The sequence below is a fragment of the Bacillus sp. FSL W8-0640 genome (assembly GCF_038007725.1).
Classification (GTDB): Bacteria; Bacillota; Bacilli; order Bacillales; family Bacillaceae_G; genus Bacillus_A; species Bacillus_A cereus.
Genome location: NZ_JBBOXT010000003.1, coordinates 1 through 54,064, shown reverse-complemented (window position 1 = coordinate 54,064; position 54,064 = coordinate 1). Strand labels below are relative to the sequence as shown.

The following is a 54,064-nucleotide window of genomic DNA, read 5'->3' as shown; positions in this document are numbered from 1 at the left end:
CGAAGCGATCTTCGGGCTTGTCTTTGTTTCCGCCGTAGTCCCACCCCTTTTGGTGGAATAGATAGCCGTTACTTTCGAATGTACCGTACACGATCCCGTCGTAAATCTCGCTCGCATCCGTCCATTGTCGTACATCGATCAGCTCGTCGTATAAAACACGCTCTTCGTATGGAACTGTCTGTTTATTGTAGTCAGGCGCTTGTCCCGCAGTTACCGCATAATCCTTTCCGATAACGGAAACTGTCGGTGTATCTTCGGCGAATGTAATACGTACGTTCGGATACGCTTCGGCCGTTCCGTCGTTCACGACTTCGGTTTTCATATTTCCGCGCTCTATCTTATATTCTTTCTCTAGTCCGTCACCTACTGGATCAGAACATAGTAATGTGAATTGAATCATGCAGCTTGTTCCGATTGGCGTTATAGGCGTTGATCCGTCGAGCTTTGCCGTGTAACTTACGTGATTCTTAAAATCGAAGATTAATTCGCCGTCAGGTACGTTTAACCAACGCCGAATGTCATCTAGCTTCGTTTCTCGCTCTAATTCCGTATCTGCCGTTATCGTAGCGACAACGTTATAACGCATTACGTCCGTTTCTGATCCGAAATCGTAAGCGCCGATTTTACCCGACGCTTTTAATAGATTTGCGGTTTTTTGCGGTAGTAGATCCCGCTCGATCGTATTTACTAACATGTATCTGCTTGCGTGTCGTCCTCTATAGATGAATGACATTCTATCTCCCCCTCGATCTTTCTTTCGCTCGTTCCATGCGCTTTAATTCCGCTGCAATGCGCTCTACGTCCGCCTCTTCGCGCACATGTAGCTCCGCTACTTGAACGGTAGAGTTGTATACGTTGCCGCTTTGATTACCACGATCCCCTTGTTGTCCGAATGCTGCTACCGTAGTAGGTCGATTCGCAGTACGAATAAAGTTAAATAACCTCGCCTGCTGCGCTTGCGTTAGTACCATTTCATTTTTGAGTAATCTTGCGTCTATCTCGTCGAACTTCGGTCGATGTGCGACCAGTCCCGCAGGAGATCCGCCGTTATGGTACTTCGGACGTTTCGTTTCTTGTGATAATGTCCCGCCGTTATGCCTAAATATGTTTGATACTGTACGTGTGATCGACTCTTTGATGTTGACAATGACGTCTTTGAATTCAGTCTTTGTCGCCTTTTCCCTTACCCGATCTAGTTCCGCATCTGCTTGTGATGGGTCCATATTCAGGTTTTTCGTAACCTCTTCCTTCATTTTCGCTTCGGCGTCTGCGTTCTTCTTCTCTACGTCGGAAATATCGCCCTTCGTCTTCTTCGTGTTTTCCTTTTGCGCATCTGCATTCGCTTTTGCGTCCTTCTGATTGAAGTCTGCGGTATCACCCTTCGTCTTCTTGACGTTTTCTTTCGAGCCTTTTTTGTCGGCTTCCGCATTCTTCTGATCGTGATCTGACGTGTCGCCCTTCGTCTTCTTAACGTTTTCTTTCGAGCCCTTTTTATTGGCTTCGGCGTCTTTCGCTTCGAAATCCGAGATATCACCTTTTGTTTCTTTCGTCGCAGGTTTTTCGAGATTTTCTTGCAGTTCATTGGCTTTTTGTTTCTCTTCGTCGGTGTTCGTGCTCACCTTTTTATCGACGGGCTTTCCTAGTGTTTCGTTCATATCCTCGATAGATCCCGTAGTATCTTCGATTCCTTGTTTGTAGAGATTATGGTTGTCTTTCGCCTGATCGATAGCCGTTTTCGCTTCTCTTAACTTCTCGACGTTTTTAGATGAAGCCTCGTACTGCGCTAGTTGCTCGCCCTCTAGTCCGTGGTTAGCGATTTTTTGTTTCTCTAATTCCGCTAGTACTTTCTCTTCGGCGGCTAACTTCTCGTTAACCTTTCCTGACAATTCTCCGACTGCCCCCGTAATGCCTACGGTTGCGGCTTGCTCTTCGATAATTTTATTCGTAGTTTTTTCGCTCAGTTGTAATTTTTGTTGCGCTGCGTTTAGATGCCCTCTTAATTCCGTACCCGCAGACTTATTTATCGCTAGTTCGGTGTTTGCAGTTTGTAACCTCTCTCGTTGAAGATTTAAATGCTCGCCTGCTTTTTCGATCTGCCTTTCCTCACCGCGATTTACGGCTTCGTTAAATTCCTTTTTAGCCCTATTGTAGCGAGCTTGAGCTTCAGCTTGTGCTTCTTCGAGTCCTTTACGCTCTTTTAACGATTCCTGATAGTTCTTTGAAGCCTTTACCATATCTTCTAGATCTTTTTTCTGGTTAATCATAAGTTGCGTTTGTTGTAATTCGAGCTCTATACGCTGCATTTCCTTATATGAGTCGCCCAGTTTTCGCGCCTCGTCCGAAGTTTTAGCGATCGAATTCCCCTTCTTGTCGAAGGCTTGTGCCGTCGCAGGTGCTTTCGAAATGATTTCCGCGTTAACATCTAGATACTCTTTTAACTCGTCCTTCGTAGCGCCTGATTTCTGTTGTAACTGATCGTATTCGTCGATAAGTTTTTGCTTTTCTGCGCCCTCTTCCGCCTTTTGGATTTCGTTAGTTAGATCTCGATAGCGTAATAACTCGTCCGTAGTAAGGTTAATCTTGCCCTTTAGTTGGTCGTGCTTGTCCGCTAGGTCGTACATTCCTTGCGCCTGCTCACCTAACGATTTATACGTATCTAGTGAAACCTCTTTGTACTCTCGTGTAGCGCCTTTTGCTTTCATGAGAACTAGTGACAATGCGCCGACTGCTGCCGAAACTCCTGCAATCCATAATGTAGCAGGATTCGAAACAAGCGTAGCTCCCATAAGTCTTATCGCCGCATTAATCTTACCGAGATTTGAATATACGAGCGTCGCCGCGGCTGCGAAACCTGCTGCCGCCAATCCTGCCACTAAGAACGCAGGATCTAATTGCGCTAATGATCCGACTAGTGATGCTGCGACTTGCATTACCGCAGTAAGTGCAGGTATTAATTGCTGCCCGATATTGATTCCCAAACCTTCGGCGGCTGATTGTAACTGAGTCCACGCGCCTAGTAACGTAGCTTGCTGAATTTCCGCTACTCGTTGCGCAGTTCCGCCCGATTCTTCTAATGTTTTTTTATAGTTTTCTAGCGCGGGTTGTCCTTGTGATAGTAACGCTAAGAATCCCGCCGACGCTTCCGTACCTACTAATTGTGCTGCAGTTACGGTTTTTTGTGCGTCTGTCATGCCTTCCATTTTCGAACTAATATGACCGATCAATTCAGGAAGTGGCTTGAACTGTCCGTTTGCATCTACTACCGAAATTCCCAGTTTCTCGAATGCCTTTTCCGTTTGTCCCGTTGGATTCGCTAAAGATAGTAACGCAGCACGTAAAGATGTACCTGCTTGCGATCCTTGAATACCTGCATCGGACATTTTCGCGATTGCTGCTGCCGTATCTTCGATTCCCCAACCTAGAGAATGTGCTACTGGTGCAACGTATTTCATCGCCATACCTAGTTGATTCATATCAGTATTCGCAGTTGTGAAGGTTTTCGCTAATACGTCTGTCGCATGTCCCGTGTCTTTCGCGGATAATCCGAAACCTGTCATGATATTCGATGCGATGTCAGCGGCAGACCCTAAATCGATCGCGCCTGCTGCAGCTAGATTTAATACCGATGGTATTGCGTCGATACTGTCTTGCGCTTTGAAACCCGCTAACGATAGGAAGGAGAGTCCGTCCGCCGCTTGCGAGGCGCTAAACTGCGTTGTCGCCCCTAAATGTTTCGCCGTATCGCTTAACTGTTTAAATTCGGAATCTGTCGCCCCTGAGATCGCCTTTACTTTCGCCATTGACTGTTCGAAGTTTGCCGCAGATTTTACTGATGCACCTACCGCAGCTACTACGGCATTTCCCGCCATTGCCGATGCCTTGCTTAACGCCGACATGCCTTCCGAAGACGACTGCGCTCCCTGATTTAATCCTTGCATATCTTGTCTTGCTTGACTTACGCCCTGCCTAAACTGAGCGTTATCGAGTACGAGCCGCGCCCGTACTTCGCCTGCATTTGCTGCCATACAATCACGCTCCTTTACGATAGTGCTCGTAGCTCTTCGAATTTGCTACGATTGAACTTTTCTGTTTTCGGTTTGATTCCCGCTTCTCTCGTCCATGTGCGGATTAATTCGCGGTACTCTTTTTGCTCTAGGTTTCTAGCATTTATGATCGTTAGTAGATCCAGTTTGCGCGCAGCTTTTCGATTTCTTGATTTCTCAGCATACGCAGCAAGATCGATAAGGTAATAGTCTTCTTCGATCTGTCTTTGTGTAACGCCCATTACCGAAGCCATTTCGAGAAGGAAATCTTCGAAGGGATCGTCTAGGCTTCCGTCGTAGCCTCGATCGTCTCCGTCGCTTCCTCCGTCTTCTTCGCTTTTGGTAACAGGCTTATCAGGTTTTTTACCATACGCTCTAGATCGTTGTATTTAACCATTTGTACGAGGTATTCTACGATCTCCGACATTCCCGCTTCGCCTTGCAGGTATTCAACATCGATACCCGTTAATTGCGAAGTGATCGTTACGAAGTCGTCTGTCGCAGCTTCTACGGCCGCGATCGCATATGCAGCGTACTGATCCGCAGGTGCGTTAATTACTTGAATAATTAGATTCGGAACGTTACCCGATACGGCGATCAGCTCTTTGAACTCTTTCGGCGTAACCTTTCTGATACGAACCTTCTTCATACCTAGCGTTAACGTGTCAGGCGCTAACATCGCCTTACTCGCTTCTTTCTTTGTAAAAACATTGGTGATTTTTCTAATCATATATCTTCCTCCTTGTCAAGTTTGACGAAACACAAAAAATGTGCTTTACAAGAACATAAACGCCGATAAACGACAAAAAAGACTAGAGCCGTAGCCCTAGTCCTGATTTATCGTGCTTATTTAGTTACGGAAGCCTTTACCGTTTCTTTTTCCTTGACAGTTTCGTCACCTAAGATATATAGAGTGCCGTCCGCCTCAGGGAACGCATTGAACGTAATGTTCGCGATACGCTCGTTGTCAGGATCGTACGTGTAATCAGGATCAGCTGACGCCGCTGCGTTTGGTACAGTGATCCAGTCATTCGGCGTAGTGTCAGGCGCAGTCGGTTTAATAACCATTTTCTTCGCAGTCGATAACATATCGAATCCCGCTTGCGCAGATACGAACAACGCTTGCTTATCGCCGTTTTCTACGAATTTAGAGTTTGGCATTACTTTTGATAATCGTTTTAGATCGTGTAATGCGAATGGTACTGTCGTCTCAGCCTTACGTCCTTTCATGATAGACTTTACGGGCGTTTCACCGTATTGATCGACTGTAACCTCTTGTACTGATGTAGATACGCCGAATGAGATACCGCCTTTCGTGATGTCGAAAACTACCATGTCCTCGCCTTTGCCATACTCTACGATTGCAGCACCGATCGGTACGTTGATTGTATTAGTTTTTGCCATATTAATTACCCCCTGATAGTTAATTGAAAGTTTAGCGAAAAGATAGGACGTTTCGCCTCGTCCGTTCCCGTCCATATTGGTTGGGATTGTAACGCTTGTATTTTTGAGACCGACCAATCGCCGATCATAACGTCTTTTTTATACTTGAACTCTTCGTATAGCTCGTACGCCTTCGCTTCCGCCGTTTGGACGTCGCCCACATTCCCACGCACTAAGAACTGTAATGTCGTCTGCCTTACGCCTGTATCACGTGTAGGCATTCCACCGTGTAGTACGATCAAAACGCATTCATCATTCGATTTCGTAGGATATGTATAGGCGTAGTACGTATTTGGTATAATTGGTTTAACGTAATTCATAACGTCTTGTGCACGCATACTACCTCAATCCTTTCTGAACACCTTCGCCGAACCATCGTAAGTACTTTTGTGACTCACCTTTAAGTGGCCGCTCTAAATACTTACTACCGACCGCATAACCGTTAAATGATCCCGTAGAACTCGGCGTATATGACCATTCGTGCATGGCTATTGCGTAATTAAAATTACCGCGTCCGAACGCTGAGAACGAAACTTCTCCGATTACTTGATCGCCCTGTTGTTTGACGGTCTTTTTATGTGATTTACGTAGACTACTCGTATCGATAGGCGCAATGTTTGACGAGATCCTAGCGAGATCATCTACGCAATCCTGCATAGCTTGTTTAGTCGAATGTTTAACGTCGTTTGTGATCCGATTCATATTTCCGTCAAAGCTGCTAAAATCGATTGTGAACCCTGACATTAAATAAACACCACCGTCAGCAACGGATTACCTGTGAAATCCCGCTGAATTGTAATGTTTTTCGGATTACCTTTGTAAATCGTTCCTGCTTCGTTGACGTACTCAATTTCATCTTCGTAACCGATATCAGCTAGCTTGTCTAGCAATAATTTCAGATCGACAACGATTGTTGCGCCGTGCATTTGACTATTTCGATCCGTTGTGGTGTGCGATCCCTCGACCGCACGACATGTAAGTTCGGTTTCTTCAATCCTTTCGGGCTTTCCCCATATATCGAGATCTCCGACCGCCCTTCGTCTAGTGACTGTTTGTTTTAATGGTACGATTGCCATTATGTAAGCCACCCCACATTTCGACCCGATACGTGTAGATCGTCGTTTACTTCTTCGATAAGCTCTACTACACTGTCAGGTATAAGATCCTTTAGCGATTGCCCTACCGCACTAGATACATTGTTTTCTTTGAACGTGAAAGAACCTACGCCTGTAACGCTGAATGATGCGATTCCTTGTTGCTGCATCTTGTTCGTGTCATTGTAAACGATAGCTAGGTACGCAGCGAATTCGTAAACTGCTTTGTCGGGGATCGTATTTCCCTTGAATTTCTTTTCTAGCGTCCTACCTGCCGCATTCATAAGGCGAACTTTCTTTGCTTCGTCGGCATCGTGCCAATCTTCGTTACTAATTACGTAAGCGTCGATGTGTTCCGTTGCTGCTGCAATTCTATCCATCTATCACGACCTCCCGTATACGAAAAGGCGACTAGAGCCGAAGCCCTAGCCGATCAGTTTCGATTATTTTTTAGCTGCTGCGCGTGCCGTAGTTGCTTTAGCAGGTGCTTTCTTGCCAGTCGCAAGACCTACGATTTTAGCGTGTGCCGCTTCTTGTAAGAACTCTAGCGTGTACTCGCCGACGATCATACCTTGCATGTAATCGCCTTTCTTACCTAAGTAAGTGTGAGCGAATTCACGCGTTTGTAGTGGACGGATATCGATACGGTTTGCATCGATGATTAATACCTCACCCGCAGGCATGTTGTTATTTAATAAGATCTCAGCGTTACCGAAGTCAGATACGTAGTGGTCTACTACTTGTCCGCGTCCGTTATCTTGACGAGTTAAACGGATTTGAGCATTGCCGAATTGTGAGATCGCGATCTTTTGCGTAGCGCCTACTACGATCTTGTAGTTACCGCCTTGATTGAAACCGCCCGCTTCGAAGATCATGCGGAAAGCATCGATTAAGTGCTCGTCAGAAATCGCAGCACCACCCGCAGGGATAACGTTTGTTTCGATGAATGAGCGAATACCGCGCATCATACGTTTGTTACCTTGCTCGTACTTGATACCGTTGATTACCGCTTTTTCTAATGCTAGCGCTAATTCTAGTTGTTTCTTTTGTTTCTCTTTTTCGTACTCGTTGTCAACGCCATATTGAGCGACTGCCATTGCCGTACCTGTGATTTCTACAGTTTCGTCGAAGATTTGCGTAATATTAGATACGCGCTTACGTGGTTTGTGACGACCGTCGCGAGCGTCTGATCCTTCTTCACCCTCTACGAACATTACTTCTACCACTTCGCCTACTTCCGCAGTACCCGCAGCAGTATCAGCGTAACCACGAACTACTGTTAACTTCTCGCCTTCGACTTTAGCTACTAAGATCAACTCTTCGCCGATACGAATTACTTGACGAGATCGGAATGCTTCGCCGCTTTCTACTTCTACAGTTGTGTCGTCAGCAGTTAGAGCTTTTGTCAATGCGCTCTCTTGTGCGAACATTTCATCTTCGAACCATACGTGCTCGACGTTCGTTACTGTGCTACCGAATTGAATTAGGTTTAACATTGGTGTTTGTAGTGGATTTAATAGTAAAAATTCATCTACTACCGATTCTTTCTTTCCTACTAAGTCCTCTGTATAGATCTTTGTCATTTATAAAACCCCCTGATATTTTTGTAATAGAAAAAGCCGCCCACAAAAGGCGACTTGATTTGATTTGTGATTTATGTTAAAGGCTTAACGCCCTAACTTCTTTTTCATTTGCGCATACTTGACCTTATCTTCGATGCGACCGTAACGGCGAACATTTGCCGCTAACTCTTCTAGAATTTGCTCGTCAGTCTTTTCGAGTGGTTTCTTCGCACCATTCGAAGCGCCGCCGATTTCCTTCTGCTTTACTTCTTTTTCCTTAACTAAGTAAGGGCGATCTTTCGCTAGCTTTTCGACGATCTCGGCAATCTTTTCGACTTCCGTTTCGTCATTAACGCCCGCTAACATTCGAGCATCTTGTAAATACTCTTCGGGAATGTTTGCTGCTTTCGCTGCTGCGTTGAATGCGTTCGTCACTTTCATGTCACGATCCGCCTTCTCTAATGCTGCGATGCGTGCTTGTGCTGCTGCGATCTCTTCGTCTTTCTTCGCTGCAATCTCTCTCGCCTTTTCTAGCTCGTCCAGTTTTGCGAGACGTGCTTCTTCGGCTGCTTGATCTGCCGCTTCTGCTTTCGCTTTTAATTCGTCGTAATCTGCGAACTTTTCTTTTACCTTGTTCTTATTACGTACGATAAGTGCGTCTAGTTCGGATTGCTTTAGTGTGACAACTTTTTCGTCGTCTTTAAGCTCGTCCGTTTTGATTTCTTCTTTGATTTCCTCTTCGTGAGTTTGGTTATCTAATTTCTCTGTCATTCTGATACCCCCGTTTTAAACCCGTCGGTTATAAATTCTGATGCTTAACCCCGTCGTAAGGCTTGTTTCTTATCTCTTTCCTCATACTATAGGTACGACTAATCGATCGTTTGTTGTATACATTGCGTAAACTTTTTAACTTTTTTCTTCATTTCTTAAATTTGGATCGCGTCCGCCTGCTTTTTCCGCAGCTTCTCCGATAATCTGCTGCCTTTTCGCAAGTTCCTTCGAGTGATCGTCTAGTTTGTCGTAATCACGAAACGGCACGATATGATGTTTGCAATTCGGATGGAAAATCTGCCCTGTTGCTTTCAACTCGTCGTACGTGGGGTATGACCCTTCGGCTTCGGCCTTTAGTTTAATGATCCGCCCTTGATGGAATCGACACGCATCTTTTGTAGATCCGTTGAATGAGATCGTCGCATAATAAGCGCCTCGACTGATCGCCTCGTTTTCCGTAGCTTGTTTTTGGATCTCAGTTAGTTTCGTACGCGCTAGCATTTCCGTATAGCGCTCGACCGACCAACGGCGACCGCCCTTGTCGATGATCCCAGTATCAACGCAATATTTAAGTTGCTGCTTTAGCTCGTTGATCTTTTCTTTCATCTGATCCGACATAACGGTAGAATTACGAGACGTTGCGATCCCTGTCGCTATAACCTCGGCTGATACGGCGCGTATACCTCGCTGCATTTCCGTAGCCATGTTATCGGTAATCGCAAGAACGTTTTTCATCGTGTCCGCTGCTGCTACTCGTGCCATATCTGCGTTTGTCTGACTAAATCGAGCAATTCGATAGGCAGCTTCGATCGTGTCCGCGTATCCTAGCGCATGTAGCGTTTGTGCGATTCCCTCTTTCGCAGCAAGTGGGACATTTTCTTTGATCCACTCGGCCGCTTCTTTGTCTACCTTGATAAGCTCTAATTGAATATTATGCATAAGTGCAATTCCAGTCGCTCTATTCAGATCAGCGATTTCCATCTGATCGATTTGTGCCTGCATGTTCTGTAATGCCCGTCTATAAATGCGGACAAGCCGCCCAACGTTATATACGTAAGACGGCTCGATTCGCTTATCATTCATTTACTTTTTCGTCCTCTTCATTCATTGGAAGATCTAGTTCGATTTCGCTTTCTTCGTTGAAGACGTTAGGCGTTGCAGGCTTTAACGCTTTTTCATCTTCTAGAATTCTATCGACTACGGCCTTCGCTTGAATGTCGTCTAGACTATCCATTTCTTTGATAGCAGTTAATCGATCGATCGTAGGAAGACCACCAGTACGGATCTGCATGATTTCCGCTTGCTCTTTCTCGTTCGCAGGCAATCCGTCTCTCCATCTGATTTTCGGGTAAATCGCTTCGTAATGCTCGAATGATCCTTCGTTTGCGTAGTTCTCTAGTAACTGGGCGCAATATAACGAGTCTCTGAAAGCACGGTCTACGTTCGTACGAACACGTTTGACTTTCGATAGGATCGGCATAAATCTTGCTTTGATAGCTGAACCGTCCGTATGTGACGTCCCAGTCCCGCCGACGTTACCGATCGATGTACCGAATAACCATTGTGGCGTCTCTGAGATTTGGAAAACTAGATTGATTAACGTCTCTAGTTGCTTGAACGCGTCTGTTAGCTTTCCGTCCCACGTCATATAAGCGGGTGCGACTTCTCCGTCTCTTACTGGAATATAACGGCCACCCCACGTAAGATTGACGTTTTGTAAGTCTACGCCGTATGCGGTAGGATCGCTATGTTTCATTAAGATATAGTCGATCTGAGTTAAGCGGTCATTGATCGCATAGATTAACGATTTGACTTTCTTCGTTGTACTAATGCCTCGCCAGTGTGTATCGGTTGCCTTGTACGGAATATGTCGTACTAGGATCATAGGTACGCCCGTTTCTACTACTCTGAAACCTTCGTGTACTTCGTCTAAAATCTCATATTGTGGCTGATTAATGCCGTACTTCGTAATGATGTTGGGTTTCGAGGATAGTCGGAATCTTCTATAATGAATGTATCCTGCGATATGTCGTTCTACATTCAGATATGGCGTTTCGCTTCCGTCCTTTTGTATAACCCATTCGATCGCCGCAATATTTACGGCCTTGAATTTCTTCTTTGATCCTCGCGCTAACTCAGGGAATACAGTCGATGGATCTTGCGACTCGATGATCGCTTCCATTTCGACGCCCTTCGGAATGTACGGAAGTTCGCTAAAGTCTTGACGGTATGAGAAATACGTCTTAATGAACGAATCCCCTCGGAAACCTGCGCCCACGACTAATTCTTGACCTAACGCAGAAAGATCGTTCTCTTCTACGATTGCGGATAATCGCTGCTGCTCGATCGAATCGGGATCTAGGCCACTTTCGAACGTTGGATCTTCGTTAAACATAAGATCAGCGGGCTTGTGGACGATAATGTCGAGAAGATTGACCGCTAGATATAACGAATTTAATCGTTCTGCGTGCGGTGTATCCTTTAACATTTCCTGCGCTCGCTTAGGTAGCGTTTTGAATTCTCCTTCATACAGTCGCTTACCTGTCTCGTAATCTGCTAGACGCTCTAGATCGTCCGTCGGCGGAAATAGCTTCCCGACTTCGAATAAGGTGTCATTCGGTTTGAATTCCGTTTCTTGTGTGCTATCGTGCTTGTCATGAAAATTATGATTCGTCATTCTATCGCCTCCTATATAAAAAGAGCGCCCTTATAGAGCGCTGCAATTAAATAACCGTGCCTTCGTAGTACACCTTTTCCAGTTCGTGAACATGTACATCGAAGTTATACTTCTCTAATGCTTCGCGACCTTCTAAGAATGCATGACATGATTCGGTTAACATGATATTTCGTGGTAGATCCGTATTATCGTCGAATAAGATTACTGGACGTTGTACGGCCGATGCTGCTCCTAGTTCCCAGTTTGTGCCGCTATCAGTCGAATGAACTGCGACAACGATATCGCACTTTAAGATCTCATGACAGTCGTTTAAATACGTAGCTTTTCGCCACTCTACCGATCCGAATTCTAAATGTTCATTTTGATGTTCGCGAGGGCTAAATACTTCTAGGCCTTTATCGCGTAATACCTTTTCTACGAATGCAACGCATTCGATCTCTTCGTCATTGAAGAACGGCGATGCCAGGTAGACTTTTAACGGTCGTTTCGGTAATTTAAGAACATTGTTATGATTAACGTAAGATGCTTTGATTTTTGCCATATTTAACAACCTCCGATTTTCATGTTAGGGAAGACCGCCCGAAGGCGTATCTTCCCTACATGTACATAAACGCTAGACTATAACCAAATAGGCTTATCTCGCATAACGGATCGTGGACGTGCGACGTGCTCTACAGACATTTGAAGGGCGTCGGCAGAATCTACATAGTCACCGTAAGGATATGCGTCTAGCTGATCTAGTAATAGTTTGTGATGTCTATTAAAGATCAACGTTTTGTTAACACAATACGGCTCTAGTGACTCGATGCGCTGCTCTTTCGAAGACTTGTGCCCTTTAACGTCGATTACTTTCGTAGAATACAATCCCTGACGTGGCAACTCTTCTTGTAATTGACGGTAGAACTCGTGCTGCGCGTTGATCGTCTCGACGACGAGTAGGTTTGGTCGATATGCTCGCACACGATCGATAATGCCCTTCATGAACTTGTGCGGCGGCTCTTTGGTTGCATACTCGTCCAACACAAAAATACGCCCTGACGCTTCGTGACGTCCCGTTATTACTAACGAGTTGTAACACGAGCGGGCGCTTTTACCCATTGCGATATCCCACGCGGCCGATATTGACATATCGCGTAGTCTATACGTTTCCCCGTCGTATACGCAGGCTCTTTCGCCCGTGAAGTGATCGAAGTCGTATACGTAATACCCGAATTGATCCGTAAAGAAGAACTTTTCATCTTCGCTAAATGCGCGATTTCGATACTCTGAGTTAAACGTCTTCGTACCCATATTCGCTTTACGCTCCATTAACGCTTTATACGTCCAACGCCATTCCCACGCGGTTTCAACGCCTAGCATCATCGCAGTTTTATTCTTTTCGTAAAACTCTTCGGCCTCGCCGTCCGTACCATGCAGGTATTTATCGATGTACTCTTCCCACATCTTCGGAAATTTTGGCTCGGAAACGATCGCATCATAGAAACACGGTCGGAAATCTCGGCGCTTTAATACGTGCGCTAGTAATCCAGTCGCAGAAACCATCGTACCTACTAGAATGTGATTCGTAGTTTTCCCGCCGATCGGTAATACAACGGCGTTATACCAGTCGATCAGCTTTTGTCGAGCTTCTTTAGTACCTTCGTTATTCATAGATGATGGATCATCGACCACGCACGTTGTCGGTCTCAGCGCGCCGTGACGTTTACCACGTAATTGCTTCCCTGATGAACTCGCCTCGACTAATTGATTCGCTCGCGTAATGAAAGAAGACTCATTATCGCGTTCGTTTGCCATTGGGTTTTCATATAGAAGTAATCCGAAGTCCTCGATCAGCTTCTTATTGAATTTAAGCTGCTTATTACACCACCCGATCAACTTTTTCGATAGATCGTCGGTTTCCGAAATTACTAGTATGTAACGATGCGATAACTGACGAAATACTAAGCCCTTCAATACGTACGCATTCGAGAAGATACCCGACTTCGAGTGTCCACGAGGCGCGGCGATCGCTAGGTTTGTACCTGTTCCCGCGTCTACATCGTCACATAATCCGAAGAACTCGCGATGTATTCCCGCCATTTCGTCAAGACCTTGATGCGGTGTACCATCGTCAGAATTTTGAATAATATTATCATCATTTTCGGGGTTGCATTGATCCGATAGATATTCCATCGTAAAGAATGCGTTATCTACTTCGGCGCGGTGAACGCGCTCTAGTCGAACGAGTTCGTTTTTCTCCCGCATCATCATATCGATATGGTATTCGCTTGCGTTTCCCGATTCGTAAAGATCTAAAAGAGAAGAAAGGCGATCTTTTACGATCGCAATCCTTTCCGCTCTTTCTTCGCGATTTAAAAACTTGCTGCCGATCCACATTATAGATCGCCTTCTTTCGCGCTCTGCGTCATAGCTTTGATTTCCTCTAATTCTTTCGCTAGATCCGCGTTGCTGCGAGCGCCGTCCGTCGTATTGTCTTCGATAACTTTCTTATCAGTAAGTAACGCATGACGTCGGAAGTATAAGTCGATACCTTTGATCGATGGTTGTGCGCCGCCGATCGTACGCATTAACTGTTTATATACGAACGGTCTCATTTCGGCTAGAAACTCGTCCGCGATAATGTTCTTATAGTCGATGAATGCTTTGTTTTTCGTGCGCCATTTGTACAGGCACATGCGAGTAATCCCTAGTTCGTTCGCGATTTCCTCCTGCGTCTTGCGATCTTCGTCCATCGCTAACTCGTTTTCGACTAACATAAAAGCGGCTTCGCGCTGCTTTAGATTTAACCTTGATTCTAGTTCTTTTTTACTTGCCATTATAAAACCCCCTTAATTTTATTTAAAAATCCGTTGACACCCTCGCGATATCATGAAATAATGAATGTCACAAAAAAACGGAACACGATACATTCAGGAGGTCAACAAATATGAAAGAAGTACAACCAATCAGAAATAAACGCAATATCAACAAAATGAAACGCGCCCTACACGGTCGTAATAAATTGCTTTTCGTTTTAGGAATTAATTTAGGTCTGCGAATCTCGGATCTGCTTTCGTTAAAAGCGTCGGACATTTATACGCCTAGCGGCCGTTTTAAGTCTCATATCGAATTGATCGAGGCCAAAACGAAAAAACGCCGCAAATTGACGATCAGCGACGCAGTTAAAAAAGAGATCAAAGATGCAGGAATTAAGGGATATAGCGAAGAATACCTGTTTCCTTCACGCAAGGGATCGAAGCCGATCGGACGCGTACAGGCTTATCGAATTCTTAACGATGCTGCGGATCGCGCAGGATTAAGCGAGATCGGTACGCATACACTACGTAAAACATTCGGTTACCACGCATATAAAGGCGGCGTCGATATTGCGACATTGCAACGCATTTTCAATCATTCGAGCGAAAAAATTACGCTACATTATATTGGAATCACGCAAGATACAATCGACGAAGTGTATAACACGGTTTCACTATCGTTGTAATAGAAAAAGCGCTACCCACGACGGGCGGCGCTTTATTTGCGTTTATCTCTTCATAATATAGGTACGACTAGCTACGAATTAATTGTATACATCGTGTAAACTATTCTATTTACCCAGCAATCTCGGGCTTTTATGTATATTGTATTATTTAAATAATAATCCATGTGACGTTGGTGTAACATGGCTAGACGTCACACTAACTAGAACTATTAATAAACGATAGCTAGTATATAAATATATCTGATCGTAATAAATTACTCTCAGGGATTACGCAGCAAGTACATAAATGAGGCAAGAAAGGCCGACTAGACTGCGTATATTAAGTAATAAAAGATAATGGGCGATAGATTATGCGTTAATTACGATAGAAAAGAATGCGCTAGAAAATACGATATATCTCTTAAATTCCTCATATTCGCTTGTATGACGTTTTATGCACTAGGAATACGATAGGTCTCGAAATGTAGTTAATATCGCTAATTTAGCTAGTTGCGTAATTATAAACGATAGATATGCGTATTTGATCGTTAGGAAGTCGATAGGATCATAAAAAGAGGATTTTCGGTAGGAAGCCGTCGGGATCGTTGGGATTCGATAGGATTTCACAAATTATATTGAAGTAGGTTGTGTGTATGAGATCGGAAGGTGCTGCGCTAGGATCAACGCCCTGAGTTAAAAATGGTGCGCGCTTTTTGAGAACCATTGCTGCGGGGGTGGTCGCCCGTGGGCTTGGGGGGATTCGAAAATTTTCGATTTGGGATTCGGTTTTGTGAATGTGATATTCAATTAGATGAATAAAGAATGCAACAGAATGATATTTTGTTACTTTCAAACTTCTCTTTTAAACGTTGATTTAAAAGCATTCGAAAGACTTTCACAATCAATTTAATTCGATAAAAGTTTTATGCACAAAAAGAAACGTTGATTTAATGCCATTCTTTTAACGCAAGAATTTTCAATCGAATGCATAAAAGAATGAATAAAACTTTCGACTCTTCTTTTCAACCCCCTGAGTTTTGAAGTTCTTCTTTCTCAGCGAAGTTTGTTGATGAATTCAATCGCAAATACTTTTCGATAAACATTCGATAACACAACGCACACACTACTAATATATCTATGCGCACATATACCGCCATACTATATCATGTCGTACCGTAGTGCACCGTACACCTACCACTATATAACTGTATGCACTATCGACATATGCAGTACACACAACGTACATTATTATTCGTATGAGATATCTATTATACGTAAACGTACGTACACATACCGCCTATTACTACCGACCTATATACGCCTTGTTATATACCGCCCTGTATATAGCGCTATAAACGTACAGAAATCGACTATATATACCGCTCTATTTAACGTACATTATGCGTGTTGGTAACGTATATCTACCGCACATTTAAATAGTTTACATTGACGTGTATCTATCGCCATTCGATCGAAGTAGTTATGTATTAATTAACGCTACATTTGTCGTTATATTTAGCGATACATTTATCGAAAAATTACATATAAAGCATGTCTTCTATTGTACGTACATACGTTAATAGAATGTAAGCACAAATGAAACGGCGGTGATATCGTACATTTGTCGATTGTTTATCGAACATATACCGCACACTTATACGTATATATATAGCGAATAAATATGATTAAATCGGCTTATAATAATAGTATCAATCACGCCGTTTCTTGCAATTTAAAAATATTATTGAAACGTTTGTCATATCAACGTTATAATGAATATGTGCTTGAGAGAGTACAATACTTTCGAAAGGAGGTTACGAAGTGGATATCGTGTTACACTTCATATCGACATACGGATTTGATATCGCTAAATACTTACTACCGTTCATTGCAGTCAAGTGGGAATTTGAGTACATAAACGAAGATGGTAAGAAAAAGCGTAGATTCAAAATCGCTAGTCGATTCTCAAGAAAGTAAAATAGCGTAGGGCGTGTGACAGCACGCTCTATCTATTACTTAATTATAACACGAAATATTCACGAATATACTATGAAAAAGAATCGAAATGTAACGTTCCTAATTGTATTCGCATTCGTCTTTATGTGCGCAGCGAAAGCGTTCGGAAACCTATACGTATCATCATTCGGCGTAATCTTCGCCCTATCAGTAGCCGCAGCGGTAATTACCGATATGGTAAAGAGGGAACGCAAGGCATAAAAACAAGGCGAATAATAGCACGAATCATAAAAGGCGGCGATCTGTCAAGAGATCCCCGCCTTTTTTATTTATATTTACGCCTTCCGTCTCACATGAAACGACTTAATGACGCCCATGTGTACGTATTGCCCTAGTGCCGTAAATAATGCGCCCACTGTTCTACAATGCTTACGTTTGAATGAGTCCATACTTACGCCCGTATATGCGCTATGTCCTTCGATGTATAGTCGCTTACCGTCCGTTACAATCTTACAGATATCTAAATCATTGCGCCCTCTCACTCTATAAGCAGGGGGGCGCTCCATCTAATTACTACCCTATCGCCGATTTTCGGTTGTCCTTTAATCATTATTAGTTACCGCCCTTCTCTACTAGGTTTAACTCGTAATCGTCACGATCGTATATCTCGACTAACGACGCAGGTTTGTCGTTTCTATAGCGGAAACTACCAGTTCCCATATTAATTAAGTAGTTATCGTTACATACGATATAGTAGCTAGATCGTATTGATCCCGTATGTCGCAGCGATACAATGTTACCGCCTCGTATAGTTCTCGTTCTCTCTTTACTATTTACTTTTACTTTTACTTTCATTATTTAGCGCCTCCGATCGGCGTTAACGATAGTTTATATTTATCTTTCGGAAATACCTCGAATGCGATTGCTTCGCCGATACTCGACTGATCCGATAGTATATAACCGCTCGACTTCGAATCCCCACGCCATTTAATCGATACGATGTCGCCAACCGTAGGTATAAATTGTTTTACCTGTACGTCTAATCCCATATATAACGCCTCATTTCAATTGTATTTTTGCTTACATGTACATAAACGCAGCCGCAGCAGGTCAAAAAGAAAAAGAGCGCCGTTAAGCGCTCCTATAATAAGTCATGTATTCGCTTTGTATGTCTTCGTTACCATTACGGCGCAGCCCAGTCTTTCCGAAGTTACAGAAAGGGCGCAACGCCTTAATTAAGTATGTCTCGTAAATCTCTCTATGACTAATCTTGTTAACGTACATATAGTCGATACGATGTGCCGTACCATTTGCGATTAACTCACGTAATCGTTCGTTAGAACTCGCATGATTTATATGTTGTCCTGTCCGTTTTAATAAGTCGTTTGATATGCCGACATATAACGGATTGCTGAACTTATCATAGAATACATATACACCGCCTACATATTGTAGATCCGCGATCGCTCTCATATCGCTTTTTAGGTGTTTTACGAACACACTTTTTCGTACGCTAGGCGGTTGTATTGCGATCATGCCGTCGTCGTATTCGTTATTTCGTAGTTTCTCTTTAAATTCCGCAGCCTTTTCGAATTCAGCTTTTAAGATCTCCTTACGTTCCTGATCCGATACCACGTATCGCCCTTCTTCGTTGATCTTACGCTTTAATCTCGTGATCGTTTCCGAAGGCGTCGCCGTAGCGCAATCGTCGATCGTCGTAATGTTATCGAAGTGCTTCCAGTACATAAGAATAAGTAGTCTATCGTTGATCCTCGTAGCAGGATATTTTCGCAGTATATATTCGACTTTCGATTTTTTCGTTTGTAATTTCCCCATTTCCGCCCACCTCTTAGAATGTTATTTTGTTATTTGGTCGCAGCATTCCGCCAACGTGTATCGATGTATCTTTAAATAAGTCCTTACGCCAGTCGCCTTCATATCGTACGATCCTAACGTACCTTTTTCGATTTTCTTCGGATCGCCTACATTTACCTTTACGCCCTTTTTAATTGCTTCGTTCATGTTCGTTAGTGCGTCCGCGATTTTCTTCGCATCTACTTCTATCTTTACAGGTACATTTATATTGATTTCGCCTTTGATCGGCTCTAGGTGGTTAATTGCTACCGTAGTCGATGCGAATGTTTTCGGGTTATAAATAACCGCCAGTTTATCGTGCTTGCGCTTGTCCGTCTTATTATCGATCACTCGCAGGATCTCGACCATATCGCCGCGTACGTGTCGTTCTACATCTTCGTGATCGTCGAATGTATAGTCACCGCCGCGCTCTACCATTTCGAATGAGATCTTTAATATTGCCTTGTCGCCTGTTTTGAACATATATAACGCCCTCCTATTAAAAAGAAGCCCTATTCGGCGTCCCTTTTATTGTGTAATTAATACATACATAAGGATCGCGGCCATTGTGGCCAATACCGCATATCCTCGTATCAGTCGTTTCTTTACATTTGGCATTATTCTTCTTCGCCTTCTTCTTCTTCATAGGTTACGACGAATTTATCACCACGTAAGCCAGCTTTATACGCAGCTTCCATCATGTCGGGAATATCTAAAACGAAGTCTAGATCACGCTCTAGATTTGCGTCTTCGGGACATTCGTGTAGATCGCCGATACTAATGTCGCAGATCCCTTTCGGCATTTCCATTTCTACATGTGATCCGCTCCACATTCCGCCTTCTGTATGTCTTACTACGATCTTAAATTCTTGTTCATTAAGCGTCGTTCGGATCAATTCTTGCGAATCTAGTTCGATTACGTCGTACGTGCCTTTCCGATTGCTCGTTTGTCCCATCGAACGACCTAAGAAACTACGATTTAAAAATGCCGCTTGTCCTTTTGCGCCCGTCAATAATTGCCCTGTCTCTTTGCTTACCGCGATATAGATTTTACTCATATATCCGCCTCCTTATCGTTTGTGCTTACATGTACATAAACGCAAAAAAGACGCCCTACGCGGCGTCCCTTGTCTCGATCTTCCATAATTCATTATGTATGTGATTCGCAATATCATCGAACCATGCAGCGGTACATTTACGATTTTCAAATAGATCATATACACGCTCTAGCAATTTCATGTACTTTTCGATCATTTTACGTTACCTCCTTCGATTAATCTCACGTTAGTAATTTCGTCGTGTCCGTCGCAGAATGTAACTTCGATCTTATCGCCTACCTCTAATGTACGAACGACCTCGAAGATGTCGTCTTCATATAACACTACGTCGCCGTTTTCGTTTTCCGCCCAGACTTCGGAATCTGTATGATTTAATGCGGATACTGTATATTGTTCTTTCGTAAAATTGCCGTCATATACGTCCGTATTTGCGCAACCTCCGATCGTTAGGACAATGATTGCAGCAGTTGTCAATTTCGTGATTTTCTTTAACATATGATCGACCACTTTCGATTTAATAGAATATTTTACGAACCGCACGTCTTTTGATCGCTCTAGGCGTATATCGTTTCCACGGTTTCAATTTGTAGAATAAGTCGTACGGCATCGGAACGAAGATAACGTCAGGTTGTGCCGCAGCTTCTTGCATCGGTGCGGTCAATTCGATTGAGCCGCCGTGTATGTCATTCTCTACTTGAATCTCTTTCAATAGATCCAGTACATACTCGTTTGTATATTGCGCATAACCGCCGTGATAACGCGTATTTAGTTTCGTTGTGATCTCAGATACTAAAAGCTCGTCGTTTTCCTGTAATAGCGCGCCAACACTTTGTTTTACTCGCTCTTTCTTCATAGTGACCGCTCTCCTTTTGTTATTTCGCATGTTGCTTAATTAAATAAGCGATATGATATCTTGAAGATGTCAATAAAAAGTTAGAACCTACATTAAAGAGGCTCTAACTACTTGCTTATTACTGACTTCTACCCACAATTTAAATGGTTGGGTATTACTATATACTTCGACTATATTAACACCGTCATCGAGTCGATAATCTCCATCGATCGGGTTACTATTTACACGAATGTTTTCCCAGTCGCATAAGTTAGCGTATTCGGCTTTCGTTAGATCAAGATAGTTAGCTTTAAGAACTTTTCGTACGTGCGGCTTTCTTCTGAAATACGCGAGTAACTGTCCTAGTGTCATTACGCAGCTACCTTTGATCGTGTGATCTTGCTAGATTGCGTCGCCTTGCGGTACGCCTCGTTCTCGCTCGCTAACTTTGCGTCTTTACGCTTATTTACGCTATCCTCTTCGTACGGGCGCAGAATACGTCGTGTAGGTTTGCGATAGTTAATATCGTCAGCACCAACCGTTCTACATGCGCGTTGTACATCTACCGTAATTTCTCCACGACTGATGATGCGGTTTTTTGCCTGATTGTCCGTCATTACTGGGTACTCTTCTAAAGTCATTTTATCGACGCGTGTATCGCCCTCTAGCGATTCGTATAGAATATGATCCGCTAGATATTCAAGTACGCCGATCATTTTATTTTTATCGTTGCGTAGTCGTACGTCCGCAGGCGGTTTTCCGACCTGTTTAATGTATTGATCCGTTAAGAATTCCACCGCAGCCATACGATCATGAATCGGTAGCATTAGATCAACTAGTTTGCGAGCCTCTTCGACGAAGACCGTTTTAAAGTCGCCGACAAACATTCTCGTGAAATTGAGTTTATATTCTTCGATGTTAGTAATTTGCTTTTCCATATGTAGCCCTCCTAGTAATCCCACGCCGTATATACAGCGGCGATCTTTTTTAATGCAGCTTTTGTATTACGGCTTGTCGTAGACTTATCGACGCCCATAATTTGCGCAGTTTCTATGTTTGATAGATCTCTACCGAATCGAAGATCCATGCAGCGTGCTTGTAAGTCCGTTAATTCCGCCTGATAGATTGCGTTTTCTAGATCCGCCAGTAGATCGATTGCAGCCGTATCGCCTCGTGATTCCGCAGCAGATCGTATGTTATGTTGTTGTTCTAGTAACGCCTCGACGCCCGCTACCGTGCGAAGCTCGAAACGTACTTCTAATCGTTTCGTTGCCGCTTGTTTATCGAAGTTAGATACGCCCATATCGCATAGCCTCCCTACGTGAAATAGTCTTCATATCCTGATTGATCTTCTTCATAAATTCGCGCCATGACTTATCGGCCGCAATACGGCGCTTTTCTTTTCTATCAATATCGATCAAGATTGCGTCTAGTTGTTGTACGAGCTGAATTAAGCCGTCGTTATTGTAAATCTCGTAATCTACCTCGAATTTATCGATCGCCGTTTCCGTTTCATGATAGAAGTCTTCTTCTTTGAACTCGTCGCCCGCATCGATAATACGTTGCTTTCTGATCTCGTCGTCTACGTTTACACGAATGATATATGTGCCCTGTTCTCGCAACGAATCGATTTCATTTTGTTGTCGTACGTCCGTGATAACCACGTTATGGCCTGTTGATCGTAAGAAGTCAATCTTCGGTTGTAGTCGTTTGATCCAAACTAATGCATCATGTTTGCGCTCTTCTTGCCCTTCGTGTTGCAACAATGCACGACGCTTTCCACCTTCTTGCTTTCCGTACTTGCGATCCACCTGCTTTTTCAGCTCGTCCGCATATGCACCACGTTGGAAACCTCCGCGACGATCCTTCGCCATTAATCGGGCGATCGTATCTTTTCCCGTTCGCATCTTGCCCGCGATGCCGATTAGTACTGTGTTTTTCATGATTCCTTACCACCTTCCACGATCTGATTAATGCCGTATCGAATGCCTAACGCAAACATACCCGCACCCAGCCATACAAATAATCTATCTACCATCATCTTTTTCATTTCTTCGCCTCTTTTCGTTGTTTTGCCTTACAAGTACATAAACGCAGCAGCAGCGTCATATCGGCATTTAGGCAAATAAAAAAGAGCGAAGGCGTATAGCCCTCACTCTCGTATATATCCCGTTACATATTTCACACCGAACAAAGACGTCGCCGCTTCGCTAGATCCGCGAAACATATCAAACGTATTGCCCTGTATTGCGCCGCCGCGATCCTCGCACACATAAGTACCGTCTAGATCGGGAATTTCGATCTTTGTACCGAACTTATATTGCGGTGGACATGCGAGCGTACGACCTTGTGTGTAGTCCGTTCCGCTTGCCGTCTTTCCTTCGCAGCCGTTGCAATCAGCGCCGTACGCCGTAACTCTCATATCTATTTTGCGCCCACCATTCTTATTTTCGGACGGCTTCGCCTCTTCGGATTGATCCTTTTCTTTCGGAACTTCCTTCGGTAGCTCTACCTTCTTCGACTTATTAACGGTGGACGCTCGTAACTTTTTTAAGCGTTCGACCTCGCTCGTCAGGTGTTCGATCGTTTCCGATTTGGTGCGATCTTCGAGTTTCGTCTTTTCGTGATTCTCTTTTTCGACCGCTAGATCCCATTGCGCTTGGCCTAGATCATTTTCTAGATTGTTAATGCGCTTGTATAGATCGAATGTCTCGTCTTCTAGCTTTTTGCGATCACCCTTCGCCTTATTGTGCGCAACTTTTTCGCGTGCTAGATCATTTTCGAGTGCTTCGATCTTCGCGTCAGACGATCGCATCTTATCGATAGATACCGTCATGCCGACGAATAGCAGCATAAAACCGAATATCAGTAACAGAAATTTGATTTTCCTCATTACGACATCAATCCTTCTTTGATTGCCTTACGCACGCCGCGGAAATACTCGACCTGATTGTCGATCGTAATGTTTAGCTCTTTTTTCAAACCATTTAAGAAGTTCTTTGATCCTTTGAGCGGAAAGATATTGCCGAATGCTACAACCTTCTCACGACCTGTTTTAAGTTCGATCAGGTGAAAGCCTTTCGAGTTTGTTGGTGCGACTCTCAATTCGCAGGGAATCGGCTTCGCTTTTGGCCTTTCGTTTGTTTGTGGTTGCATTAAAATTCCTCCCAGTTATAGAAATGTTTACGGCAAACGCTTCGATATTCTTCGTCGCCGATCAGTACTTCGTCTCCCTCTTTTGCGGGATTCCCGTCTACAAAACGTAAGTTCATCGTAGCTTTGCGGTCGCAGCATTGACACAATCCCTTAATTTCGGAAATGTCGTCCGCTAGTGCGAATAGTTCCGCAGATCCTTCGAATAACTCGCCTTTGAAGTTCGTTTTTAGTCCGTAGCAGATTACAGGAATGTTAAGGCCGTCAACGATCGCGACCGCTAACGTTTCGATAACTCGCTTCGTAAAGAACTGACATTCATCTATTAGAATTACGTCAGGCCGTTCGAATACCGCTGATCGATAGATTTGTTCGGCGTCGTCGATATGTACCGACGTAGCTTCGTGCCCTAGTCCTGTACGACTTACGACGCGATCTTTGCCGTACCTGTTATCGATATTTGGTGTAAATATCAATACACGACGTCCCGATCTTTCGTAGGTGTCCGCAGTCTTTAGAAGTTCTAGCGACTTCCCCGCCGCCATTGTTCCCAGTTTTGCGTATAATTTCGAACTCATATATCGCCCTCCTTCCGTTTTGCTTACAAGTACATAAACGCAAAAAAAGACGCCCATAGGCGTCCTTCGTCGTCGTTCTATTCTTTTTCGTTAAGTTGTCGTAGCTCTATTAATGTAGCCTCTTTTAATTCGATTACTACCACCATGAACATAAACACTGCGGCAGTTAGTCCGCCTGATATTAGAAATACTATTCCGTTAAAAATACCGTCTTCCGCGTAATCAGTCGACAAAAAGCTCATTAGTGCGAATATGCCGAAGAGAACCGCAGTAACTAGAGCGGCCAGCCTAAAGATTACCGTGATAGACGATCGTACGGTTTGTTGTAAATTCATATATAATAACATCCAAATTTAATTATCCACGAACATCATTACACAACTTGCGTAACTAATCAAGTAATTGAGCACTAAAAAGACGCCCTATTCGGCGTCCTTCGTTTGTTCTTCTACTAATTTCTTATACCTATCGATAGACATTTGATGAAATTCCGCAGACGTATACGAAGTCTTATCAATCATTGCCTCGATCGATTTAACCAATTCACCTGATGCGATCACTAGATCCATATTATCGGATTGCGACGCAACTAGTCGAGCATGTGCCGCCATTTCTACTAATACGTTGATCTCTAATGTAGTTGTAAGTTTTACCATAACAAAACCCCCATATAGACTTATTTTTAAATATTACGCAACTTGAGTAATATTTAAAAATTAATCGATCGCTTCGATCTCTTCTAATGATCTTTACGATATCCCTAAATTTTCAATTATTAGTGATAAGATGTCCACATTTACCTCTAATCGCGCTCCTATTACAGTATTTGTTGGGATTACAAATAAATTCAACTGTTCCATTGTGATAACTACATCTTATTAATTTGTTGAGCTAACCATATAACGATATCGCATGTATGTCAATAATAATTTTTAAACGTTGCAACAATGCGAATAAATGTGATAAAATGAGTGCATATTAATAGGATATCGATATTATCGGGGGTTATATAGATGAACAACTTAAAGTATGTGAATTTCCACAACGCCACGAAAGACGATCCGCGTTGGGAAAAAGCTAAATACAAGGATTTCGAGCCACTACATCGAACAAATACAGGTACAGGCATACGATTCGTATTACGTGAATATCTAGAAAAGATAGGTTTATCACAACGATCTCTAGCCGAACTAAGCGGATTAAATCAGCCGACTGTAAATGACATTTGTGAGAATAGAGCGTTACTACTAAACGTTACACATCTTGTGCGTATATGCAGCGTACTGGGTTGTAACATCACTGATATTATGGTTACAGTACCGATACAGAATACGGAATACACGGAAAGCGATAGCATTCACAATCTACGACAAAAAGAAAAGGCGACTCATTAATTTGAGCGCCTATTTTTTATTTGCTTTTTATGATAATCGATCAGCCATGCCGCCGTACTTACCGTTCGCGGATCGTGGTACGGCAGGTCGAATCCCGATGCGGTTTCCGTCGTGAATCCTTCGAACTCTTTCGCCATATCAGCGGCCTTTGCTTCCGCAGGATATTCCGCATGTAGTCGCCCTAGCTCCATCGCCCAACGATCGTAGGTGTGATCGTCTATGATATTTGTATTGTATTGATAGTAAATGCACGAATGTACTAAGATCTGATGACGTCTTTGCGTAATATTATCGCGAATAGCTTCGTTCATATTCTCGTAGACCTTTCGTATAGCTCTTTCCATAAACTCGTATATGCGACATGTAAATTTCCGTCTAACATATCGTAAAAGCAGCATGGCATTTCCGAAGTATCATGTCCTAGTAGGTGCGCCATTTTATAGCATTTAAATACCTTCTTATCGCGCGTTAAATTCGATTTATAGCCTAATTGGTTTATGTGTAGATCTATATACCCGTATGTCTGATCCGTGAAATCTTCGACACTTACTGATCCGCCAGACCAACCGTGACGACATTCGTTACAAGACGTATTGATCGGTGTACTGAATCTACATTGCGATAAGACTTAGATCAGCTCGCCGACTGTTTTCGCATGTGTTAGCTTAATCATCTTCGGCCACCTCTTCAATACTAAACTTTTCCCACGCTTCCTCGTTGCGCTCTAGGCCATGATATAGCGCGTCTTCTAGTCTTCGCGCAGATACATCGCCCGTGAATTTGATTACGAATGTTTTTTCTTTAGACATCGAATCGCTCTCCTTTATCGAATTTGCAATCTTTCACGAGATATGGCTTCACACCTCGATACCACCATTCAAAATTGATAGGTCGGCGTACCGTACAATCGATTACTTTCGTTGGTCGTTGCCCTCGCCATTGCTTGCCATGGATCGATTGTCCTACGCTGATCGCTTCGAGCTTTACGTTTTTACGAATGAACACTAGATCCTCGTCGTATTCGTTGTATAGCTTGTTAGCCTCGTCCCTCTCTTCGGGCGTGTCATAAATTACCAACACGTATCGAGGTTTAATTTGTAGATCCTTTTTCATACTATCGCCTCCTACATACATAAACGCCATTAAACAACAAAAAGACGAGATCCGAAGACCTCGTCTTTTAACTCTCATTATTTTTTAGAACATCATACCCGCAACCGCAGCGCTTAATAAATTCGCTAGCAGCCCGCCGATCAATGCTAGGAATCCCAGTCGCGCTACGTCCTTACGAATAGAAGGCGCTAACGCTCCGATTGACCCTAGTAAGATCGCGATTACTGAGAAGTTAGCGAACCCGCACAATGCGAATGTAACTACTAGCATCGCTTTCGGTGACATTGTGACGTCAACTAAATGCCCGAATGCTACGAATTCATTAAGTACCGTCTTTTGGCCGATGAATGATGCGGCTTGCATAATTTCGCCACTAGGCACGCCGATAAGCCACGCCAACGGCGCGAATAAGTAACCTAGAATTAACTCGATCGTTAATCCTTCAATGCCGAATAGCGAACCGATTCCGCCTAGAATACCGTTAGCGAATGCTACGATTGCGATAAACGCCATTAACATAGCAGCTACGGAAACTACGATTTGAATACCCTCTTGCGCGCCCTTCGCCATTGCGTCGAACATGTTCGCAGATTCTTCATCTTTAACTAGATTTACGTCTTTGATTTGCGACTCTTCCGTAGTTGGCATAATAATCTTCGCGATTAGTAATGCCGCAGGAATCGCCATAACCGCAGCCGTAAGTAAGTAGTTTAACGGAATGCCTAGCGCAGCGTATCCGACTAGGATAGAACCCGCCACCGACGCTAGCGCCGACGTCATGATCGTGAATAACTCAGTTTTGTTTAGCTTCGTAAGATACGGCTTAATTAAGATCGGCGCTTCTGATGCGCCTAACGCTACGCAGCCGATCGCATTAACGCCCTCTAGCTTTGATACACCCATTAATTTCGAAATGATTGTGCCGAAGAAGTTAACGATTCGTTGCATGATCCCGAAGTAGTATAGTAACGATACTAGCGAACTAATAAACACGATAACCATTAACGCATGGAAGAAGAATACGAAGTTCCCTGTCGCTAGATCACCGAATACGAATTCGATACCACCCTTCGAATAATCCATGAAGTGTTGAACGCCGTTACTAGCGCCTTCTAACGCAGCGATCCCGATGTCCGATTTCATAACGAACGCAGCGAAGCCGATCAACATTGCCAGCCCAACGCCTACCGTCTGTAATTTAATATTTTTGCGATCCTTTGATAATAAGAATGCGATCGCTAGAATTCCGATAATGCCTAAGATCCCTCTAATCATTCTGTTACCTCCTGATTATCTATTTGTTTGTCTTCGAAAAATCCGCTTCTTTTATGATGCGTTTCGCAGGCGTGTACGGTAACGACGCCGCTCATTGTTAGAACAACGCCGCTACATACCGCAGGCTTTCCGCACTCTTTACCTCTGGCTACAGCTTCGCAGTTCATGCGGGCAACCTCCCGATTTTAATTAGTGCGTCCTTAACGATCTGTACGACTTTCTTTTTGTCTTCTTCGTTATTGACGTACTCTAGCTCGGCAACATTAATTTTGATCTTCGGTGAAATATCGTACTTCTCGTACCATTTCGTATATTTTGCGTAAAGGCGATCCCAGTAGCCGCGCTCTACTTCACTTTCAAGGCCGCGATTACGCTTCGCAATTCGTTTCATGGCCGTATCTACGTCACAATCTAGATAGATTAGTAATGTAGGTGCTTGCGCATGTTCTAGCATTGAATCTAGTAGCGTATCGTATGTGTGGAATTCTTCCCACGTCATGCCCTCGCCGCCGTCTTCGAGATCTTCCGCTAACATTTCCGCGAAGATACGATCGCCGAAGATCGAGCGATCTAAGATGCCGCCGCCTGTACGATGGATCTCTTTAATTTGTGCGAATCGCGTATTAAGGAAGTGGATTTGCGTCGTAAACGCCCATCGCGTTTTCTTTGCGTAGAAACGATCGAGCAGGTTTAGAGTGTCCCGACTTCCGATTTCTTCGTATAGTTTGATGCCTAGTTCTTTCTCTATTAATTTCGCTAGCGTCGTCTTACCAACGCCTACGATTCCGTCGCATACTATCACATTCTTTTCCCCCTTGTTCATATTAGAAACCCCTCTTCTCGATGATCTTTTTCTCTACTAGATGCGTCAGAACTACCGCGCAGGCGTCCGATTCATCGTCAGATATAAAGATAAAATCATCGCTTAAATTTAGATAGCGACGTACGGACTTCTCTACCTCATCCTTATCCGACTTGCCGTCGCCCGTCATTACGCGTTTGATAGTAGTAGGTGAAATTTCTTCGATCGCATAATCGCGAAGTACAAGGTCGCTGATCCCAACGACTTTAAATAGTGCTTGCGTAGTTTGTGCGAATCTACTAAACCCTTTTTCACGAATAATCGTATCGAATGGCGCGAATTCTATTGATACCTTTTTTAATTCCGTTGCGATTACGTGTAGTCGTTGGCCGTGTCGTTGCCTCGGATTCGTTTTAATTCGGAATTTGTGAACAAGATCTAGCTTCCCGCCTTCTAGATCGATGATCGCCACGCCCGCGCTCGCTAAAGAAAGATCGAGTCCTAAAAATCGGCGTCGCATTGCGCGTCGTCACCTTTCCAATTTCCCTCGATATAGCGCCATGCCTCTAACACGCTATTTTTCTTCCATTGCGGCATACGGGATCTTGAAATACGTTTGACTTGCTCGCCTATTTCCGCGTATTCTTCGGCCGTTAGCGAAGATACAGTCGCCTCTTTATATGAGTTGAACGTAAATTTTGTAATATCGAACTTCGGCGGCTTGTTATTCTCTACGCAATCTAGCACATGCTTGAACTTATCGAGAATTTGCGTTTGTGTCTCACGATCGAATTTGATTTCGAAAGCCCTGATATCGGGGTTTGCTACGTAGTCCTCTTCGCTCATGATCCAAGCCTTTTTCGATAGGTTGCCGTACAGGACGATACCTCGGCTGATGTGCATGTTTTTGAATAGCATTGAGTACGTGATCGATTGCATTTTATGATCCTCGCCGACTTCCTTCATAGAGTAGAATCCAGTTTGCGCGGACGTCGTTTGCTTCGACTTAACTTCGAGCAGTACTAGTTCGCCTGTTTTCGTATCTACTAAGATGCCGTCACATTGACCTAAGATCGATACAATTTGTCCGTTATGCTCTACGTGCTCGATCGTTTGGCTAAATTTTTCCCACGCAGGATAACGCTTGCCGTTGACTTCGACATAGTACGGAACGAACGGCGGATCTTCACCGAATTCACGTTTCCAGTGTTTCTCGATGAATAATAGATCGCGTTGGACCATATCGCCGAAGGCCGTACCCATTCGAGTCCAACGTCCCTGATGCGGTCGCCCAGTGTGTTGATCGCGAGCAGCGCCCGAATGTTTCATGTACAATTCGCGGCTATCGCTATTCGTACTCGATGGCGTAAAGTACTTCGTGCCCTTCTTACCCCACGGTAAGCGCTTCTTGTTAGTCGTACGAATTTCGTATTCCCAATAATGGATCTGTGCGTCTAGCTCGTCGTCCCAAACCTCTTTATGGCCGTGCCACTTATCGAGCATTTCGATGAATCGATTTGCGACTTCGCTATCACCGCCACGCTTCGGTAGTTCTGAGATATCTTTCTTCGCCTTAGGTGCGCCTTTCTTTTTCGCCGTCCCTAAAACGTCTACGGGTGTAAATAATTCCACCTTATCGCCTCCTATATAGTTGTCATGGATCGTTCGTGCCTTACAAGTACATAAACGCAGTCCGACACATACACTAGGCGATATGTCAAGTTTATTTTTGCGCACAAAAAAGAGCGACACTATGTCGCCCTATGCGATGTTCAGATATTCGTTTACACCTTCGAACGTATGAAACTCTATGCCGCTATGCAGTTTCCTCGCTTGCATTCCGTCCAATTCATGCGAAGAGATATCTACGATAAACGTTTCGCCGTCTTTCAGTTTATTAACGTAGAACCAACGTGCATCTACGTGCGACTTCGTCTGTATTACCGCCACGATCTCGCTACCTTTCTTGATATTAAAGTCTTTAATTCCGTAAAATTTCATCATGTTATTTTGCCACCTTTTCGAATGTGAATGCGTCATAATATGTTGCACCTGATCCAATCATTTCTACGGCTTTATCGTCCGTAATTTCTACCTCAGTACAACCATACTTCTTTCCTAGTTCCGTCTCGCAGCCGATCACGTTATCGAAGAATCTTGCCGCCTTGTCTTCGTCACTTGCTCCGACTACACCCGCTAGGAAAATGTTACCTAGATCGAAGATTGCGTAATACTTCGGCTCGATCTCGCCTTCGGCTAGTAATTTATGTCTTCTTTCGTTAAATGCGTTTGTAACTTCCATTGATATAACAAACTTATCATCATTTTATATTTTAATCCCGCACCTTAGTCGTCACATCCGAGGTTAATCTCGTAGATTGGCTGTTTTGTTTTCTTGTCTATTATATTTCACCGATACCTACGTCATGTCGACAATAAATAAATAAATAAATAGAGCGACCATATGCCGCCCTATTCCGATCTATATTAACCGACTGTTACGAAGCCGCGTTCTTTAATTTCTTGCCATTGTTTCGTAGGAAATCGTTTCGTAATTTGTTGCGTACAGTTTGGTGCTCCGATCTCGATAATGATGATCGTGTCATGCAGCGCAACGGGACGTAGCCCGAAGTTATCCACAACGAATGTACGTTTAACTACGTTTCGTTCACTTATAATTCGATTGATTGCGTATTCTCTCATGCCTTGTAACCCCCGTTGTACTTAACGAACTTATCGTTTAATACGACCTGTCCTATCCCTTCGTCTAGCTGAATTACTAGAATGCGTTCACCTTCGTTACCTTCGATCTTCATGCCTTTGTTTTCTTTGACTACGTTTTGTAAGTACGCTTCGATGATCGTCCCTTTTTCGTTATGGAATCGATTGTTTTTATCTCGTACCTTTACACGCTTACCTACTAGATCGATTTCCTTCGGTGTTTTTACCTTCGCATACTTAGGGCTGAATTTGTTCGGACGCTCTTCGCTATCGATAATTATATTCGAAATGTGAGCGCGCGGGATCTTGCGTTCTTCGATCTCCTGTAGTTGCGATTTCAGTACGCCGATCGTAGCTTCGATATCGTTCATCGCTCTATGTGCGCCCTCTAATTTAACGCCGCGACGTTTTGCCGTAGGACCTAAACTTGCGCTTTCATTCGGATTTAAGAAACGCTCGATTGATCGTGTGCATAGGAAATGTTCGTGATTAATACCGAACTTCGATAGATACGCAGAATCGAACGGCAGGTAGTGCGCTACTAACGTGCTATTACCGATAAACGCGTTAAGTACGATCATCATTTGTAATTCGTGTACGCCATTTGTTAGCATGTGCTCACGTAGATCTGTGTTATCGATCAGGAAGTCAGGTAGCTTTTTACCTTCGTGTAATTTTACGTACATATGTAGGCGTCCTAGTTCTTGCTTTAGATCCGTACGAATTGCGGCCACTTCTACGACCTGTTCCGTATTGTAATCGAGTCCCGTCGTCTCGAAGTCGAATACCGTAAATACCTCTTTCGCAGGTGCTTCCGCTAGTACATTTTCGTAGTTATATAGTGTTGTCATTATTTCTTTTCCTCCAATCCTTTGATGTTGATCCCTAATGTAATAGACGCAGCGACTAGAAAGATCGTATCGAGTACGAACCAAACCACGCTACCTTTCACAAACGCCGATATATATGCGAAGATCGCGAACGATACGACGTAGAACACGTCCCACTTTATGCCGCTAAATGGCGCGTACGTCTTGCCGTCTAGCTTTTCGGAAATCTTTTCACCTAACTTTGTACGCGGTGTGTAACTAAACTTTCTCTTAAACATTTACATCAATCCTCTCAAATGAATTAAGGCGATCAGCCTTACACGTACATAAACGCAGGTCGATCGCCTTTTCGGTTAACTTATGCAGATTTCGGTTGTTGTGTTTCGAAGTCCCAGTCGTCGGGATCGTATTCAGCACCCCATACAGTCTCGATTACTGTATCGGATTTCAGCGGTAGAGATAGTTCTACGGATTTCGTCATGATCTCCGTAATAAGATCGCAGTTTTCTTTCGTTAGATCCTTCGCAGGTACTTCGACCTTTACTTCATCGTGAATACTTGCGTTTAGATACCAACCGCGCTTAACGCATTCTTCGTATAATCGAATCATATTGATCTTTAGAATGTCCGCGCCCGTACCTTGAATTACTGAGTTAAAGCTAGCACGTTCCCAGTACGATACAAGGTTTCGCATTTCCGCCAGTGGCTTGATCTTTTCTTCGAGCTGATCGAGTCTTTCTTGCAGGTGCTTCGCTTTTGATTTCACATATTGGCTGCGTACTCGCTTACGTTCGATGTACAGATCCATTAGTTTGCGCTCATTACGTCGAACTAGTTTCGAGTACTCAGCAAGATACGGGAATCGGCGTTTTCGTCCGTACAATGTCTCACTATAGCCGTGATCGTACGCGAATTTACGCTTATCACGAACCATTTGTATAAAAGATGGAAACGCCGTATCGAATTTCTCATAGAACATGTCGCCCACTTCACGAGATACGCCCATCGTCGTACAGAAATTATCGACTTTCTGATCGTATGATTTCGCTAGTACGCCCGTTTTCATCATTGTGCGAGGTTGGAAACGTCCTGTAGGATCGTACGCTTTATCGACGCAGTACTTTTCTTCTAGATTGAAAACCATCATCGCCATTGTCGTATATAGGTCGCGACCTTCTAGGAAGATTGATCGCAGCGAGTTATCGCCGTACACTATCCACATGATATGTGCCATGATTCGCGGCTCTATTTGCGATAGATCGGCCGCTAGATAGAACCAACCTTCTTTCGGCTTAAACGCGCCACGTACTCGCTTACCTTCTTTCGATCTTGCGGGAATGTTTTGCAGGTTTGATCCCTTCGATACTTTATCGTCATTCTGTACAAGTTTCTTTACTATATCGATGTAATTGCTATCGTTAACGTCGATAGGAAATGCCGCCATATTATCACCCTTCTTTCGTTTATTTGGATATAAAAAGAACGCCCGAAGGCGTCCTATTCGTTATTTATCTAATCGGTGCTCTACTGATACGACTAACTTAACTAGTGCATTGTTTGCGACCTTATCGCGACCATTAACCGTTACTGTAGCGCTATATCGATCATCGTCAGCGAAGTTAAATCGATCCTGATGTCTGACTACGCCGATATCCCCTTCTTTTAATCGACCGAGGCAATTGTCGATAACTCGTACGACATCGCCCTCTTTTAGTTCGCCGTATTTGCGTCCTAAATCTTCGAAAATCTTGCGTTCTTTTTTCGCAGCAGCTTCTTTCTTCGCCTTCTTAACTTCTTCTTCAGTAGCCTTGCGAATGTTATATGATTGCTTTCCGCCTGTTTTACCTTCTAAATTCATTACGTCGTAGTGATCGTTACCGTTGACTTTCGTAATTTCTAGCACTTCCCCGATCGGGTAGTTGCAGCCGTCAACACTTACAACGTAATCACCTTCGTTGTACTTAACTGTTTGCGCATCACGGATCTCTTTCGCCGTTGTGTTTCGTACGTTTTCTAAGAACTTATACCCGCTCTCCTTACCGTCTACGCTTTTAACATGGATGCCGCTAGCACTTGGAATCCCCGTTACGATTACAACTTCACCTACTTTAAACTTCGGATTTCCGTGACTGTTCGTTACGACTAGATATGATCCAACTTCCGTTTTGATTAGAGACGCTTCGTACTCTTCGATCTCCTTCGGCGTCATGATCTCGAAATCGAACGCATGAATTGAGAACGTAAAACCGTTTTCGCTCATTTTCGCATTAATCGCTTCTTCTTCCGTAACGACTTCGACTTCTTGACATCGCGCCCACTCTGACAATGCCTTTTTCGGATTATGTAGCGGCGCTACTTTGATCGGGCAGTTACTCTCTTTCGTTTCCTGATAAACTACGACTACAATGTCGCCAGTCTCGAAATCATCGCCGAACTGACTACCTTTTGTAATTCGCACGAATGCGCCTACTTCTAATTCGTTAATTGCTTTTCTATGTCTTGCGGCTTTGATCTCCGCAACTTCGCTTTCTGATAGCTTCCTAGCAAACTTCTCGATAATTACCGCTTCGCGCCCATCTTCCTTCTTAACTCGAATCGGGAAGTGCTTCGTTTCGTCATATCCGACTACCTCCACGACCTCACCCATAGTTAGTAATACGTCCACTTGATGTGAATCTACTCGTACGAAATCGCCTGTTTTGAATGGAGACTCGATAAGTCCGATTACCTCGAATGTGTTTTTGTGGAAATATGCGATACTACGCTCGCGTTCGCTTGTTCTTACGTCAGGTGCGTTTCCCATTAACTTGCCGTTTTCATACCAAAATACGAAACCGCCGTGATCGATATTTTTAATCTTGTGCGTTTCCATCGCTAAAAGCGCTAAACCGCCCGATACCTTTTGTCCGATTTTGAATGTGTTTGTCATAATTAATTACCTCGTTTCAATTGTTTGTTAAGGTGTTTTCCCCTTACACGTACATAAACGCAGTAAACTTTCAGAACTGGGTTAACGACAAAGAAAAAGGACGCATATAGCGCCCTATCTAAATTCGTCCAGTATATCGATCGGTCTTCCAGTGTACGCAGCCGAACTGTATCGACCCGTATTCGTTCCGCCCGCATCAAACTTCGAATGAAAGCGACCGTCTACTTCCATTACTTGCGGGATCTTTAGTACGAATGTGTTTAATAACGTTTGATATTCCGCCACCGTTGCGAGCGGTTTTAATGTCGGCTCGTCTTCGAAGTAGATCTTTAGTACGTCCGCCGAAGTCGATCGCTTCTTACCTTTTTGTATCTTGTGTGTACGATCCTTAATGCCTAGATGATCGTAGATAAGATAGCCGATGTGATTGCCATTAGTGAATTCGAAGGATTCGATCTTGTGCGGGTGATCGTCCGATTTAATTAACACATTCAATTCGGCGCGTTCGTCTTTATATTTCTTGATCCGTGCGAGAATGTCCGCATAACGTTTCGTATGAGTCTTGCCGTCTTCTTCGGCTTTCTTACGATCCGCATATAGCTTCGATAATCGCTTGTCTAGCGTATCTAATTTCTTTTTATTCTTTTTGCGCCATTCGATAATCTTCTTACTGTTATTCGTATAGGACATGGCCTCTAAGAATTTATCGTCGATTTGATACACTTCGAATACGGCTTGCGTAGCTTCTTCGGCTTTTTCTCGGAATTCGTTTTCTAGTCCGCTTAATTCGTCTAGGTCAACGTGGAATCCTGATCGCATTAAGTACGTATCAACTTGCGGCAGCCTACTATCGATTTTTGCGTAACACTCTAGCAATCGATCCGTTTTCTTCATAGTTTCGAATTGCCATTCGGTCAACTTCCAACCGTAGTAAACGTCGTATATTGCGTAGATCCCTACGATAGTAGTATTAAATGGTGCAGGTGATCGTTTTCCGAATAGATCTTCGAACGTATAAACTTCGTTATGAATCCCTAAAAATCGACTTCCGTATCGTTGAATCAACGGTTTTAGTCCGTACTTGTCTAGCGATTCTGTCATGATCTTCATTGCGTCCAGTGAATCCCATACGCAACCGTTAATTGTGTAGCCGTCATTCTCGGCGATATGTAAATCGTAACGGGCGCTTCCCATATGAAACGACTTTCCGTGATCCTTATTCGATAAGTACGGCGAAATTGCGGCGAGAACTTTCGACCTCGTTAGTTGCTTGTCGCCCTCTTTGAATGCGTACTCGCGCGGGATTTCGGGATCGTTTATGTCAACGTGACCATACGCAAGATAGTAACCTTCGTTAAGGATCGGCAGCCATATCGAAAAGCCGATCGATAAATCTAAGAACGAATCTATGCCCGTTCCCTCGAAATCATTTGCGGTTAACGATTTTACGTCTAGCATTTCGAAACGATCCGCCCATTGCTTCGCTTGTTGTCGCACTTCTTTACGTAATCTTTGCAAGAATGGCTCTAGTTGCGAATCGTCCGTTAATACGTGGAAATTCTTCGGGTGATTGTCGAGTACATCTTGTATGCGTTCTTTTCGGGTTTGCGCTTCTTTCTTACGTAGATACTTCTCGCCGATCGATAACGCTTCGCCCTTCGCCATTTTACCGCTCTTTGTACGTCCCGCCTTACCTTTGGCAAACGCTTCGATTGCGGCTTGTAATTGTCGCACTTCTTTCTTCGTTAACGACATTTGCGAGATCCTTTGTAGCGCTTCTTCGACGGTTTCGTTTGCTTCCGCGACTTTCTTTTTGACTTCTTTCGAGCGGCTTCGCTTAGCCTCGCTATTATCCGCCATTTCTAAATTGATTTGTAAATCTAGTTTCATACGATCAATCCTTTCGTAATTTAGATAAAAAGAAAGAGCGCATATAGCGCCCTATCTCTTAGAATCCTGTATCGTCGTCACCTTCGTTTTCTTGCGTTGTCTCTTCGATACCTAGTCGAGATACATCGAAGCCGAATGCCTTTAAGTCTTCGATCTGTTTTTCAAGATCGTTAACTTGTAACACTTCACCGAATGCGTTCATCGGGAATTCGAAGCCTTTTGACTCTTCGAACTTCTTGTATTCGGATTCTTTTAAGTCGTCCTCAGGATCTAACACGAGTGAGAACGATACTTGCGTATCAGTTGACAAACCTGTCTTCGTTAATTCGAACGGGTATTTGTCTAACTTCTTCGCATACTTTTTAAGATCCGCTACAATTGCCTTACCTTGTTTCGATGTAAAGTCTACGATAATCGGTTGCCCGTCTTCTAAGTTGACGAAGCCGATCATATAGCGTTCTTTCGCCTTTAACGCATACGCACGATCCTTAATTTCTTTTACTTCGTCCGCAGACTTGCCCGCATCTTCGGCAGCCTTTGCGTCTTTGTATAGTAAGTCGCAAGCTAAATCGTATAGATCAGGCCTTCCGCTAGTTTTCGTACATGGCGTTGTATAGAACACTTTGTACGCAGAATGTGCGAAGTAACGAACTACCGCCGTAGGTAATGCACGAACCTTTAATACTTTTCCTGTTTTAACGGACGTTAACATTTTCGAAGTATCTGCCTTCTCCGTGAGTGCTGCGTCGATTGCCTCTGTTCCTGTAGATACGATGTATGACATATTCACATTTCCCCTTTATCGATTATTTGGCGATTGCCTTACGTAGACATAAACGCCCTACCGATCGCACGATCGGTCAAATGTCAATAACTTTTTTCAAGTCGAAAAAGGGAAGAGCGACTATATGCCGCCTTATTTGCCGTACCCTTCGGTAAACAGTGGTAATAGTGATCGCATTTCGTTAACTACGTGATTGTTAATTTCATGTGGTGGAATAGCCTCGGCCACCTGCGCCATAAGTTCGTTATCTAGGTCGAAGATTAATACCGCGTCATTTACGCCATGATCCTTAACCCCGTTGCGCTCCATAATTCCGATTATAGATAGCGCGATTACCTTTTATTCGATTGGTGTTAGTCTGAATTCTTGCATTTTCATTATTCGTTACCCCCTGATTTTAAGAATGCTTTCGCTACGGTTTCCAAGATCTCGTTAAGTGTACGGCCGATGTCTTCGTTTGACTGGTACGTATCGATGTCACTACCCAGTCGCTCGAATTGTTCGTCTCGTCCCGCCTTTTGCCACGCATCGAAATCGTACTGATCTTCGTTTTTAATTTCGATATCCTCTTCGGACATGACGGCAGCTAGTGCGCCCATTAATGCGATTTGTTGTTTCCAATCTAGATTTAACGTGAATCCTTTTTTCATGTTAATTCCCCCTGTTTATATAAATAGCGCGATTCCTTTTGCGATCTTGCTTTTCTCGACCTTTGCCGCAATAAGTTTCGATCGTGCTTCGCCTCTCAATCGACGATGAATCCCAGTCGAATAGCCATTACGTCTTAGTGAGTCATACATCTTTTGTTCTAGCTTATATTCGCGATCTCGCTTATCGAACTCAGCTTGTAACTTTGCGATCTCTCGCTCCATGTCTTCTAGCTTCGACATTAAGATCGGCTTAATAATGTCGCGCAGCTCGTCCGATGCAATGTTTCGACGATACGCCGTGATTACTACATCATCGGTACGATCTAATACGAAGCAATATCGACGATATGCGAATAATCGGTCAGTTTTTCCTGTATGATCCGTGATTTCACCTAAATATGTAGATTCTTTCATGAATTCGCGCATATATTGGCGAACCTTTTCGTCACTCATGCGGCCACTAGAGACGATCATTTCGTCTTGTTGTAACTCTTCTCTCATTTCTTTAATTGCGTGATATGTAAATTTAAGCGCTGATGTAGTCATTTGTCGTGATACCTTCCTTCATGTTTTTAATGAATGTTCGTACTGATCCGCGAGCGCTATCGAAAGATATAGATAACTTATCGGCTAGACGTCTAGCAATGTCAGCTTGCTTTATGTATGATTTTTCTTGCATGATGATTTCCAAGATTGCTTTATTGCGGTCGTTATCGCCGTACTTTTCGACTAGCTCACGTTCTCTCGCAGTCTCGATCGCACTAGCTTGTACATTTACAGATTCGTCCACGTCGTTAAATACTGGATTTTTTCCTTGAACGCCGCTCGTACCCTCGTCTTTTTCTAGAATTGCGTCTCTAGATTCGAGTACCTTACGTCGATCGCCTCGTCTCGTACAATGATCGCCTGTCACTCGTCTGATTAACGGCTCAATTCTTGCGATGAAATTACCTTTATTGATGTCGTAAGTTCGTGCCGCATATCGTAATTTGTTATAGCAGTCGATAATAAAACTTTCTTCGCTATTCATTGCGTGCCAGTACTTCTCGCGGATCGCCTCGAAATCTTCCAGGAAATACACGAACAACTCTTGCGCCTTATCGAATTCACCGTTTACTGATTGGAAGATACGATCAGTCGATACCTTTCCGTATGCATTGCGGATCTCTTCGCCCGCAACCGCAGCTAGTTCGTTTAATTCCGTATGCATTGCTTTCGTAAAATCCATTGTCAATTTCGTTTCTTTTCTTTTCATGATCCATGACCTCTTTCAAATGTGTTTTTGTGCTTACAAGGACATAAACGCCGACCTGTTTTCCGTTTGGGTTAAATTTTTTTAAAAATTTTTTAGGAAAGTTTTTTCGTCAGGTTTTCGGCTCGTCAGATCAATTACGCAAGTTGCGTAATTAAGAACGCATGTACGCCCCAACCCGCGCCGTTGACGCATTCATTTACGCAACTTGCTAAATTTAGGCAAATAAAAAAGGCGAGTAACCCGACTAAAATAGTCAGGTACTCACCCAGAAAAATTAAGCAATATGCGAAAAAAAGAGTCAAATCCGAACAGTCGTTCTCTTTTCAACTCAAAAATCCTAATATATAATAAGTTTTGTAGAAGGTAATAGGTAATATATTCTACATTATTACAATATATGTCATATTAAAAATTGGCAGAATTGTACTACTTGTTTTTGTGGTAGAAAACATGTACAATAAAGCATTGTTTCGCTTGTGGTGAGCGATACAAACGATATTTACTTTTATAGTATTTTTGATTAGGGGTGCGTTGTGGTGACGCTCCCTTAGTTCGTTTTTGCGCAAAAAAAATAAAGGTATAAGATGGTTAGCCTTATACGTAAAATAGAGATTGGTTAGACCTCTTTTCGCAAGTTGTGTAAAAGGTGGTTAGTCTTTTTCCACACTTTTCTATTATAGCAAAGTTTATCCATACTGTAAACGATATTCCGATGTATATAGTCGGTTTATATAAGCGTTGATATCACTACATTACAGAGGTGTTTTTAATGAAAGAAAATGCAGAAAAATCAACTAAAAAGAGAGTGCAAAAGAAACCGCAGATTCACCCCGAATTTGTTGATATCTCGCAGAAACTTCGACGCATACGAGAGGGAAAAGGCCTTACTCTAGTCGAAGCGAGCGATAAGATCGGGATCGGTTTCGTTTTTCTAAGCGAAATCGAACGAGCTTTAAAAGCACCCTCTACCGCAGCTATTAGCGGAATCGCGAGAGTGTACGAGATGGACGAATGCGAAATAGCGATCGCGTATCGTAAAATACCGACATCTGTACTAGAGACGTTAACAAAACGTCAGGATATTTTAAGAATGATCTACGACGTTACAAACAGTGAAGCACTAAGCGATCAGCAGCAAGACGAGCTTTTTAATGATTTCGTAGCTTTATATCGAAGACATAGCAAGTAGTTAGCGCGAATTATATATATATACGTATATTTATCACAATAGATATAGTAACACGCGAATTTTATCTAAAATAGAGAACAAGTGTTCTTTTTACTGTATTAATATAATATAGCAGAAAGCCGCGAACTACGCTACATTAAATAGCGAAGTTTCTACGGCTTTTTTGTTTTTGATCGCTTCCGTTAATTGCCGCGGTGTCATATCGTTAAGGTCTTTGCAGCCTTCGGGAAACTCGATCGTATATAGTCGGATCATACCGAATTTGTTAATTACTTGTTTCTTTAGTTTTTCGCCTGCTTCGTCGTTATCCGACCCGATGATAAGCTCTTCGATCGGGCTTCGTTCGATTACCGATACCTTTTCGTCAGTGATCGAAGACGTTCCCATCGCAATACCTAAGATCTCAGTAACTTCGTATGCATATTCCGCATCGATTTCGGCTTCGGTTACGATTGCAATTTTATGATCGTCACGATATGCAAGATCGATACCATAAACAAGCTCGCGCATCGGAATACCACCACCTGCATAAAAGAACATTTTCGAATCTGTACGTCGTTTTTTCAACGCAGCTAGACGACCGTTTGGCGTTACGTACGGAAAAGTAACGATGTTATTCGCCTCGTCATATCCGTTATTGTAGTATCGCTGCGTCTCGTATGAGATCCCGCGACCTAGTAGATACTCACTTGTGATCGCTAAATTATCTAGTAGTTTCATATCTAGTCCTCGCTCCTTCGTTTTCATTTTTAAACGTGACAGGTCGATCTCTAGTTTCGATTCACCGTCCCATTCTGACGCATATTCAGATAATAGATACTCGATGATCTCTTCTTCGCTGCAATTCTCTAGAAATGCGAGTAGCTGCGTAAAATGTCCCTTTTGAAATTCGCCGCCACCACTATCGCCCCATGACCCCGCAAATGCCGTCGCAGTATCTTCGAAGTAAACGTAAAATGACGGTGACGAATCCGCACGGAAAGGAGAACAAGCGATCAGCCTGTCCGCCCTCCACTTCGGACGATCCCACGAATATTTTTGTATTTCCTTTTCTACATCTACGTCGATCTCTCTTCCGTGTACTTTAATGATCGCCATATGTGCGCCCCCTAATTCAGATCGATATTAAACGTCTCTTGTATCGTACCTTCGGGTACATAGATATGTTTCGCAGTATTGAAGAATGGCGCGACTAGTACATTCGCCCACGTCGATTTATATACGACTTCGGTTTTTTCGATACGTGGTTTTGATCCGTCTTTGATGTATCGTAATTCATCTACGTAATCCGCTCGCTCCATATCGATTCCATAACCTTCGCCCTTTTTATACGCATACTTGTATGTTAATTCGCCGTTTACGTATCCCGAACCTAAGAACATTCGACCTTTCGTTTGTTGTCCGTCACCTAATGCGACTAATTCCGTTACATCGCGTTTTGTTACCATTTCGACATTTTTATCGATAGTGAAGAATAGACCGAAGAATATTACGAGCGCAGTACCGACGATCCCCAACATAACTAGAAATCCTTTTATACCGTTGTCGCATAATTCGTCGATTATAAATCCTACGATAATTCCTATTAATATCGATACACCTAACATAATCATATTATCGCCCCCCTACCAATCATCTTTTAACGCTTCGGCTGCGACTGTTCCTGTAGGCATTTGCGAAATAATACCGTACCCTGCAAGGTAAATTATATTCACGCATACGCCCTCACCGCCGTTACGTCCCTTACCTAGTTTGATAACTCCTTCGCCGTCTAACGTGTCGATTCCGAACGTGTTCGTCGCATCTTCGAGAACTTGCTTCGTCTTCTTAATCTCGTCACGCATTGGCGGTCGTAAGATCCGCTCGTCGTTCTCTTTGTCATTCTCGTCTTTTGTTTCTTCTGCTTGCGTAATTACCATGAGAACAACCTTCGTGCGACCTGCGAGCGCCCGCAGTTTCATCGATAGAGCTGCGAAGTTCCCGCCGTTAACGCCTGATTCGTTCTTCGGTGTGTGCATGTAGTAAAAAGGATCGACTAGTACAACGTCCGCATTACTGTTAATGATGTCTTTTTCTAGTGCCTTATAACTACGGTCTGTGAAATTTTCGCAGTCTACGCCGCGAATAACGATATTCCCTTTAATGTGATCGTTGATATTCTTTAAGAAGTTTTCGAAGTGCGTCATGTGCTCGTCGCTGATCGTACCCATTAACAGATCCTTTGTATTAAATCCTGCGCCGTACTCAACGCCCTTGATCTTTGTTTTGAATAGCTTTTTCGTAGCAGCTACGATCGAGTAGATACGTACAAGTACCTCGTATTTCGACATTTCCAACGCCCATATTAAAACGTTAGCGCCTTCCATTCCCATATGTACGCATTCTGCTAGAGTCGTCGCCGACTTCCCTCGACCTGATCGCCCATAGAACGTATACATATTTCCTGTAAAGTAGCCGCCGATCGCTTCGTTTATATCTTCGAACTTTGATAGCCATACTTTAAACGATTCACCTTGCTGCCTTCGTTTCAGTTCGTATAAGAAATCTTCGGTATCGACTTTTGCGTCCATACCAATTTTCCCGCCGATCGAGTTAACGTCTAGTACATTCTTAACCTGATCGTATAGCCATTGTCCGTACTCGATCCCCTCACTATCGGGCATTTCGGTAAACTTCTTCGATGCTGCTCCTTGTAAGAGTTGTAGATACATATACTTTGCGTTCGTACCCTTTAGATCGTTTACTAGATATTCGTAAGTATCGCCTACGTTCGGCTCGTAATTAAAGTCTAGTACTTCCTCGACTACCGTATTGAATGGCGGCGCTTGATTTCGATTCTTTTCCGCATAACCTTTAATGAATCGTAGTACGTCGCGCTCTTCTTTCGTTCTAAAATGATCTGAACGTAAATTAAAGCGTATGATCGCTTGCGGATCGTTATTTTGAATGATCTTCGATAGTAGCTTCTCGCCCGTTCTCGACATCTGCCGACGCCCCCTTTAATTCCTTGTATCGTTTTGCTAGTTTACGAAATTCAGATAATACATATTGTGCATTCTGCTTTGATAGCCTTCGACTTCCTGCGCTGCCGTACGCCCAGTCGTAAAGTGACTCGATTTCTTCTAGCGTTTCTTTTTCGAAGTTCTTCATTTGCGTTTACCTCTCTTACTTGTTCCCGTGAACGTTAATTCTCGCGTCATATCACGAATGCGATCAGGTAGTCGCGGATCTTTGTACAACGCCGCTAACTCTTTTAGCGGTACGTTACTTGTGTAGACCGTCGGTAACTCTTCGACATTGCGGTGATTGATTAACGCATGTAAGTCCATTCGGAATGGCTCTGTTATGTCTTCTCTGACTCCTATATCGTCCATTACAAGGAACGGAACTTCTCTCGCGATCTTTGCCCTTCGGTAATATTCCGCGGCTGCTTCCTCAGCAATATGTCGCGGCACATTCGGCCTATTGAATTGCGTATAGAGCATGTGCCACTCGTTCGCATCGAAGAAATACGCAGGCTGCTGCAATGGACGCAAACCCCGTTTTAGTGATCCGACGTAGTGACGTAGAATGAATTCGTTTATAAGGGCGCAGGCGGTCGTTGTCTTGCCGTTTCCTGTGTTAGGTGAATAAAGGTATAGCCCCATAATTTGTTCACCTGAGAATTGACGAGAGAACGTTTTAACGTAACGATCTAGTGCGTTATATATCTTCAGCTCGCTTTCGCGTACTTTCGTGTCTACGATCAGCTCGTTTCGATATTGCTTCGGTACATTTGCAGCGTGTACACGCCCGCCGTTTCCGCTATATCCATGTATCGCAATTACATGCGGCAGGATCTCCGCTTGTGTTAGTCCGTCATGTAGTGCGTTTCTTAGAATTCCCTTTTCCATACTATCGCCTCCTTAGAACGTCAGATCGTCGAGATTATCCTCTGACGCGATTTCTAGCTCTTTAATACATTTTATACTATCGAGCACTTTCGGCATCACCTGAGCAAGCATATATGTTCTCATGAACATAAATGAGCAGACTTTATACTTCGGTGACGACTTATACTCTTTTAGGCACTCTTCAATAAACATTTTTGTTTCGAGTTTGCCGTGCTTTTCATACATTTGTTTAATCATCGCGTTATCCAATTTCACGCCACGACTAACAAAATAGTCAATCCCTCGTACCTCTCGATGTTTGTCGCATAGGAAATTGAAAAACGTAACTGCGTTCCAATCGTCTATGTCTCGCTCTTTCCAATTCTTCGCAGGCGGTAATTTTTTACGTGCCATGCTATCAGCTCCCTTCGAGTACATAAACGCAAGTACGACGATCTTTTAGGTCATATCAATACTGCGTATATTTCTTTTAATTACGCATACATATATTTATATATAACTATTATTTAATACTAGTTCTAGTTAGTGTGACGCTGAGCCATGTTACGTAGACGTCACACGGGGATCGTGTGTCATTCGGTAAATATGCGAAAAGCCTTCGAAGGATCTACCGTGTATACGATATTCGTAAATTGATTATCATTTGTACGTACCCATTCCGCAGTTACAAGCGGCTCGCCTTTCCAACGGAAATCTAATAATCGTTTCATACGACGACTCACCGTCTCCCTACGAATCCCTAAATTTCGCGCTAGTTGATCCTGCGACGGATAGCATTTGCCGTTACGATCCATGTACGTTGCAAGCACGCAGTACGTATGCCACAATTCAGCGCCCATTGCTGCCATTAAGCCGTTACGGGCATTCACGAAAAATTTGACGAATACTTCGCCGTTTTGCATTTCATCGTTGCGCAATCTTATCGCCTCCTAAAAACTCGACTACGAACATAAACGCCGTAAACACAAAAAAGACGAGATCTTTTAGATCCCGCCTGCATAGCGATACTCTACTTTTATATGTTTACATCCTTGTCGATAGTTTTTAATGAAGTCTTTCGCCTTTTCCTGCATTTCGCCCAACGTTCCGATACTTACATAACGGTAGTCGATCCATAATTGATAGTGCATTATTCAACACCTCGATAGCAGCGCTCTAATATTTCGTGATCGCGTTTAAACTTCCTATAATAGTAAACAACCCCGCCGACAATACTGCCGCTACAAAGGCGACTATTGTTGTTTTAATCATGACGCCACGACCTTTACGTGTAGATTTTCTTCGAGCATTTTGTAAAACGTCTTTTCGTCTACCTATATGTACTTGTAACCCTTATCGATCATAACTTCGACGCGTATTTCATTCTCGAAACCCGTCCCCGTGACATTGACGTAACCGCCGAATAAATCATTTTTAACCATTGTTGTAAATCTCCTCCTTTTTTCGATACCTTTACGTACATAAATGCTTGTCGTATTATGTTTCGACCAACAAAAAAGACGACACCTTCGAGGTATCGTCTTTTTGTCATTTTTATATTAAATTAGAGATCGAATTCTTTAATTGCGTCATTAGCTTTCGGCGCTTCTCGTGGTGCTTGTTCGCTAGATTGCGCGAATAGTCCTGTTTGCATATTTGCAATCATCTTTTCAATTGCCGCCTGTTTTGCGTTCTCTATCCTAACGTAAATCTTCATTGCTTCTATTATATGGTACTGCGTTGGCTTGCCTTCGAGAAAATCATTAATCATCTTTTCGTCGGGTTTTGACGAGTCCGCCTTGAAAGAATGCTGCTTGATAGCCATTAGTAAACCCCCTTAGTTAAACCGTTGCTTTCACGTCTTGAACCATCGCATATTTAGCGTAGCCTTTAGCGTTTGCCGTTTGTGCGCCTTGTTCTGCTTTCGTGTTAACGCCTGTTAAGTACGGTTTAATGTATTCGTGTAATGCTAGTAAGCTACCACCCGTGAATAGTACTACGTCGTAATCTTTTAATACATATCCTAAATTATCCACACGCTGCATTACGGTACGTGCCGTATATTCTAGCGCTTGTTCCATAATATCTTTAATATCGTACTCTTTGCCGCCCGTCTCAATTATTACTTTCGATAAGACTTCCTTGTCGGTGAATTCGTCTTTAATGTATTCACGTTTAGCACTTCGTAACAGGCTATCCATATGCAAGAATGATACGATACCTCTAGCGCCTTGTTTCGTAAGCTCGTCTTTAATGATGCGGTTTGCTTCCATCATTCCGACTTGTACGCCGTCGTAACGTATTGTGCGTAATCCTTTCGCCTCGCATACGTCAGTAGTACCGAACCCGATATCGATTACTAGTTTGCGCGCATCTTTTTCCCATTCCATACCTTTACGGATCTTTAGGTTGTAATCATAAATGCGATTCACTACCGATCCGATCGGCTGCATAGGCGTATAAACGCGAACTACTTCGAATGTCTTTTCTATGTCATTGATCTTAACCGTATGTTTTCCGATCAAATTACGTTTTACCTTTTCGTGATTCTCTTCGTTTTTATAATCTTCGCTAGGAAGTCCCGTACCGATAACAACTTCGCTTCCGTCTTTAACTAGTTGCGCTACTGCTAGGATCGTTTCTGTACGATATCCCGCGCTAGAATAACGATCATCATTTCTTGCGCTACTGCTTGCGCTCTCTTCTTCACCGATAACGTATTGTACGCCTTCGTATGTATAAACCGTTAACCCTGTTGTATCTTCGAATGATTCCACTCTTCGCGATGTGTTCAAATAGCATAAATCTTCGTTTACTGATGCAACTTTTACGAACGAATTCGCAGCCTCTACGCCGATATAATCTACCGTCATATGTATAACCCCCACCAAATTAATATATTTAACTATCGATAACTACATTATACTACACTTGATATTGTATCGCAATATAGTCAGTGGTAGTATTTTGTATAATTTCCGTAGATCAACTACATAATATCAAAAAAGTGTAGCGGAATGTATAGATTTATATTCAATACGGTAGATCGTCGTTATTGAAATCGTTTGGAACTATATGTACGTTACCATAAACGGTAGGCATTACGAAGGTAGGTCGCTCAATCTTTGTGTTTTTTAATATATTTGCAATTTCGTTGTTAAATAGATCTAGTTCTTCGTTAGGATCAACGGTAGGCGCTTCGATCATAGTTAAGCGATCCTTAAACATTTCTAACGCAGTAGTATAAATATAGCCGCCTAGTGTCGTATGTATATCGCCGTTACGATGCCTAATTACACAATCTCTTATGCGGTTTCCTAATTCCGTAGCAAATAAGCAGTCTTGTATACAAAGCTCTTGTAGTGTCCATTCTGTCTTTTGAGATAGTTCGCTATTTTTGAATGCTAGAATAATATCTTTTGTTAGTTTATTGCCTAGATCATTTTCTAAACCTGCGTATGCAGTTCGTAAACATTGTGGTGTATCTGCAAATAGTTCGACTTCCCTTACTTTTTGATCTTTAACTAGATTAGTATTGTTATTCTTTTCGAAGTCTTTTAATGTTTTATTGTTTAAGGTTTTAACTGGGGTTTTAGAAAGAGTTTCACTTTCGATTTTCGGCTGCTCGTCCTTACTCTCGCAAGGGATTTCGTCACATGGTCGCTCTGCAACTGATCCTGCAACTGATCCTGCAATAGCGTTTGAAAGTACATATACATTTGCGCCTAGTCCGCCTGATTTCTTTCGGCGAGTCTCGACTTTGTACAAGATTCCTAGATCTTCTAGTTTCTTAGTTGCGTAGTTAATTGTACGGATTGATTTGCCGACTGCACCTGCGATAGTTTTTACGAGTAGTTTCGCTACGCCTACGACCTTAACCGCATGTTGTGCGATGAAGTCTAGAACTTCCATTTGCGTATAACTTAACTCTTCAGCGTGGTAACTTTTAGCAATTGCGATCGTCTCGTCCATTGCTTCGATAGAATCGAATTGCGATAAATTAGAGTATTCGCTCATGTAGTGTTTGTTTGTAGTTGCGTTTGTCATAATAAATATTCTCCTTATATAACAACGCCTCTTTACCTACGGGGATATATGTAGTATAATCGTGGTAGGTTTCGTTCTGCCGCGCCAACGGCTTTACGAATTATATAGAGTACGTTGTTACTCTTTATATTTTTAATTTGATATTTAGGCTTTACCTTTACCGCTAGCGACTGCAATCGTTGGCGGTTTTTTCTTTGCCTAAAACTAGAATACACCGATATCGCCGTATTGTCAATGAAAAAGTTGCACCGTCGGGAATCTCGTCGAAATATTGCCCTGCTGCGTAGTTTTTGCCATGCAACGACCCTGCAACTTAGGACTACAACCGACGCGTTTTTCGCAATAAAAAAGAACGATCGCCGCTGATCGTCCTACATCGTTGCTACTATTGCTTTCGAGAATAACACAAGTACGTAATACATAAAACCTAGACATACCGCTATTTTTAGTGATCTTCTGAACATTTCAATTGTGGAATTTTTCATTTCTCTTTCCTTCTTTCTTTTATAATTTCATAGACTACGTTTCCGACTATTAATATCGAGAATGTTCCTATTAATATATCGACAATCATCGAATACCTTCTTTCGTCGTTTTTTGCTACATTCATATTTGTTAATTTAATGTCAAAGCGATATCGCAAAATTTTCAAAGGTTATTTTACTCAAGTTGCGTAATAATTTCACGTACCACATTCAAAATCCTTTTAAAGACAAAACGAAACGCCCTAGAACTTCGTCAGTAGGGCGCAACGTTGTCGCAGTTTTTGGAGATAGATGTTTTATGAAGAATAAGAATAAGAATAAGCCGCGCAGCAGTTCGCCACAAACTACCACGCAATAAGGATCGCCACAACCCTTACATGTACATAAACGCCTAGCCTAGCCCGCGTTCGGTTAAATCTTGATCGATTTTCGTAATTTGTGCGTGCTGCCAACGCTCACTCGCGCCTAAGAACGTTACGGCCTCGCTAGGTTTATCGCCGTAACCGCTACCGATCGACGCGTTATTAATGATGCCTAGACCGATCAGGACAGTCGTTAACCAATCCGCCAACGTTACGATACTGTCTGCGACTTCCTGCGTTGGAATATAGCCGTATGCCAGTCCTTGCTTAACTAGGAACGCTACTAACGCTAGCAACGTCCCTTTGTTAAGTAGGCGAGCTTTTAGCTTTCGGAAGTATAGCTTATTACCGATTTTCTTTAACATATGATCGCCTCTTTCGTTTATTAGTCACGTACGAAACGTGTATATGACGGATCTAATTTGACCCATTCGTCTGTACCGACGCAAGCCCAGTCGCCTACGATTCCCCATACTTTGAATGAGCCGCTATTGATGTGCTTAACGACCTCGTAGTTAGTGCCCGCGCCTTTACGAACACGTACGTTAGTACCTGTAACGTATACAACGCCTGTTACTGCTTGCGGTTGTTGTCCGTATAGTTTTAACGTTGTGTACGATGGATCAGCGTACACCCATTCGCCATTACCTACGCAAACCCAACCATTTTCCATAGCCCATAGGATATAAACGTTCTTTGGAATGTATCGTTTGAATGGATAGTTTGTGCCCGCACCTGTACGGATTCGAACGCCTTCGCCATTGATCGTAATTGTTCCGATACCTTGCTGCGAAGATCCACCGCCGCTCGTTGGTGGTGGCGTTGGTTGCGATGTGCTGCCGCCAGTGTTCCCACTGTCTTTGTAGCTCTTACCTAAGAACGTACAAATTGCTTTTGCGTATCCTTGCGCTAACTTTCGTAGCACTTCGTTTTTATGGATATGTGCCATGTCTGACGCGTTGCTGATGAATCCGTTCTCTGTTAAAACTGCGGGCATATTAGTTTCGCGAACTACTGCAAGATTTGCCGTTTTCTTACCACGATCTCGGAAACCTAAAGGCGCTAGTACTTTCATCGCTTCCGCATGAAGTAAGTCTTGTAGCTGATTCGTACGGGCGTTATTACGGTTGTATACGAATGACTCGTACCCTAATGCGCTAGGATTGTCCGAAGAATTGAGGTGATTCGAAATGAATACCTTTGCGCCTCGATCGTTTGCCATTTTAGCTCGGCCAGACAACGTTACGAATACGTCCGTCGTACGAGTCATATACGTACTAACACCGCTCGCTTGAAGTTCTTCGTTTAGCATGTGCGATAGTGTTAGCGCTCGCTCTTTCTCTAGCAATCCGTTTCCTACTGCGCCGCTATCGTGCGCTCCGTGTCCTGCGTCGATTACTACATCTACGTTTGTCATTTAAATTCCCCCTATTTGATTTTTATAGAACGAGTGAGCGGCCCTACATGTACATAAACGCGGCTCGTCCCGTATTTAGATCGGAAATGCGAGTTTTATTCCGACTAGGCCGCCTAGTACCGTTAAGATCGCAATGATAATCACTACGAACCATTTGACTAACTGCATTTGATTCGACATAAAAACATCTTGCTTCTTATCGAAGTTATCGATCTTCTCGCCTTGCTTAACACTAGACTTCGTTAATTCGATCAGGAGGGCGTTTATTTCGTCCATACGCCTTTCTAGTACGGCGATCTTTCTATGCGCTTCCTCCGCCTCTTGCTTCGTGTAATACGTAACCTCTCGCAGCTTTGCGATCGCTCGCTCTAATTGCTGCTGCTTGAAGATAACGTCGGCTAGCGTCATTTCCCTTGCTTCTGCCGTCATACTCACGCACTCCCTTTCGCAGATTGCTAAATTATCCAAAAAGAAAAAGAGCGGTAATTTACCGCCCTATCTCTCGTTAAATTTCGGGTGTTTGTGGTGCGTCGATTACTTCCGTCATAGGTTGCGAAGGCTCTTTCGCGGCGTTAGCTGCGGATCGTTCCGCCTCTAGCTTCTGTACTCGTACCTCTAAATTTAATTTATCGTTAGCTAGTACTCGCACCTGCTCGGACAAGATCGCTTTATCCGTCGTTAAACTTGCGATCTGTAATGCTAGATCGTTTCTGATATTATCGTGATTTACGTCGATGTGTACTTGTGACATTACGCATTACCTCCCATAATTTTACGTAGTTCTAGAAACTCGTCGTTCGATAGTCTCCAATTTAGATGTGTAGCAATTCCGAATGAGTCGCGTTCCCTTGCGCCTCGAAGATCTAATCGGTACTTATCGCTAAATGCTTCTAATGCTGCGATACGCTCTTTTTCTCGCTTTTCTAGAGATGGTACTAGTTCCTCGTATAAATCCGTGTAATCACCGTGAATCATAGCGATAGGCGTACGATTTCTAAGTCGAAGAAACCAATATAACTCGTCGTACGGCAATGGCTCACCGTATAGCCGCTCGATTTCGTCTAGCTCTCGTAATTGCTCATAGACAACGTAATATCGTAGTCTTGCAGGCTCACCCTTAATAATGCGCTCGATTTCTTCGGGCGTTGGATCTACCCATATACGACCTGTTAATTTTGTGTAGCATTCACGACATACGCGAATTCCCGACCAGTTGATCGTGCTGATCGTTTTAAAACACGATTGGCAGAAGTCTCGGCGCTGCTTTTTTGGTCGTAGTGTGATCGTTCCCGATGGATCTCCTTCGATGCTCATTTCCATGTCAGGCAATACGCCCGTTCTTCGTACGATCTCGTGAGGCAACTTAATAAGGCCGTCTTCTTGTATTGTTGTTTGTTGTGTCATATGCGTACCTCCATGATTGTATTTAAGGCGAATCTAGCGCCTCACGAACATAAACGCTAGACCGCCCTCTATTTTGGTTATAGTCTTACTGCGACTTTCCACGAACCGCCGATATATACGTAGATTGCGTTACCCGCCTGATCGTGCCAACCGACCCATATCATGCGATCAACCCCCGCAGGACGTGAATCAATACAACGATATCCCATAGCCTCTACGTGGCTTTGACGAACTTCGATTGGGTTATTTCCCCATATACGAAGACGTTCAGACATTTCAAGACCTACGCCGTTTGCGTTTCGACCTGCGATACTTAATCCGCCGCCCTCTACTCGCGTATTACCTTGCATCATAAGATTTCGAAGGTGCATACGAACGGGTGATAAGTGTCCATTTGACATCACCCATAGACTATCTTCTGAATCGTAAGGTACGGCCTTATCTCCTTGAACCGCCTGTACGCCGTCGATTAACGCATGTTCACCGCCATTTACACGGAAACGTAGGCGAATCCTGTTCGTTCTCTCGTGATTTAGTGTTGATGGCGTGGTTACGGTGAATCCATAACGTACGAACTCTCCCGCAGGCGTCGAAGGTATGGCGAAGTTTTTAACTTCCGACCCTATGACACTACCATTCTTGACATACTCGACTTGTACTTGTGGCGCACCTGCTCCGATGTAAAACGGCTTACTCGCGTGGAATGATATCGTATACTTTGTGTTAGCCTTCGCATCGATGTCTTGATATACGTAAGCGCTCGAATTAACTAGGACGGCCTTTCGTCCGAATGCGCTTGATCCTTCGGGTACATCCGTGTTGTATCCGTCGATCATACGAGGTGAACCGACTCTAGCCCATCTACCGTAACGATCATTCTCGGTAATGAATTCCCAGTTAATGAATCTATAACATTGATTCCATATATCGCCGTCCGCCGATAACATTTCGAATGAGTGGTCGACGATCAGGTTGGTTTGCGATTGTAGAGAATGTGTAAACCCTGTCTTCGCGTCTTTCACTAGGAAGTCGGCTTGTGTTACTTGTACACCATCCTTACCGATCGTTACACGTCCGTTACTGATCGTTACGTTATCGGCGTTTATCGTACCTGACGCAATGTTCTGCGCCTTTAAGTTAATGATATTCGTATTGTTAGCGTTA

The 54,064-nt window shown here is 43.3% G+C and carries 77 protein-coding genes (1 of these 77 cut by a window edge); 6 read left to right on the top strand and 71 right to left on the bottom strand.

The annotated features are described in order from the left end of the window. The 15 genes from N2V80_RS29925 to N2V80_RS29855 form a co-directional block, all read right to left on the bottom strand. Positions 1 to 733, bottom strand: partial view of a distal tail protein Dit gene (locus N2V80_RS29925; protein ID WP_061654624.1) — the start only. 746 nt of this gene lie to the left of the window's left edge; 733 of the gene's 1,479 nt are visible here — the first part of the coding sequence; it begins with the start codon at positions 731 to 733; the stop codon falls past the left edge of the window. Between the two features lies 1 nt (position 734). Then, complete coding sequence (locus N2V80_RS29920; RefSeq protein ID WP_061654625.1) at positions 735 to 4,025, bottom strand: phage tail tape measure protein; 3,291 nt, start codon at positions 4,023 to 4,025, stop codon at positions 735 to 737. A gap of 14 nt (positions 4,026 to 4,039) precedes the next feature. After that, the gene (locus N2V80_RS29915) at positions 4,040 to 4,297 is read right to left on the bottom strand and encodes a hypothetical protein (RefSeq protein ID WP_080450825.1); all 258 of its coding nucleotides are present in this window, start codon (positions 4,295 to 4,297) and stop codon (positions 4,040 to 4,042) included. Positions 4,298 to 4,326: 29 nt separating this feature from the next. Next, positions 4,327 to 4,773, bottom strand: a complete 447-nt coding sequence (locus tag N2V80_RS29910) for a hypothetical protein (protein WP_061654627.1) — start codon at positions 4,771 to 4,773, stop codon at positions 4,327 to 4,329. A 116-nt stretch (positions 4,774 to 4,889) separates the two neighbouring features. Then, complete coding sequence (locus N2V80_RS29905) at positions 4,890 to 5,447, bottom strand: hypothetical protein (RefSeq protein ID WP_180227100.1); 558 nt, start codon at positions 5,445 to 5,447, stop codon at positions 4,890 to 4,892. Positions 5,448 to 5,452: 5 nt separating this feature from the next. Next, on the bottom strand, positions 5,453 to 5,824 hold the full coding sequence (locus N2V80_RS29900; RefSeq protein WP_061655951.1) for a minor capsid protein: 372 nt from the start codon (positions 5,822 to 5,824) through the stop codon (positions 5,453 to 5,455). Positions 5,825 to 6,229: 405 nt separating this feature from the next. Beyond that, entirely contained in the window at positions 6,230 to 6,562 is a 333-nt protein-coding gene (locus N2V80_RS29895; protein WP_061655952.1) for a hypothetical protein, read from the bottom strand. Continuing rightward, entirely contained in the window at positions 6,562 to 6,960 is a 399-nt protein-coding gene (locus tag N2V80_RS29890; protein ID WP_061655953.1) for a hypothetical protein, read from the bottom strand. The genes N2V80_RS29895 and N2V80_RS29890 overlap by 1 nt, the downstream gene beginning before the upstream one ends. A gap of 63 nt (positions 6,961 to 7,023) precedes the next feature. Beyond that, complete coding sequence (locus N2V80_RS29885; protein ID WP_061655954.1) at positions 7,024 to 8,163, bottom strand: SU10 major capsid protein; 1,140 nt, start codon at positions 8,161 to 8,163, stop codon at positions 7,024 to 7,026. A gap of 84 nt (positions 8,164 to 8,247) precedes the next feature. After that, the gene (locus tag N2V80_RS29880; RefSeq protein WP_061655955.1) at positions 8,248 to 8,913 is read right to left on the bottom strand and encodes a hypothetical protein; all 666 of its coding nucleotides are present in this window, start codon (positions 8,911 to 8,913) and stop codon (positions 8,248 to 8,250) included. Between the two features lie 135 nt (positions 8,914 to 9,048). Further along, a complete protein-coding gene (locus tag N2V80_RS29875) occupies positions 9,049 to 9,996 on the bottom strand; it encodes a phage minor capsid protein (RefSeq protein WP_061655956.1) in 948 nt (315 codons plus the stop codon). Beyond that, complete coding sequence (locus N2V80_RS29870; RefSeq protein WP_226800216.1) at positions 9,989 to 10,669, bottom strand: phage portal protein; 681 nt, start codon at positions 10,667 to 10,669, stop codon at positions 9,989 to 9,991. Before N2V80_RS29870 ends, N2V80_RS29875 begins: the two co-directional genes overlap by 8 nt. A gap of 967 nt (positions 10,670 to 11,636) precedes the next feature. Then, entirely contained in the window at positions 11,637 to 12,131 is a 495-nt protein-coding gene (locus tag N2V80_RS29865) for a nucleoside 2-deoxyribosyltransferase (protein WP_061655958.1), read from the bottom strand. Between the two features lie 77 nt (positions 12,132 to 12,208). After that, entirely contained in the window at positions 12,209 to 13,966 is a 1,758-nt protein-coding gene (gene terL, locus N2V80_RS29860) for a phage terminase large subunit (RefSeq protein WP_080451004.1), read from the bottom strand. After that, positions 13,966 to 14,406, bottom strand: coding sequence for a phBC6A51 family helix-turn-helix protein (locus N2V80_RS29855; RefSeq protein ID WP_061655960.1), 441 nt, complete (start codon positions 14,404 to 14,406; stop codon positions 13,966 to 13,968). The genes terL and N2V80_RS29855 overlap by 1 nt, the downstream gene beginning before the upstream one ends. Positions 14,407 to 14,516: 110 nt before the next feature. On the opposite strand from N2V80_RS29855, the gene N2V80_RS29850 reads away from it, so the two are divergent. From N2V80_RS29850 to N2V80_RS29840, 3 genes are all read left to right on the top strand, one after another. Further along, positions 14,517 to 15,071 (top strand): tyrosine-type recombinase/integrase, encoded by a 555-nt coding sequence (locus N2V80_RS29850; RefSeq protein WP_061655961.1) that lies wholly within the window; start codon positions 14,517 to 14,519, stop codon positions 15,069 to 15,071. A gap of 1,800 nt (positions 15,072 to 16,871) precedes the next feature. Beyond that, on the top strand, positions 16,872 to 17,027 hold the full coding sequence (locus tag N2V80_RS29845; RefSeq protein ID WP_154695902.1) for a hypothetical protein: 156 nt from the start codon (positions 16,872 to 16,874) through the stop codon (positions 17,025 to 17,027). Positions 17,028 to 17,099: 72 nt separating this feature from the next. Further along, positions 17,100 to 17,267, top strand: coding sequence for a hypothetical protein (locus N2V80_RS29840; protein WP_170954441.1), 168 nt, complete (start codon positions 17,100 to 17,102; stop codon positions 17,265 to 17,267). A gap of 74 nt (positions 17,268 to 17,341) precedes the next feature. Here N2V80_RS29840 and N2V80_RS29835 read toward each other — a convergent pair whose 3' ends face one another. The 18 genes from N2V80_RS29835 to N2V80_RS29750 form a co-directional block, all read right to left on the bottom strand. After that, positions 17,342 to 17,548, bottom strand: a complete 207-nt coding sequence (locus tag N2V80_RS29835; RefSeq protein ID WP_180227088.1) for a hypothetical protein — start codon at positions 17,546 to 17,548, stop codon at positions 17,342 to 17,344. A gap of 70 nt (positions 17,549 to 17,618) precedes the next feature. Next, positions 17,619 to 17,861, bottom strand: a complete 243-nt coding sequence (locus tag N2V80_RS29830) for a hypothetical protein (RefSeq protein WP_061655129.1) — start codon at positions 17,859 to 17,861, stop codon at positions 17,619 to 17,621. Beyond that, positions 17,861 to 18,055, bottom strand: a complete 195-nt coding sequence (locus N2V80_RS29825) for a hypothetical protein (protein ID WP_061655128.1) — start codon at positions 18,053 to 18,055, stop codon at positions 17,861 to 17,863. The genes N2V80_RS29830 and N2V80_RS29825 overlap by 1 nt, the downstream gene beginning before the upstream one ends. An 82-nt stretch (positions 18,056 to 18,137) precedes the next feature. After that, positions 18,138 to 18,842, bottom strand: coding sequence for a nucleotide excision repair endonuclease (locus tag N2V80_RS29820; RefSeq protein ID WP_061655127.1), 705 nt, complete (start codon positions 18,840 to 18,842; stop codon positions 18,138 to 18,140). Positions 18,843 to 18,863: 21 nt separating this feature from the next. Continuing rightward, positions 18,864 to 19,229: a hypothetical protein gene (locus tag N2V80_RS29815; protein WP_340981142.1), complete on the bottom strand. Its 366-nt coding sequence runs from the start codon at positions 19,227 to 19,229 to the stop codon at positions 18,864 to 18,866. A gap of 248 nt (positions 19,230 to 19,477) precedes the next feature. Beyond that, complete coding sequence (locus tag N2V80_RS29810; protein WP_061655125.1) at positions 19,478 to 19,918, bottom strand: hypothetical protein; 441 nt, start codon at positions 19,916 to 19,918, stop codon at positions 19,478 to 19,480. A 55-nt stretch (positions 19,919 to 19,973) separates the two neighbouring features. Further along, positions 19,974 to 20,114: a hypothetical protein gene (locus tag N2V80_RS29805; RefSeq protein WP_154695881.1), complete on the bottom strand. Its 141-nt coding sequence runs from the start codon at positions 20,112 to 20,114 to the stop codon at positions 19,974 to 19,976. Then, positions 20,111 to 20,413: a hypothetical protein gene (locus tag N2V80_RS29800; RefSeq protein ID WP_061655124.1), complete on the bottom strand. Its 303-nt coding sequence runs from the start codon at positions 20,411 to 20,413 to the stop codon at positions 20,111 to 20,113. Before N2V80_RS29800 ends, N2V80_RS29805 begins: the two co-directional genes overlap by 4 nt. Before the next feature lie 19 nt (positions 20,414 to 20,432). Next, positions 20,433 to 20,771, bottom strand: a complete 339-nt coding sequence (locus N2V80_RS29795) for a hypothetical protein (RefSeq protein WP_061655123.1) — start codon at positions 20,769 to 20,771, stop codon at positions 20,433 to 20,435. Between the two features lie 87 nt (positions 20,772 to 20,858). Continuing rightward, positions 20,859 to 21,122, bottom strand: coding sequence for a hypothetical protein (locus N2V80_RS29790; protein WP_061655122.1), 264 nt, complete (start codon positions 21,120 to 21,122; stop codon positions 20,859 to 20,861). Next, positions 21,122 to 21,688, bottom strand: a complete 567-nt coding sequence (locus tag N2V80_RS29785; protein ID WP_061655121.1) for a hypothetical protein — start codon at positions 21,686 to 21,688, stop codon at positions 21,122 to 21,124. Before N2V80_RS29785 ends, N2V80_RS29790 begins: the two co-directional genes overlap by 1 nt. Positions 21,689 to 21,699: 11 nt before the next feature. Next, entirely contained in the window at positions 21,700 to 22,053 is a 354-nt protein-coding gene (locus N2V80_RS29780) for a sigma factor-like helix-turn-helix DNA-binding protein (protein WP_061655120.1), read from the bottom strand. Beyond that, positions 22,040 to 22,693: a deoxynucleotide monophosphate kinase family protein gene (locus N2V80_RS29775; RefSeq protein WP_061655119.1), complete on the bottom strand. Its 654-nt coding sequence runs from the start codon at positions 22,691 to 22,693 to the stop codon at positions 22,040 to 22,042. Before N2V80_RS29775 ends, N2V80_RS29780 begins: the two co-directional genes overlap by 14 nt. Positions 22,694 to 22,902: 209 nt before the next feature. Then, positions 22,903 to 23,643 carry a 3D domain-containing protein gene (locus N2V80_RS29770; RefSeq protein WP_061655118.1) on the bottom strand — a complete coding sequence of 247 codons (741 nt, stop codon included), beginning with the start codon at positions 23,641 to 23,643 and terminating at the stop codon, positions 22,903 to 22,905. Then, complete coding sequence (locus N2V80_RS29765; protein ID WP_061655117.1) at positions 23,643 to 23,906, bottom strand: hypothetical protein; 264 nt, start codon at positions 23,904 to 23,906, stop codon at positions 23,643 to 23,645. Before N2V80_RS29765 ends, N2V80_RS29770 begins: the two co-directional genes overlap by 1 nt. Next, entirely contained in the window at positions 23,906 to 24,481 is a 576-nt protein-coding gene (locus tag N2V80_RS29760; protein WP_061655116.1) for a thymidine kinase, read from the bottom strand. Before N2V80_RS29760 ends, N2V80_RS29765 begins: the two co-directional genes overlap by 1 nt. Before the next feature lie 77 nt (positions 24,482 to 24,558). After that, the gene (locus tag N2V80_RS29755; RefSeq protein ID WP_340981130.1) at positions 24,559 to 24,714 is read right to left on the bottom strand and encodes a hypothetical protein; all 156 of its coding nucleotides are present in this window, start codon (positions 24,712 to 24,714) and stop codon (positions 24,559 to 24,561) included. 189 nt (positions 24,715 to 24,903) lie between these two features. Further along, complete coding sequence (locus tag N2V80_RS29750; protein ID WP_061655114.1) at positions 24,904 to 25,137, bottom strand: hypothetical protein; 234 nt, start codon at positions 25,135 to 25,137, stop codon at positions 24,904 to 24,906. Positions 25,138 to 25,494: 357 nt separating this feature from the next. Between N2V80_RS29750 and N2V80_RS29745 the strand changes: the two genes are divergently transcribed. After that, the gene (locus N2V80_RS29745) at positions 25,495 to 25,875 is read left to right on the top strand and encodes a helix-turn-helix domain-containing protein (RefSeq protein WP_061655113.1); all 381 of its coding nucleotides are present in this window, start codon (positions 25,495 to 25,497) and stop codon (positions 25,873 to 25,875) included. On the opposite strand, the gene N2V80_RS29740 is transcribed toward N2V80_RS29745, so the two are convergent. The 20 genes from N2V80_RS29740 to N2V80_RS29645 form a co-directional block, all read right to left on the bottom strand. After that, positions 25,872 to 26,186 carry a DNA ligase LigA-related protein gene (locus N2V80_RS29740; RefSeq protein WP_061655132.1) on the bottom strand — a complete coding sequence of 105 codons (315 nt, stop codon included), beginning with the start codon at positions 26,184 to 26,186 and terminating at the stop codon, positions 25,872 to 25,874. The genes N2V80_RS29745 and N2V80_RS29740 overlap by 4 nt on opposite strands. Before the next feature lie 354 nt (positions 26,187 to 26,540). After that, positions 26,541 to 26,684 (bottom strand): hypothetical protein, encoded by a 144-nt coding sequence (locus tag N2V80_RS29735; RefSeq protein ID WP_172793962.1) that lies wholly within the window; start codon positions 26,682 to 26,684, stop codon positions 26,541 to 26,543. After that, the gene (locus N2V80_RS29730) at positions 26,677 to 26,988 is read right to left on the bottom strand and encodes a hypothetical protein (RefSeq protein ID WP_061655112.1); all 312 of its coding nucleotides are present in this window, start codon (positions 26,986 to 26,988) and stop codon (positions 26,677 to 26,679) included. Before N2V80_RS29730 ends, N2V80_RS29735 begins: the two co-directional genes overlap by 8 nt. An 84-nt stretch (positions 26,989 to 27,072) precedes the next feature. Continuing rightward, on the bottom strand, positions 27,073 to 28,263 hold the full coding sequence (locus N2V80_RS29725) for a NupC/NupG family nucleoside CNT transporter (protein WP_061655111.1): 1,191 nt from the start codon (positions 28,261 to 28,263) through the stop codon (positions 27,073 to 27,075). Further along, the gene (locus N2V80_RS29720) at positions 28,260 to 28,430 is read right to left on the bottom strand and encodes a hypothetical protein (protein ID WP_154695879.1); all 171 of its coding nucleotides are present in this window, start codon (positions 28,428 to 28,430) and stop codon (positions 28,260 to 28,262) included. Before N2V80_RS29720 ends, N2V80_RS29725 begins: the two co-directional genes overlap by 4 nt. Continuing rightward, complete coding sequence (locus N2V80_RS29715; protein WP_061655110.1) at positions 28,427 to 29,086, bottom strand: deoxynucleoside kinase; 660 nt, start codon at positions 29,084 to 29,086, stop codon at positions 28,427 to 28,429. Before N2V80_RS29715 ends, N2V80_RS29720 begins: the two co-directional genes overlap by 4 nt. A gap of 1 nt (position 29,087) precedes the next feature. Further along, entirely contained in the window at positions 29,088 to 29,585 is a 498-nt protein-coding gene (locus N2V80_RS29710; RefSeq protein ID WP_061655109.1) for a crossover junction endodeoxyribonuclease RuvC, read from the bottom strand. Further along, complete coding sequence (locus tag N2V80_RS29705) at positions 29,567 to 30,697, bottom strand: hypothetical protein (protein ID WP_061655108.1); 1,131 nt, start codon at positions 30,695 to 30,697, stop codon at positions 29,567 to 29,569. The genes N2V80_RS29710 and N2V80_RS29705 overlap by 19 nt, the downstream gene beginning before the upstream one ends. A gap of 129 nt (positions 30,698 to 30,826) precedes the next feature. Further along, positions 30,827 to 31,015: a hypothetical protein gene (locus N2V80_RS29700; RefSeq protein WP_142338767.1), complete on the bottom strand. Its 189-nt coding sequence runs from the start codon at positions 31,013 to 31,015 to the stop codon at positions 30,827 to 30,829. A 55-nt stretch (positions 31,016 to 31,070) separates the two neighbouring features. Beyond that, complete coding sequence (locus tag N2V80_RS29695) at positions 31,071 to 31,367, bottom strand: hypothetical protein (protein WP_061655106.1); 297 nt, start codon at positions 31,365 to 31,367, stop codon at positions 31,071 to 31,073. A 185-nt stretch (positions 31,368 to 31,552) separates the two neighbouring features. Continuing rightward, complete coding sequence (locus tag N2V80_RS29690; RefSeq protein WP_061655105.1) at positions 31,553 to 31,768, bottom strand: hypothetical protein; 216 nt, start codon at positions 31,766 to 31,768, stop codon at positions 31,553 to 31,555. Next, positions 31,765 to 32,721: a 3'-5' exonuclease gene (locus N2V80_RS29685; protein ID WP_226800213.1), complete on the bottom strand. Its 957-nt coding sequence runs from the start codon at positions 32,719 to 32,721 to the stop codon at positions 31,765 to 31,767. The genes N2V80_RS29690 and N2V80_RS29685 overlap by 4 nt, the downstream gene beginning before the upstream one ends. Before the next feature lie 253 nt (positions 32,722 to 32,974). Continuing rightward, positions 32,975 to 34,060, bottom strand: coding sequence for a DNA polymerase (locus N2V80_RS29680; protein WP_061655102.1), 1,086 nt, complete (start codon positions 34,058 to 34,060; stop codon positions 32,975 to 32,977). A gap of 60 nt (positions 34,061 to 34,120) precedes the next feature. Beyond that, on the bottom strand, positions 34,121 to 35,545 hold the full coding sequence (locus tag N2V80_RS29675; protein ID WP_061655101.1) for a hypothetical protein: 1,425 nt from the start codon (positions 35,543 to 35,545) through the stop codon (positions 34,121 to 34,123). 114 nt (positions 35,546 to 35,659) lie between these two features. Then, positions 35,660 to 37,435 (bottom strand): DNA polymerase I, encoded by a 1,776-nt coding sequence (locus N2V80_RS29670; RefSeq protein ID WP_080450901.1) that lies wholly within the window; start codon positions 37,433 to 37,435, stop codon positions 35,660 to 35,662. Between the two features lie 58 nt (positions 37,436 to 37,493). Next, the gene (locus tag N2V80_RS29665; RefSeq protein ID WP_061655100.1) at positions 37,494 to 38,219 is read right to left on the bottom strand and encodes a hypothetical protein; all 726 of its coding nucleotides are present in this window, start codon (positions 38,217 to 38,219) and stop codon (positions 37,494 to 37,496) included. 132 nt (positions 38,220 to 38,351) lie between these two features. Continuing rightward, entirely contained in the window at positions 38,352 to 38,528 is a 177-nt protein-coding gene (locus N2V80_RS29660) for a hypothetical protein (RefSeq protein ID WP_180227090.1), read from the bottom strand. Between the two features lie 68 nt (positions 38,529 to 38,596). After that, on the bottom strand, positions 38,597 to 38,869 hold the full coding sequence (locus N2V80_RS29655; RefSeq protein WP_061655099.1) for a hypothetical protein: 273 nt from the start codon (positions 38,867 to 38,869) through the stop codon (positions 38,597 to 38,599). A 15-nt stretch (positions 38,870 to 38,884) separates the two neighbouring features. Next, positions 38,885 to 39,415, bottom strand: a complete 531-nt coding sequence (locus N2V80_RS29650; RefSeq protein WP_061655098.1) for a hypothetical protein — start codon at positions 39,413 to 39,415, stop codon at positions 38,885 to 38,887. Next, on the bottom strand, positions 39,396 to 39,899 hold the full coding sequence (locus N2V80_RS29645) for a hypothetical protein (RefSeq protein WP_142338766.1): 504 nt from the start codon (positions 39,897 to 39,899) through the stop codon (positions 39,396 to 39,398). Before N2V80_RS29645 ends, N2V80_RS29650 begins: the two co-directional genes overlap by 20 nt. A 994-nt stretch (positions 39,900 to 40,893) precedes the next feature. Here N2V80_RS29645 and N2V80_RS29640 point away from each other — a divergent pair. Further along, entirely contained in the window at positions 40,894 to 41,313 is a 420-nt protein-coding gene (locus N2V80_RS29640) for a helix-turn-helix domain-containing protein (RefSeq protein ID WP_061655096.1), read from the top strand. A 126-nt stretch (positions 41,314 to 41,439) separates the two neighbouring features. On the opposite strand, the gene N2V80_RS29635 is transcribed toward N2V80_RS29640, so the two are convergent. From N2V80_RS29635 to N2V80_RS29550, 18 genes are all read right to left on the bottom strand, one after another. Beyond that, positions 41,440 to 42,411 (bottom strand): toprim domain-containing protein, encoded by a 972-nt coding sequence (locus N2V80_RS29635; RefSeq protein WP_061655095.1) that lies wholly within the window; start codon positions 42,409 to 42,411, stop codon positions 41,440 to 41,442. Between the two features lie 11 nt (positions 42,412 to 42,422). After that, positions 42,423 to 42,926: a hypothetical protein gene (locus N2V80_RS29630; RefSeq protein ID WP_061655094.1), complete on the bottom strand. Its 504-nt coding sequence runs from the start codon at positions 42,924 to 42,926 to the stop codon at positions 42,423 to 42,425. A gap of 12 nt (positions 42,927 to 42,938) precedes the next feature. Beyond that, positions 42,939 to 44,297, bottom strand: a complete 1,359-nt coding sequence (locus tag N2V80_RS29625) for a DnaB-like helicase C-terminal domain-containing protein (RefSeq protein WP_061655093.1) — start codon at positions 44,295 to 44,297, stop codon at positions 42,939 to 42,941. Beyond that, positions 44,251 to 44,463: a hypothetical protein gene (locus tag N2V80_RS29620; RefSeq protein WP_061655092.1), complete on the bottom strand. Its 213-nt coding sequence runs from the start codon at positions 44,461 to 44,463 to the stop codon at positions 44,251 to 44,253. Before N2V80_RS29620 ends, N2V80_RS29625 begins: the two co-directional genes overlap by 47 nt. Then, positions 44,460 to 45,206 (bottom strand): hypothetical protein, encoded by a 747-nt coding sequence (locus tag N2V80_RS29615; protein WP_061655091.1) that lies wholly within the window; start codon positions 45,204 to 45,206, stop codon positions 44,460 to 44,462. The genes N2V80_RS29620 and N2V80_RS29615 overlap by 4 nt, the downstream gene beginning before the upstream one ends. A 12-nt stretch (positions 45,207 to 45,218) precedes the next feature. After that, positions 45,219 to 45,623: a hypothetical protein gene (locus tag N2V80_RS29610; RefSeq protein ID WP_340981108.1), complete on the bottom strand. Its 405-nt coding sequence runs from the start codon at positions 45,621 to 45,623 to the stop codon at positions 45,219 to 45,221. A 155-nt stretch (positions 45,624 to 45,778) separates the two neighbouring features. Beyond that, positions 45,779 to 46,123, bottom strand: coding sequence for a helix-turn-helix domain-containing protein (locus N2V80_RS29605; protein WP_061655089.1), 345 nt, complete (start codon positions 46,121 to 46,123; stop codon positions 45,779 to 45,781). Between the two features lie 66 nt (positions 46,124 to 46,189). After that, complete coding sequence (locus tag N2V80_RS29600) at positions 46,190 to 46,336, bottom strand: hypothetical protein (RefSeq protein WP_154695878.1); 147 nt, start codon at positions 46,334 to 46,336, stop codon at positions 46,190 to 46,192. A gap of 413 nt (positions 46,337 to 46,749) precedes the next feature. After that, positions 46,750 to 47,010 (bottom strand): hypothetical protein, encoded by a 261-nt coding sequence (locus tag N2V80_RS29595; RefSeq protein ID WP_061655088.1) that lies wholly within the window; start codon positions 47,008 to 47,010, stop codon positions 46,750 to 46,752. A 16-nt stretch (positions 47,011 to 47,026) separates the two neighbouring features. After that, on the bottom strand, positions 47,027 to 48,058 hold the full coding sequence (locus N2V80_RS29590) for a ParM/StbA family protein (protein ID WP_061655087.1): 1,032 nt from the start codon (positions 48,056 to 48,058) through the stop codon (positions 47,027 to 47,029). 160 nt (positions 48,059 to 48,218) lie between these two features. After that, a complete protein-coding gene (locus N2V80_RS29585; RefSeq protein ID WP_061655086.1) occupies positions 48,219 to 49,232 on the bottom strand; it encodes a hypothetical protein in 1,014 nt (337 codons plus the stop codon). 481 nt (positions 49,233 to 49,713) lie between these two features. Then, positions 49,714 to 49,842 (bottom strand): hypothetical protein, encoded by a 129-nt coding sequence (locus N2V80_RS29580; protein WP_264299212.1) that lies wholly within the window; start codon positions 49,840 to 49,842, stop codon positions 49,714 to 49,716. A gap of 266 nt (positions 49,843 to 50,108) precedes the next feature. Further along, the gene (locus tag N2V80_RS29575; protein WP_061655085.1) at positions 50,109 to 50,444 is read right to left on the bottom strand and encodes a hypothetical protein; all 336 of its coding nucleotides are present in this window, start codon (positions 50,442 to 50,444) and stop codon (positions 50,109 to 50,111) included. 20 nt (positions 50,445 to 50,464) lie between these two features. Beyond that, positions 50,465 to 51,496, bottom strand: coding sequence for an N-acetylmuramoyl-L-alanine amidase (locus tag N2V80_RS29570; RefSeq protein WP_061655084.1), 1,032 nt, complete (start codon positions 51,494 to 51,496; stop codon positions 50,465 to 50,467). A 75-nt stretch (positions 51,497 to 51,571) separates the two neighbouring features. Continuing rightward, positions 51,572 to 51,925, bottom strand: a complete 354-nt coding sequence (locus N2V80_RS29565) for a hypothetical protein (RefSeq protein WP_061655083.1) — start codon at positions 51,923 to 51,925, stop codon at positions 51,572 to 51,574. Between the two features lie 76 nt (positions 51,926 to 52,001). Beyond that, a complete protein-coding gene (locus N2V80_RS29560; protein WP_180227094.1) occupies positions 52,002 to 52,145 on the bottom strand; it encodes a hypothetical protein in 144 nt (47 codons plus the stop codon). 101 nt (positions 52,146 to 52,246) lie between these two features. Next, positions 52,247 to 52,900, bottom strand: coding sequence for a hypothetical protein (locus N2V80_RS29555; RefSeq protein ID WP_061655081.1), 654 nt, complete (start codon positions 52,898 to 52,900; stop codon positions 52,247 to 52,249). A 77-nt stretch (positions 52,901 to 52,977) separates the two neighbouring features. After that, positions 52,978 to 53,847 carry a hypothetical protein gene (locus N2V80_RS29550; RefSeq protein ID WP_142330234.1) on the bottom strand — a complete coding sequence of 290 codons (870 nt, stop codon included), beginning with the start codon at positions 53,845 to 53,847 and terminating at the stop codon, positions 52,978 to 52,980. 25 nt (positions 53,848 to 53,872) lie between these two features. Here N2V80_RS29550 and N2V80_RS29545 point away from each other — a divergent pair. Continuing rightward, a partial coding sequence (locus N2V80_RS29545) for a hypothetical protein (protein ID WP_340981098.1) occupies positions 53,873 to 54,064 on the top strand: 192 nt, incomplete at its 3' end.

Bases quoted from the DNA above. Each gene is read 5' to 3' on its own strand.
- N2V80_RS29920 (WP_061654625.1), bottom strand. From the start codon at position 4,025: ATGGCAGCAAATGCAGGCGAAGTACGGGCGCGGCTCGTACTCGATAAC.
- N2V80_RS29915 (WP_080450825.1), bottom strand. From the start codon at position 4,297: ATGGCTTCGGTAATGGGCGTTACACAAAGACAGATCGAAGAAGACTAT.
- N2V80_RS29910 (WP_061654627.1), bottom strand. From the start codon at position 4,773: ATGATTAGAAAAATCACCAATGTTTTTACAAAGAAAGAAGCGAGTAAG.
- N2V80_RS29905 (WP_180227100.1), bottom strand. From the start codon at position 5,447: ATGGCAAAAACTAATACAATCAACGTACCGATCGGTGCTGCAATCGTA.
- N2V80_RS29900 (WP_061655951.1), bottom strand. From the start codon at position 5,824: ATGCGTGCACAAGACGTTATGAATTACGTTAAACCAATTATACCAAAT.
- N2V80_RS29895 (WP_061655952.1), bottom strand. From the start codon at position 6,562: ATGGCAATCGTACCATTAAAACAAACAGTCACTAGACGAAGGGCGGTC.
- N2V80_RS29890 (WP_061655953.1), bottom strand. From the start codon at position 6,960: ATGGATAGAATTGCAGCAGCAACGGAACACATCGACGCTTACGTAATT.
- N2V80_RS29885 (WP_061655954.1), bottom strand. From the start codon at position 8,163: ATGACAAAGATCTATACAGAGGACTTAGTAGGAAAGAAAGAATCGGTA.
- N2V80_RS29880 (WP_061655955.1), bottom strand. From the start codon at position 8,913: ATGACAGAGAAATTAGATAACCAAACTCACGAAGAGGAAATCAAAGAA.
- N2V80_RS29875 (WP_061655956.1), bottom strand. From the start codon at position 9,996: ATGAATGATAAGCGAATCGAGCCGTCTTACGTATATAACGTTGGGCGG.
- N2V80_RS29870 (WP_226800216.1), bottom strand. From the start codon at position 10,669: ATGAAACATAGCGATCCTACCGCATACGGCGTAGACTTACAAAACGTC.
- N2V80_RS29865 (WP_061655958.1), bottom strand. From the start codon at position 12,131: ATGGCAAAAATCAAAGCATCTTACGTTAATCATAACAATGTTCTTAAA.
- terL (WP_080451004.1), bottom strand. From the start codon at position 13,966: ATGTGGATCGGCAGCAAGTTTTTAAATCGCGAAGAAAGAGCGGAAAGG.
- N2V80_RS29855 (WP_061655960.1), bottom strand. From the start codon at position 14,406: ATGGCAAGTAAAAAAGAACTAGAATCAAGGTTAAATCTAAAGCAGCGC.
- N2V80_RS29850 (WP_061655961.1), top strand. From the start codon at position 14,517: ATGAAAGAAGTACAACCAATCAGAAATAAACGCAATATCAACAAAATG.
- N2V80_RS29840 (WP_170954441.1), top strand. From the start codon at position 17,100: ATGAAAAAGAATCGAAATGTAACGTTCCTAATTGTATTCGCATTCGTC.
- N2V80_RS29830 (WP_061655129.1), bottom strand. From the start codon at position 17,861: ATGAAAGTAAAAGTAAAAGTAAATAGTAAAGAGAGAACGAGAACTATA.
- N2V80_RS29825 (WP_061655128.1), bottom strand. From the start codon at position 18,055: ATGGGATTAGACGTACAGGTAAAACAATTTATACCTACGGTTGGCGAC.
- N2V80_RS29820 (WP_061655127.1), bottom strand. From the start codon at position 18,842: ATGGGGAAATTACAAACGAAAAAATCGAAAGTCGAATATATACTGCGA.
- N2V80_RS29815 (WP_340981142.1), bottom strand. From the start codon at position 19,229: ATGGTCGAGATCCTGCGAGTGATCGATAATAAGACGGACAAGCGCAAG.
- N2V80_RS29810 (WP_061655125.1), bottom strand. From the start codon at position 19,918: ATGAGTAAAATCTATATCGCGGTAAGCAAAGAGACAGGGCAATTATTG.
- N2V80_RS29805 (WP_154695881.1), bottom strand. From the start codon at position 20,114: ATGATCGAAAAGTACATGAAATTGCTAGAGCGTGTATATGATCTATTT.
- N2V80_RS29800 (WP_061655124.1), bottom strand. From the start codon at position 20,413: ATGTTAAAGAAAATCACGAAATTGACAACTGCTGCAATCATTGTCCTA.
- N2V80_RS29795 (WP_061655123.1), bottom strand. From the start codon at position 20,771: ATGAAGAAAGAGCGAGTAAAACAAAGTGTTGGCGCGCTATTACAGGAA.
- N2V80_RS29790 (WP_061655122.1), bottom strand. From the start codon at position 21,122: ATGACACTAGGACAGTTACTCGCGTATTTCAGAAGAAAGCCGCACGTA.
- N2V80_RS29785 (WP_061655121.1), bottom strand. From the start codon at position 21,688: ATGGAAAAGCAAATTACTAACATCGAAGAATATAAACTCAATTTCACG.
- N2V80_RS29780 (WP_061655120.1), bottom strand. From the start codon at position 22,053: ATGGGCGTATCTAACTTCGATAAACAAGCGGCAACGAAACGATTAGAA.
- N2V80_RS29775 (WP_061655119.1), bottom strand. From the start codon at position 22,693: ATGAAAAACACAGTACTAATCGGCATCGCGGGCAAGATGCGAACGGGA.
- N2V80_RS29770 (WP_061655118.1), bottom strand. From the start codon at position 23,643: ATGAGGAAAATCAAATTTCTGTTACTGATATTCGGTTTTATGCTGCTA.
- N2V80_RS29765 (WP_061655117.1), bottom strand. From the start codon at position 23,906: ATGCAACCACAAACAAACGAAAGGCCAAAAGCGAAGCCGATTCCCTGC.
- N2V80_RS29760 (WP_061655116.1), bottom strand. From the start codon at position 24,481: ATGAGTTCGAAATTATACGCAAAACTGGGAACAATGGCGGCGGGGAAG.
- N2V80_RS29750 (WP_061655114.1), bottom strand. From the start codon at position 25,137: ATGGTAAAACTTACAACTACATTAGAGATCAACGTATTAGTAGAAATG.
- N2V80_RS29745 (WP_061655113.1), top strand. From the start codon at position 25,495: ATGAACAACTTAAAGTATGTGAATTTCCACAACGCCACGAAAGACGAT.
- N2V80_RS29740 (WP_061655132.1), bottom strand. From the start codon at position 26,186: ATGAACGAAGCTATTCGCGATAATATTACGCAAAGACGTCATCAGATC.
- N2V80_RS29735 (WP_172793962.1), bottom strand. From the start codon at position 26,684: ATGTCTAAAGAAAAAACATTCGTAATCAAATTCACGGGCGATGTATCT.
- N2V80_RS29730 (WP_061655112.1), bottom strand. From the start codon at position 26,988: ATGAAAAAGGATCTACAAATTAAACCTCGATACGTGTTGGTAATTTAT.
- N2V80_RS29725 (WP_061655111.1), bottom strand. From the start codon at position 28,263: ATGATTAGAGGGATCTTAGGCATTATCGGAATTCTAGCGATCGCATTC.
- N2V80_RS29720 (WP_154695879.1), bottom strand. From the start codon at position 28,430: ATGAACTGCGAAGCTGTAGCCAGAGGTAAAGAGTGCGGAAAGCCTGCG.
- N2V80_RS29715 (WP_061655110.1), bottom strand. From the start codon at position 29,086: ATGAACAAGGGGGAAAAGAATGTGATAGTATGCGACGGAATCGTAGGC.
- N2V80_RS29710 (WP_061655109.1), bottom strand. From the start codon at position 29,585: ATGCGACGCCGATTTTTAGGACTCGATCTTTCTTTAGCGAGCGCGGGC.
- N2V80_RS29695 (WP_061655106.1), bottom strand. From the start codon at position 31,367: ATGGAAGTTACAAACGCATTTAACGAAAGAAGACATAAATTACTAGCC.
- N2V80_RS29690 (WP_061655105.1), bottom strand. From the start codon at position 31,768: ATGAGAGAATACGCAATCAATCGAATTATAAGTGAACGAAACGTAGTT.
- N2V80_RS29680 (WP_061655102.1), bottom strand. From the start codon at position 34,060: ATGGCGGCATTTCCTATCGACGTTAACGATAGCAATTACATCGATATA.
- N2V80_RS29675 (WP_061655101.1), bottom strand. From the start codon at position 35,545: ATGACAAACACATTCAAAATCGGACAAAAGGTATCGGGCGGTTTAGCG.
- N2V80_RS29670 (WP_080450901.1), bottom strand. From the start codon at position 37,435: ATGAAACTAGATTTACAAATCAATTTAGAAATGGCGGATAATAGCGAG.
- N2V80_RS29665 (WP_061655100.1), bottom strand. From the start codon at position 38,219: ATGTCATACATCGTATCTACAGGAACAGAGGCAATCGACGCAGCACTC.
- N2V80_RS29660 (WP_180227090.1), bottom strand. From the start codon at position 38,528: ATGGAGCGCAACGGGGTTAAGGATCATGGCGTAAATGACGCGGTATTA.
- N2V80_RS29655 (WP_061655099.1), bottom strand. From the start codon at position 38,869: ATGAAAAAAGGATTCACGTTAAATCTAGATTGGAAACAACAAATCGCA.
- N2V80_RS29650 (WP_061655098.1), bottom strand. From the start codon at position 39,415: ATGACTACATCAGCGCTTAAATTTACATATCACGCAATTAAAGAAATG.
- N2V80_RS29645 (WP_142338766.1), bottom strand. From the start codon at position 39,899: ATGAATAGCGAAGAAAGTTTTATTATCGACTGCTATAACAAATTACGA.
- N2V80_RS29640 (WP_061655096.1), top strand. From the start codon at position 40,894: ATGAAAGAAAATGCAGAAAAATCAACTAAAAAGAGAGTGCAAAAGAAA.
- N2V80_RS29635 (WP_061655095.1), bottom strand. From the start codon at position 42,411: ATGGCGATCATTAAAGTACACGGAAGAGAGATCGACGTAGATGTAGAA.
- N2V80_RS29630 (WP_061655094.1), bottom strand. From the start codon at position 42,926: ATGATTATGTTAGGTGTATCGATATTAATAGGAATTATCGTAGGATTT.
- N2V80_RS29625 (WP_061655093.1), bottom strand. From the start codon at position 44,297: ATGTCGAGAACGGGCGAGAAGCTACTATCGAAGATCATTCAAAATAAC.
- N2V80_RS29620 (WP_061655092.1), bottom strand. From the start codon at position 44,463: ATGAAGAACTTCGAAAAAGAAACGCTAGAAGAAATCGAGTCACTTTAC.
- N2V80_RS29615 (WP_061655091.1), bottom strand. From the start codon at position 45,206: ATGGAAAAGGGAATTCTAAGAAACGCACTACATGACGGACTAACACAA.
- N2V80_RS29610 (WP_340981108.1), bottom strand. From the start codon at position 45,623: ATGTACTCGAAGGGAGCTGATAGCATGGCACGTAAAAAATTACCGCCT.
- N2V80_RS29600 (WP_154695878.1), bottom strand. From the start codon at position 46,336: ATGCACTATCAATTATGGATCGACTACCGTTATGTAAGTATCGGAACG.
- N2V80_RS29595 (WP_061655088.1), bottom strand. From the start codon at position 47,010: ATGGCTATCAAGCAGCATTCTTTCAAGGCGGACTCGTCAAAACCCGAC.
- N2V80_RS29590 (WP_061655087.1), bottom strand. From the start codon at position 48,058: ATGACGGTAGATTATATCGGCGTAGAGGCTGCGAATTCGTTCGTAAAA.
- N2V80_RS29585 (WP_061655086.1), bottom strand. From the start codon at position 49,232: ATGACAAACGCAACTACAAACAAACACTACATGAGCGAATACTCTAAT.
- N2V80_RS29580 (WP_264299212.1), bottom strand. From the start codon at position 49,842: ATGAATGTAGCAAAAAACGACGAAAGAAGGTATTCGATGATTGTCGAT.
- N2V80_RS29575 (WP_061655085.1), bottom strand. From the start codon at position 50,444: ATGTTAAAGAAAATCGGTAATAAGCTATACTTCCGAAAGCTAAAAGCT.
- N2V80_RS29570 (WP_061655084.1), bottom strand. From the start codon at position 51,496: ATGACAAACGTAGATGTAGTAATCGACGCAGGACACGGAGCGCACGAT.
- N2V80_RS29565 (WP_061655083.1), bottom strand. From the start codon at position 51,925: ATGACGGCAGAAGCAAGGGAAATGACGCTAGCCGACGTTATCTTCAAG.
- N2V80_RS29555 (WP_061655081.1), bottom strand. From the start codon at position 52,900: ATGACACAACAAACAACAATACAAGAAGACGGCCTTATTAAGTTGCCT.
- N2V80_RS29550 (WP_142330234.1), bottom strand. From the start codon at position 53,847: ATGTTATCGGCGGACGGCGATATATGGAATCAATGTTATAGATTCATT.